We start from the raw sequence: 57,671 nt of genomic DNA on the forward strand, positions 1-57,671 counted from the left end.
AACCCGCTCTGAAAATCAGAACGGTTTAATGTTTTTGGTACGAGCGAAAGGCTCGCAAAAGCTGGTTATTTCTCAATGATATTTTGTTTAAACTTATCGATCTCTTTATCAACTTGCAATATTATATAGTACAGTTGAGTATATTTTTCTATAAGATCTGAAGAGTTATTATTTAGTTTTGAAACTTCCTCTATTTTCTCTTGTAAATTACTAATGTAATTGTTAAGATTAGCTGAATTTTCTTTTTCTATGTCGTTACTAATTTCATGAATTTTTTCGTAATAATCATTAACAAAATTATTTATATCAGATAAGTTTATACCTTTAGGTACTTTATTTTTCAAAGCAATTTTTTTAACTTGATATATTGTTGTTTTAGCTTTTTCATTAATATTTGAATATTTAACAACTTTAAATTTAGAAAAAATTTCTTTTTTTGTTTTACGTATAATCCTCACATTAAATAGTGACCACACTGCACCGGAAATCGAAATTACTGAGGAGACGACTCCTAATTTTATTGTCCAATCCATTAGATAAGATACATGTAATTAATGTCAAAATCTCGGGTTATTCCGCTTGCTTCAATTGGATGTTGCATTGGTTCTAATAATTTGTCCCAAAATTCTTGATCAAAACTATCTCTTAAAAACATGTATCTAAAAACTGAAATTAATGTGCTTCTAGAAATTCCCATTACAGGATTTGTTCGACATTCGTAATGTTTTTCATATTCATAGAAGTTATAATATTTTTTCTTTAACCATTCACTGTCGGCATAATTTGTAATTTCATCGACTTGTTCTTTAGTTATAGAAAAATATGGCTGTAAATCTTCATGTAAATTGTTTTCCTCTAATAAAGGATAAAGTTTTTGATACCATGCATAAGCGTAATCATTTGGAATCAAATTACTTGTTGCAGGATTTAATTTAGTTTGAAGAATTTGAAACCTTTGTAAATTAAATATTGCTTTTCCAATCTCTTTCATTTTGTTAGTTTTTTATTAATTATTTATTTTATTTGAAAATAAAACCGCTCTGAAAATCAGAACGGTTAGTATATAAATTGTCTTGGCGACACGCCATTACATCATTCCTGGCATTCCTCCGCCCATTGGCATGGCCGGTTCGTCTTTTTTCACTTCAGTGATCACACATTCTGTGGTTAATAACATTCCGGATACGGAAGCTGCGTTTTCAAGGGCAACTCTTGTTACTTTCGTAGGGTCAATGATTCCAGCTTCAAGCATGTTGACATACTCGCCTGTTTTTGCGTTGTACCCGAAGTCTCCTTGTCCTTCTGCTACTTTCGCAACGATTACAGAGCCTTCACCACCAGCATTGGCAACGATTTGTCTCAATGGCTCTTCGATCGCTCTTTTTACGATCTTGATTCCTGTATTTTCGTCTGCATTTGCACCGGAAAGGCTTTCCAAAGAAGCGATTGCTCTTACCAAAGCAACACCACCACCTGCAACAATACCTTCTTCTACAGCAGCTCTTGTTGCGTGAAGCGCATCATCCACTCTGTCTTTTTTCTCTTTCATTTCCACTTCAGAAGCAGCACCTACGTAAAGTACGGCAACACCTCCTGCTAATTTAGCCAGTCTTTCCTGAAGTTTCTCTCTGTCGTAGTCAGAAGTAGTCGTTTCCATCTGAGCTTTGATCTGTGCAACTCTTCCCTTGATTTTGCTGTCGTCACCACCACCATTTACAATCGTAGTGTTGTCTTTATCGATAGAAACTTTTTCAGCAGTTCCCAACATATCCAAAGAGATGTTTTCCATTGTGAAACCTTGCTCTTCAGAAATTACCTGTCCTCCTGTTAAGATTGCAATATCTTCCAACATTGCTTTTCTTCTGTCTCCGAATCCAGGCGCTTTTACCGCAGCAATTTTAAGAGAACCTCTTAATTTGTTTACCACTAAAGTTGCCAAAGCTTCTCCTTCAACCTCTTCAGAGATAATTAATAAAGATTTTCCTCCCTGAGCGATTGGTTCAAGAACAGGAAGCAATTCTTTCATGGAAGAGATTTTCTTCTCAACTAAAAGGATGTATGGATTTTCAAGTTCAGCCAACATTTTTTCAGGATTCGTCACGAAATACGGCGACTGATACCCTCTGTCGAACTGCATTCCTTCTACAACATCTACGGTTGTATCGATTCCTTTAGCTTCTTCTACTGTGATAACTCCTTCTTTACCTACTTTTCCGAACGCTTCAGCGATTAAAGCACCGATTGTTTCGTCGTTGTTCGCAGAAACAGAAGCTACCTGCTTCACTTTATCTGTAGAATCTCCAACTTCCTGAGACTGAGCTTTTAAGTTTTCAACCACTGTTGCAACCGCTTTATCGATTCCTCTTTTCAAATCCATTGGGTTTGCACCTGCAGCTACGTTTTTAAGACCTTCTCTTACGATAGCCTGTGCCAGAACAGTAGCGGTAGTAGTACCGTCTCCTGCGATATCATTGGTTTTGGAAGCCACTTCTTTTACCATTTGTGCTCCCATGTTTTCTACTCTGTCTTCAAGTTCGATTTCTTTTGCAACTGAAACTCCGTCTTTGGTAACGTGAGGCGCACCGAAAGATTTTTCGATTACCACGTTTCTACCTTTTGGTCCTAAAGTTACTTTTACTGCATTAGCCAATGCATCAACACCTCTTTTTAAAGCGTCTCTTGATTCGATATCGAATTTTATTTCTTTTGCCATTGTTTTAAGCTTTTGGCGATTTGCTTTTAGCTTTTGGCTTTAGCAATTCGCGGTTTATTTTTTATAATTTGATTTTAATTTCCGTTAAGCCTGTTCCAAAGCGTGACAAGCTTTTTTTTTAGCAGGGTTAATTCTTCTGAAAGATTTTGATATTCATTTTCCTGAATGTAATCTAAATCTTTAGCAAGAATTAATTGGTTTTCTGCTTCGTTGGATGATCCCAGCGCAATATTGATGAAATTAGCAAACTCTTTATCTGAATTTCTTCCGCTTCCTTCCGAAATATTATATCCGATAGAAGCAAATGATCTCCTGATTTGAGAGGTCAACCCAAACATTTCTTCCTTTGGAAAATTTTTGGTTGAGGTATAAATTTTTAAAGTCAGTTGATGGCTTATTTGCCAAACTTCAAATTTTTTGAAATCTCTCATTTACTATTTTCAATGCTGGAAAGCCATCTGCCGGAAGCAAAAAGCTATTAGCCAATTATTCCTAGTAAATCTCCTTCTTTTACAATTAAATAATCTTTTCCTTCCAATTTCAATTCAGAACCTGAATATTTCCCGTAAAGAACTTTGTCACCCACTTTTACAGTTGTAGGCTCATCTTTTTTGCCCGGGCCAACTGCCACAACAGTACCTTCCTGAGGTTTTTCTTTTGCGGTGTCCGGAATAATAATACCTGAAGCTGTTTTAGTTTCTGCAGCGATCGGCTCGATCAAAACTCTGTCTGCTAATGGTTTAAAGTTTACTGACATAATATATTTAATTTTTTTAATTATTTCTGTCTTGAAATTCTCTAATTGTATGCCAACACAGGCAAAAGAAAATTTTGGCAGACTAATTTTTTTTGAACGGAAATTTTGGCAGAAAAAAAGTCACTTCAAAAATGAGGTGACTTGTATTTTATTGATGACAAGAATCTTCGTAATTGTCAATCAGTTTTTTATAGATATCAGTGTATATTGCTGATTTATATTTCATATTTATTTTTGATGCTTCAGCTCCTCTTTTACCTTTAAGTGCTGCTTTTCTTTCGTCATCGGTTGCTCTTTTCTTTTCCTTAAAAGTTTTATTGGAAAAATAATCGTTCTGTCTTGCTTCATCTACTTTTTTCAGAAACTCTGGACAGTCTGCTCCAACCATTTCATAGGCTGTGTAGAATTTTTTGTATAATGTTTTAAGATTAAATAAATCTAAGGGACTTAATGAAGGATAATCTACCGGCGCAATGGCAACGGTGTCGTCTGGTTTGCTTAAATAAACCATTACATAAGTTAACTGACAATCGTTTTCGTTTCCATTGGAAGCTGCGGAATAATTATTTCCAAAATCTGCCTTGCACATCATGCTTCTGTAACCATAAAGATTTATCAGTCCTTTTTCCATCAAAGGAAGCATCAGTACTTTCCCTTCGGATTCCAGTTCCTGATCTTTGTTGATTTCTTTTACCAGGCGTTTGTCCAGTTGAAATTGCTCCTGAGTTTCTTCATTTGTATACAATAAACTTTTAATATCAGAAACAGGGATTAATTGTACTTGGGTATCGCTTTTTGAAGATTTAAATTTTACTTCTTTTCTGTCTAAATTGGCATATTTAGGTCCTTTTCCCATGAAACTGAATGTTGCAACATCAGGAAGCATAAAGTCTTGTGCAAATCCTTTTTTCGTACTGCCGTCTTCCATTAGAATTTCTATGGGAAGGAAATCCCTTTTTCCTGTATAAAATTGCAGAGATTGTGCAAAAAAGTTTTGTGCTGAAAGAATAAACACCAATAAAAGGCTAAGTTTTTTCATGGATATTTTAAAGTTTTTTATCAGGTGCAAATCTAAAAAAAGTATCCAGATTCTGAATACTTTTAAAGAATAATCTTTTTATTTTACAGATTCCATAACCATTTTTCTTCCGTCGGAATCTATTTCCTGTTTTAAAACCTTTCTTGTTGAAGTATCGATGTAGTAAGTAATGACGGACTTTCTGTCCTGAATATCATCTGTTGTTTTTACGATCCAGACTTTATTACCTTTAAGATCTCCTTGGGTTACATTTTCCACATATGCTTTTATAACGCCTTTTTTAGCAGCCGGATTATAATCGAAAATCGGAATTTCCACAGATAGATTTTCTTTTAAAGGCATAAATCTTATGATTGCGGGATACGCATTGCTGTCAAAATATTCAGTAGAAATTTTTTCGTCGATAATGTCTTTTTTCTGTGTTTTTTTATCGAAATAATATCCTGTTGCTTTATTTTTTTCAAACTTAATCACCATGTCTCTCATCATATTGTAGGAAGAATGATGCATCGGCTGAAAATCTGAAATTCTAACCATCGTAGAATCCGTCCATGGTTTATCCGGAGCCTGATTCATCTTTACCTTAGTTTTAAGAAGAAGTCTGTTTTTGTCTAATTTTTTTACCTCAGAGGTTATTTTCCCGATTTCCATTCTCTTGTCACCTTTCGAAGCGTACCATACTGCATCGGAAATTTCATCTTTAATGTATTGCGATTCCGGTTTTACGTTACTTGGAACAATGGTTTTCTGAGCAAAAAATTGGGCACTGCTCATTATTAAAAGGATCAGAAATAGTCTCATGATTTTTTAACAATAAGTAGTGCCCTTTATGTAAAAGTTACAGAACTTTTCGGCTTATTTTTTCCCTGCAGCCTGCATCGGGTTTACTTTTCCGTTAGAAGCACCTCTTGCATTTCCTGCTTCTTTCTGCTTAAAGAGATCGAATTTGGAAACCTGTGCCGTGCCGCCGTCATTGCTCCAGAAATTGTTGGAAGTATCAATATCGGCAGTTTCTCTCATCGGATCAAGCTGAACAGATTTCAGTTTCTTTTCAAAGTAATACGTTTTAGAAACTTTCTGCTCGTTCATTCTCCAGATCTGTGCAGAAGATTTGTCGGTAAGTTTTGTTCCGTCCTCAAAAGTAAATTCTAAAATAATCGGCATTACCAAACCTCCTTTGTTCACGAAATCAATCTGATATGCGGTAAGATTTTTAAATTTATCTTTTTCTTTCTGCGTTAAAGGTTCGGTTCCGTCGAATTTAAAAGTGTATTCTTTGTTGTTATCCACTTTTTCCTGACCTCTGTCGTATCTGTAATAGAAATCCTGTGCTTCCTTGTCTTTATCTACGTAGAAAGTAATGCTTTTATCTTCTCTGTTTCTGATTTTTGAAATGTCTTCAAATTCGTTCAGGGCAGGTTTATCAACTTTATATTTATTTTCTTTGGCTTCTCTTGGAGCAGTATTCAGATCCGGAGTTGCAATCGTCACTTTATCAATCGCGATATCTACAGGATCTGTTCCGTAGAACCATCCTCTCCAGAACCAATCCAGATCTTCACCACTTGCGTCTTCCATCGTTCTGAAAAAATCTGCAGGTTCAGGATGTCTGAAAGCCCATCTTTTCGCATAGGTTTTAAAAGCTTTATCAAAAAGTTCTCTTCCCATAATGGTTTCACGAAGAATATTCAATCCTGTTGCCGGTTTGGAATACGCATTCGGACCAAACTGAATAATATTTTCAGAATTGCTCATAATCGGCTCCAGTTGATCTTTCGGAAGTTTCATGTAATCTACAATTGTCCACGCCGGACCTCTTTTTGAAGGAAATTTATTATCCCATTTTTCTTCTGTAAGGTATTCCACGAAAGTATTTAAACCTTCGTCCATCCAGCTCCACTGTCTTTCGTCAGAATTAATGATCATCGGGAAGAAGTTATGTCCCACCTCGTGAATCACAACGCCCAACATTCCGTTTTTAATTCCTTCCGAATAGGTTCCGTCTTTTTCTGTTCTTCCGTAGTTGAAGCAGATCATCGGATATTCCATTCCGTTTGCCGCTTCTACAGACTGTGCAACAGGATATGGATACGGAATCGTGAATTCTGAGTAGGTTTTGATAGTATGCGCAACTGCTTTGGTTGAATATTTTCTGTATAATCCATAAGCTTCTTTCGGGTAAAAGCTCATTGCCATTACTTTATTGTTGTTTTCAGGAATCGTAACGCCCATTCCGTCCCACACAAATTTTCTGGAAGAAGTCCATGCGAAATCTCTTACGTCATTCGCTTCAAACGTCCATGTTTTTCTTTGCTTTGAATGATTTTTCTCCGCTTTTTTAGCTTCGTCCAGAGTCACGATTTCTACAGGTTCAGTAGAAGTTTTAGACTTGTTATATCTTGCCAATTGCTCAGATGTTAAAACCTGATCATAGTTTTTACATTCTCCTGTTCCACCCACAACATGATCTGCGGGAACATTCATCGAAACTTTAAAATTTCCGAAAACCAAGGCAAATTCGCCTCTTCCTGTAAACTGGTGATTCTGCCATCCGTGGAAATCGCTGTATACGCACATTCTCGGATACCATTGCGTCATCGTGTAAAGATCGTTTCCTTCTTCAGGGAAGTTTTCGTAACCGCCACGACCGCCCATTTTCATTCGGTTCGGGATATTGTAGTTCCAGTCTACTTTGAAAACCAGTTTTTCTCCTTTTTTCAGAACTTTAGGAAGATCAATACGCATCATGGTTTTATTGACGGTATATTTCAAAGGATTTCCTGAAGCATCTGTTACTTTTTCAAGATTTACTCCATAACCATTATCGATTGCCGGAACTTCAGAAGCTTTCAGCTGTTGGTCTGTTGCGGCTTTCGGAAGGGTAGAAGAGAAAGGGAAGTCCGCTTTCTTTACCGTTGACTGTTGATTCTCATCAAGCTGAAGCCAGATATAATCCAGATCATCCGGAGAATTGTTGTAATATGTAATGGTTTCAGAACCTTTCAGATTCCTTTTGTCTTCGTCCAGATAAGCATTGATCTCGTAATCGGCTCTGTTTTGCCAATAGCCGTGACCGGGAGCTCCGGAAGCGGTTCTGTAGATATTGGGCGTAGGAAGAATGGTTCCTAACTGTTCGAATTTATTTCCGTGGTTGCTTCCAGGGTTGTTCTGGATATTCTGTGCGGTGAAACCTGTATACGCAAATACAGAAAGAGAAAGTATGGCAACTTTTAGTTTCATAACCGAAATTGTTTTAAAGATTTTCAAATATAATAATAAGTAGCTGAAAATTTGAAAATGTTTCAGCGTTAAAAAGGAATTCTTTCTAATGTCATCTTTAAAGAGAGGGCAAATACTCCGGAAGAGACAAAAAGGATCCAGTCTTTCTGATTTACTTTGAATAATTTAAGCAAAATAAAGAGCAGCATTAAAATCCCGAAAACAATCGCGATCTGTCCCAATTCCAAACCGATATTGAAGCCTAAAAGAGGAATGGCAATACTCTGGCTTTTGGCAATCATTACTCTTGCAGTATTCGCAAAGCCCATTCCGTGGATCAGCCCGAAAATTAAGGCTAAATAATAATTAGCGTTATTCTGAGACTGTTTTTTATTTCGGATGAGAATATTATTCAGCGAAGTTAAAACAATCGTGAGCGGGATAAGAAATTCTACCCAGTTTGAATTGATTCTTATGATATCAAAAGTGCTTAACGCCAAAGTAATCGAATGACCGATGGTGAAAGCGGTGACAAGAATTAAAACTTTTTTTAGATCGCTAAAAGAATATACCGCAATTAAAGCCAGAACAAAAAGCTGATGATCGAGTGCATCCAAAGAAATAATGTGTTCCCAGCCGAGGTTCAGATAGAATAAAAAATCCTGCATTTTTCCAATATTATTTTTGAAACGCGATGATACAAAATTTATTTTAACTTTGTTATAAAATTCAATGGTATGCTTGTTAATATAGAATTAGAAAATGCTGAAGATTTTGTCTTTATCAAACAGCTTTTAGAGAAAATAAAAGGTGTAAAATCTGTTTCTGTAAAAGATGAGGAAGAATTTTATGAAGACGGAACGCCAAAATGGTTTATAGATAAACTTGCGGATTATGCAGATCGTCTGGAAGATAAAGACATGGTTTCAGAAGAGGAGTTTTTTTCATATGCAAGAAAAAAAGCGTGCGAATTATATTCTCGAAAGTAGTTCTTCGATATGTAGCAAGATCCACAAAAAATACTTGAATTGTTACAATAATAATTTATTTTAACTTTGTGTAAAATCAATACAATGAACCTTACCATAGAAATAGATAATAAAGAAGATTATTTTTTCGTTAAGCAGCTTTTAGAAAGACTGAAAGGAGTAAGAATTGTAGAAAATAATTATGAAACGGTTGAAGGTCTGCCCTCTCATATTTTTGAAGAGATTGAAAAATATGGGGAATCTATGAAAGATGAAGACATGATCTCGAAAAAGGATTTCTTTAAGTTTATTGATGAAGAAATATGCAGATTGAATTCTCAGAAATAGCAAAAAAAACTTTAGCCGAAAATATCGAATTTCTTAAGAGAGTCTGGACCAATCGTGAAGTTGTTATTTTCTTAGAAGATGTGAAAAGAATAACAAATGATCTTGAAAATGGAAAATATTCTCAGTTTCAAAGTTCCTTTCACAAGACGAAAAGTGTTTTAATCGGCAAAAAACACGTAAGAATGTTTTTCCGAAAAGAAAGCGAGACTAAAATTAAAGTTCTACTGTTCTTCGATATGCGACAAGATCCACAAAAAATCCTTGAATTATTACAATGAAAAAACTGTTTTTCTTCTTTTCCGTCTTAATTATATTTTTCTCTTTTACAAAGGCAAAACATCCTTATCATGTAGGTTCTGTAGAAATTAATTACAATCAGAAATCCAAAACTTTTGAAATTACAGGACGTTTTTTTCTGGATGATCTGGAAAACGGATTAAACAACAAATACGGAAAAACTTTTCATTTCAACGATCCGAAATTCAAAGCACAGCTCAACGAATCTCTTAAAAATTATTCCGCAGAATATTTTAAGCTAAAAGGCAATAATAAATTTCTGAACGTTAATTATGTAGACTACGAAGAAGATCACGAATCGGTAAATATTTACCTCGAATCTGAAAAAATAGACAATCCTAAAAAAGTAGAAGCAGCGGTAAGTTTCCTGTATAATTTGTTTGACGATCAGATCAATATTGTTCACATCATCGTTAACGGAAACCGGAAAAGCGAAAAACTAACCTATCCGAATCGTTATTTGTTTCAGCAGTTTTAAAAATTAATTTTCGAGCTGTAAAAGTGCATTGATTTCTTTGGCGTGTTCCAATAAATCAGGAAAAAAATCATCATAACATTGTTGAAGAACATCCTTATTATTTAAAAAAGCCTCATGAACCACAATATCTGTATGTAAATATTTGGCTTTATTAAGAACATTGCGCATGCTGTAACCAATACTTTGATCTTTTCGGTAATTATAAAGCCAGTCGTCTGCTTCCATTCTTTCGAACATTCTTCTGAAATTTTCAGGAAGAAATTCATAATTTTCATGTAAGACACGATATACTTTTAATGAATGGTTTTTCCAGCCTTCTAAGGAATTTAAACTTAGATCATTTGCTACAAAATAATCCATTGAAACATCCACAAAAGCTCCTGCATAAAGTCTTACCAAAGGAGCAAAAACTTTTTTTGCTTCATGAATGGCAGGGTGAGCATCCGTAAAAGTATCAATTGCACGGTGAAGTGTTATCCCGTCCTGGATATCTTTCGGAAAAGAAAAACGATCTTTATTTCGGATAAAATCTTCTAAAAACTGACCGACAATCTGCCCGTCAGTAAAAGTGAGAAAAGAATGCGCCAAATAATTCATACAAAAATATAGGATATAAAACTGAAAATCCCACGAATAAATTTAAGACATTCGAGGGATTTTTGTGGTGACTTTAAAATAGATTTTATTTAACAATAAATTTTTTGTTTCCTATAAACAAACCGTTTTTGTCATAAACACTCAAAAAATATTCACCATTAGACAATCCTTTTACATTAATTGTTCTTTCTGTTGTGGTAAATATCAATTGCCCAATTGTATTGAAAATTTTAAAAGTATGCCTGTCAGCATTGTTTAAAGAAATAGTGATATTTTCACTTGCTGGATTTGGAAATATTGTGAAATTTTTATCATTCAGATTCACTTCTTCCAGTTTGAGAGATGAATTGGAAGGCATGAAATCGGCTACGAGACATGAAAAACGAGAAAATCCAAAGGCTTCATCACTTGAATCCCAATTTCCTATCGCAATTCCTGTGGGCTCAGAATTGTAATTTTTATCAGGATTTGCCCATCTGTTAATTCTTGAACAGTTGAATCCATTTGCCGCGCATTCATCATTATAGGACATAATTGTTCTCCATCTTTTAGAAGAAGCACCAGATGCTCCTAAACTAATAGCACTTCTATTAACATAGCCATGATGATGAGCGCAGGGAATATCATATGTATCTACATACCAATCATGTCTTAAACCCATATTATGAGCCATTTCATGTGATAAAGTATAACTCGTAAGGACGCAATTGAAAACTGTGACTGAGAACCCTGCTGTTCCACTATATTCTGTAGGATTTATTGTGATGTAAGCTAAGCCGCAAGTATTAGTAGGGCCGGAAGTAACCAAAGCGCATAAGTCAGCACCATAAGTGGATCTTAATGTGTGGATTTCATCCATATAACCATCTGTATCATTCGCAAACCTCAATAGATCCGTGTAAATATCTCCAGATTCCACATAGCCTGTTTCTCCTGAATATACCAGATTAATTTTCACATTATTTATTCCCGAATTTATTAATGCTAAATTAAAATTGGTAATTGCAGTTGTAATCATAGAATTACTTTGAGCTGTTCCTCCCCAATTGATTCTTGAATTCCAGGTATAAATAACCATTACATCAATTATTGACATTGGACAAATAGGGGCAGTTTCTAAGCAGATATTTGAATTAGTTTTGTATAAGTTAGCAAAATCACCAAGAATATAATCGTTTTTAGAGTCCTGGCTTATTATCTTTGATTCATTCACAAGCGATACTGCGAAAATATTTTCATGTGTTTGATGAAAAATGACTTTTTCACCAGTTCCTGAAGTATACATACCTGTTAATATATTATCATATTTTGAAAGAACAAATTCTGCATTTGGATCATTATCGATAGAATATACATACGATTCACTTTTATTTCCATATTTGAAAATGCGAGTAAATCTGGCTGTAATTAGTTTATTGGTGGGTAATAAAATTTGAAGATCAGATTTCGGATCAAATGCAGGTTGTAAATAATACTTAGTTTCTGTATAACTGGAAAGAAGTTCTTTACTAACTTTTTGATTAGAATTAAGATTACTTTCACTGATTGAATTATTAAAAATTCTATTTTGGGCGAAAGATAATAAACTAAATAAGATTATGAAAAGAGTAAATTTTATTTTCATGATTTGTTGGATTTTAAGGTTATAGCTTTACAAATATAATTATTAACCTTTAAACAACTATCTTATTTTATGTTAAAATAATCTTTCATGAAAATCCTCAATTTTGCTTACCTCTTCTATTTTAATCCCGAATTTTTTCTTCGGAAGTTTATTTAAATTAGAAATGAAAATCTTTTCGTAGCCCAATTTTTCCGCTTCGGTAATTCTCTGTTCCGCCTGTGCAATCGGACGGATTTCGCCGCTTAAACCAATTTCTCCCGCAAAACAATAATGTTCGGAAATGGCAATATCTTCATTGGATGAAAGAATAGAAGCGACAACCGCTAAATCTAAAGCCGGATCATCGGTTTTTATGCCTCCGGTAATATTTAAGAAAACGTCTTTTGCTCCGAGTTGAAAACCTGCTCTTTTTTCCAGAACCGCAAGAAGCATATTTAATCTTTTGGCATCAAAACCGGTGGAACTTCTCTGCGGTGTTCCGTAAACTGCGGTACTTACCAAAGCCTGAATTTCCAACAGCATCGGACGGTTTCCTTCCAAAGTTACCGCCACCGAATTTCCGGAAAGTTCTTCAAATTTTTTGGTGATTAAAATTTCAGATGGATTTTTAATTTCCTTTAAACCCTGAGAAATCATTTCATAAATCCCGATCTCGGAAGTAGATCCGAAACGGTTTTTGTTGGCTCTCAATAATCTGAAAAGATGATTTCTGTCGCCGTCGAAATTCAAAACCACATCCACCATGTGTTCCAGGACTTTCGGTCCTGCAATCTGTCCATCTTTTGTAATGTGACCTACCAAAAATACAGGAACATTGTTTTCTTTGGCGTATTTAATAATTTCATTGGAGCATTCGCGGATTTGGGAAACAGTTCCCGGCGAACTTTCAATGAGCTGTGACTGCAATGTCTGAATGGAATCGATAATCACAAAGTCGGGCTCCAGTTTTTTAGCTTCATGGAGAATTTTTTCCAGATTGGTTTCTGTAAAAAGAAAACAGTTGGGATTTTGAATGTCAGTCAGACGGTCGGCTCTCATTTTAATTTGAGAAGCACTTTCTTCCCCCGAAACATAGAAAACTTTTTTCTTCATTTTCAAAGCCAATTGAAGGAGCAGGGTAGACTTACCGATTCCCGGTTCTCCACCGATCAGGGTGACAGATCCTAAGACAATTCCGCCTCCCAAAACCCTGTTGAGTTCTTCGGAAGGTGTTTTTATTCTCGGTTCTTCATTGGTTTCAACTTCTACGATATTGATGACGTGCTGTTTGGTCTTTGAAAAAGGCGGCGTTTTGTGTGAAGTTGTTTTTTCCACCACTTCTTCCACCAAGGTATTCCACTGTCCGCAGTTTTTGCATTGTCCCATCCATTGGGAATATTGTGTTCCGCAGTTCTGACAGAAATATGCTGTTTTGAGTTTTGCCATACTGCGAAGTTCAAAATTTTTTTTGAATTTTTCTTTCGAATTTTAATTAATTTTCAACCATGAAAAATATTTTCCTGAGTTTGATGGTTTTTGTGGTGATGTCACTTTTGCATGCTCAATTTACAGATTGGTCTTTAGTTTTTACAGATGGAAAATCAGGCGGAATCGCAATGGCTCCGATTTCGGTCTTACTAAGTGGTTTAATGGTTTCTGCGATAAGATTTTTAACGGTTTTGATTTTCAATAAAGCTTACAATACGATTCTGAAGAATGCAGTTTTATTTGAAATTATTTATCTATTTACATTAATTATTAGCGGAGCAAATCCTTTCGCTTATTTTACGGGGGGTGAAGAAATTCTGTTTTTAGATTTTTTATTGTATCTGAATTCTTTTTTTGTTTTACTGATGATGTTTTTAATAGATAGATTATATTCAAAAATAAATTTAGCAAAATCAAAAAATAACATAGATCAATAGTTCGTTGTTATAAGTAGCTTACCTTTGTACAACAATTAATTCAAAATATTATACAATGAAAAAATTACTTTTAACCTTTGTATTTACATTACTAAGTGTTTTCAGTTTTGCGCAGACAGACTGGGCGGTAGATCCGATGCATTCTTCTGTTAATTTCAACATCAAACATATGGGAATCAGCTTTGTGCAGGGAAGATTTGATAAGTTTGACGGGAAGGCTTCCACAAAAGGCAATACTTTAGAAAATGCAGACCTTAATTTTACGGTTGAGGTAAACACCATTAATACGGGGGTTGAAATGAGAGATAAGCATTTGAAAAGCGAAGATTTTTTCAGTGCAGAAAAATATCCGACGATGAGTTTCGTAACAACTTCCATGAAGAAGGATAAAAATAACACCTACATTCTGAAAGGAAAATTAACCATAAAAGACGTAACCAGAGATATCTCTGTTCCCGTAACTTTTGGCGGAATAGCGAAAAATCAACAGGGAAAAGAAGTAATGGGTTTTCAGACAAGTTTTACCATAAACCGTTTGGATTACGATATTAAATATGATCCTACTGGAACTGGAGTTGCTAAAGAAGTAGATGTTAATCTGTATTTTGAAATGGTAAAAATATAATTTGTACAATTATAAATATTAATAGAAGGTTTTCAGTTTTGGAAACCTTTTTTATTTGTCGTCAGCAATTGCAGATAGGTGCTTTCTAACTTTTTATACTCATTTTTCCAATCCTGAGCTGTTTTTTCTATTCTTTCAAACTTAAAATCTAAGATTTCTATTTCTTCAAGATTATCCACCGTATTTCTATCTTCAATATGATCAAAATATTCTGCATACCATACATTTAAATTTTGATTTGAAATTTCAATGTACAGTTGTTCTCCAATGTGACTTTTAAATAGTAAATGGTAATTTAGAACGTTTTCTTTGAAGTAAATAAATATTCCATCATAATAATCCTGAAAGCGATCTGAAAAATAACTGTTGACACTATTGATTCCCCAAATCTGCAAATTGTCGAATTTTAGTAACAGACCATTTTCGGGAATAAGTTCAACCTGTTTTAAATAGACTAATTGATTGATAATTTTCATCATTAAAAATTTAACAGACTAAAATACATAATCAAATTTAGATACAAAATTGCTTTGTATTTCTTTTTCCCCTAACTTTGCACAAACCTAATCTAATGAGTAAAAAGAATACTAAGTACATCTTTGTGACAGGAGGTGTAACTTCATCTTTGGGAAAGGGAATCGTTTCAGCTTCTCTTGGACTTCTACTAAAATCGCGTGGCTTCAATGTAACTATTCAAAAGCTTGATCCTTATATCAATATCGATCCGGGAACTTTGAATCCTTACGAACACGGAGAATGCTATGTAACCGAAGATGGTGCGGAGACGGATCTGGATTTAGGTCACTACGAGCGTTACCTTGATGCTCCTACTTCCCAAAACAATAACGTTACAACAGGAAAAATTTATCAGACGGTAATCGAAAAGGAAAGAAAAGGAGACTTCCTCGGAAAAACGGTTCAGGTAATTCCTCATATTACGAACGAAATTAAACGCAGAATTAAAATCTTATCCAAACAGAACTACGATATCATTATCACAGAGATCGGGGGAACGGTAGGGGATATTGAATCTTTACCTTATATTGAAACAGTTCGTCAGTTGAAATGGGAACTGGGTGAAAAAAATTCTATGGTAATTCACCTGACATTATTGCCTTATCTGGCTTCCAGCGGAGAATTAAAAACAAAACCTTCTCAGCATTCTGTTCGTCAGTTGATGGAGAGCGGAATTATGGCGGATGTTTTGGTTTGCCGTACGGAACATAAGATCCCGAAAGATCAGAGAGCAAAACTGGCTCAGTTCTGTAATGTTCCTTTAGATAATGTAATTGAATGTAAAGATCTGGATACAATTTATGAGGTTCCGATGTATCTTCAGAAACAAAACTTTGACGATGTGGTTCTTAAAGAATTAGATCTGAAAAGTGATAAAGAAGCGGATCTTAAAGACTGGAAGTCATTCCTTAAAAAATTCCAGAATCCTAAAAAATCTATCGAAATTGCGTTGGTTGGAAAATATGTTTCTCTTCAGGACTCTTATATTTCCATTGCTGAGGCTTTCAAACATGCCGGAGCAGATCTTGAAACGGAAGTGAAGATCAGATGGGTGTACAGTGGAGATTTAACGGCTGAAAATATTAAAGAAACTTTATCCGGAGTGAGTGGGATTTTGGTTGCACCGGGATTCGGAGACAGAGGAATTGAAGGAAAAGTTCTTACGGCTCAATATGCAAGAGAAAATAAAATTCCGATGTTGGGAATTTGTTTGGGAATGCAGATCATGACGATTGAATTCGCTAGAAATGTTTTAGGGTACACTAAAGCAAATTCTATGGAATTCGATACTTCTACGGAGCATCCTGTAATTTCTTTAATGGAAGAACAGAAAAATGTTGTAGATAAAGGGGGAACAATGCGTCTTGGAGCATGGAAATGTTCTTTGAAAAACGGTTCTAAATTAAACGAAATCTACGGAGTAAAAAATATTACGGAAAGACACCGTCACAGATATGAATTCAACAGTGATTATATTGGAGAATTTGAGAAAAACGGTTTTTTAGCTACAGGAACAAACCCTGAAACCGGATTGGTGGAAGCGTTGGAAATGCCGGATCATCCTTTTTATGTAGGAGTTCAGTATCACCCGGAATACAAAAGTACGGTTGCAACACCGCATCCTTTATTCAGAGCTTTTATTAAAGCATGTACTTCAAAATAAAGTAATTTAAAAATTACAAACGTCATAAATAAACTCAGACTGATTATTCTCAGCCTGAGTTTCTTATATAGTAATGCATTAAAGAATAGAGTTTTGATAAAAAAACAGTATTTTTGTCGACTCGAAAATGTATAGCGTTTACTATATATTATTTAATAGGTAAAAATTTTAATTAAAGATAAAATGCAACAGAACAACGGACTCGATAAAAGTCAGATTATTAGTTTTGCGGTTTTATGCTTAGTTCTTTTCGGTTTCATGTTTTATTTCCAAAACAAACAATCGAAAGAAGATGCAGTAAAAGCTCAGCAGCAGAAAACTGAACAGGCTAAAAATGCCGTAAAACAGACTCAGGCAACCAATATCAATCCAAATGTAACTCCCGGCTCAATTCAGACGGCAACTCTGGCGAATAATGAATTGAAAATTGAATTCAACAGTTTAGGAGGGCAGGTTTCTAAAGTGGAACTTGCAAAATACAAGGCATACGATCATAAAACAGATAATGCAGATCTTCCGCTTTACCTGATCACGAAAAATAACTCCAACTATGGTTTTCAGTTTAAAGATAAAACAGGGAAAATTATCAATACTAAAGATTTAGTTTTTGCTCCTGTTGTCAATGGAAATGTTGCTACGCTAACAGCAAATTATAATGGTGCAACCATTCAGTTTGTATATTCATTAAACAATAATCCAAAAGCAGAACTGAAAGATCAGTATGCTCTGGATTTTAAAGTAAGAACACAGGGACTGGCAAAAATTACTTCTGATAATAAAGCAGATTTTATCTGGGATTACAGCGTAAGAAATCTTGAAAAGGGTAGAGCGCAGGAACAGTCTCACTCAGAATTCTCTTATGCTTTCAATAATTATAAAGATTATGATTACGATGGAAGAACAACGATGGAAGAAGACAAAGAAACGCTTAACTGGATCGGGGTTAAACAGCAGTTCTTCGCTTCTGTAATTGAATCTAAAACAGGTTTTACCCAAAGCAAAGGAAATCAGGAAGCCATTGAAGAAGGGGAGTATCTGAAAAAATTAAACTATGAAGGTTTTGTTCAGATGACCGGAAGTGAACTGAATCAGGATTTCACATGGTACTTTATGCCTTTGGATTTACCATTATTAAAAACATATGATAAAAACTTTGATGAAATTCTTCCTTTAGGATGGTCTTTCATCGGATGGATGAACCGTTATTTCTTTATGTGGCTTTACAGTGTAATTGCTGGATGGGGATTATCTGCAGGTTGGGTAATTTTCTTAATGACAATTATTGTGAAACTAATCTTATCGCCAATTATGTACAAACAGCACAAATTAAGCGCGATGATGAGAGTAATCCGTCCGGAAATTGATGAGGTAAATGCCAAATTCAAGGATGCAGATCCGATGAAAAAGCAGCAGGCTACGATGGAGGTTTATCGAAAAGCGGGAGTTAATCAGATGGCGGGATGTTTGCCGGCGTTGGTTCAGATTCCTATTTTCTATGCATTATTCCGTTTCTTCCCGAACTTTATTGATCTTAGAGGTAAAGGATTCTGGTTTGCAAAAGATTTAACGGCTTATGATGATTTGATAAAATTACCAATTAAAGGGATTCCTTTCTTAGGAGATCATTTAAGTATTTTTGCTTTGGCCTGTACTGTGGTGATTTTAATTTATACGGTAATGACTTCAGGAAATATGCAGCAGCCACAACAGGAAGGAATGCCTAATATGAAGGTCTTAATGTACATCTTCCCGGTTACCTTCTTATTCTTCCTGAATACTTCAGCATCCGGTCTTTCCTGGTATTATTTTGTATCGAATGCGATTAACATTTTAATAATCCTTGTTATTAAATATGTAATTCTGGATGAGAAAAAAATCCATGCACAGATTCAGGCGAATAAAGAAAAGCCGAAAGCAGAAGGGAAGTTCCAGAAGAGAATGAGAGAAATGATGGAGAAAGCTCAGGAGCAGCAAAACGTGCAACAGCAGCAGAGAAAGAAAAAATAAAATTTTCTATATAATAAAAAAGAGAGGTAAATTTAATTTTGCCTCTCTTTTTTACTTCAAATATTTTATATTAGTCATATTTCAACCTGAAAGACTGTCTGTGATATTTAGTCGGTCCGAATTTTATCAGCGCTTCCTGATGTTTTTTAGTAGCATAGCCAAAGTTTGTGTTCCAGCCGTATTCGGGATGTTCTTCATGAAGCTCAATCATTAATTTGTCTCTGTAATTTTTTGCTAAAATAGAAGCCGCAGCAATAGACAATACTTTAGAATCTCCTTTGATAATACATTCATGAGGAATAAAATTATAAGGATGAAATCTATTCCCATCGACTAAAATCAGTTCCGGTCTCATTGTTAATTTATCTAAAGCCTGATGCATAGCATGGATACTTGCATTCAGTATATTGTGCTGGTCTATAAATGCGGGAGAAAGTTCTGCAACTGCGTAATCTTTAACATTATCTTTGATGTAGCTGTCAAGATCCATTCTCGTCTTAAAATTTAACTTTTTGGAATCGTTAACCAAATTTTGGTTAAAATTTTCATCTAAAATCACTGCAGCAGCTACTACAGGCCCGGATAAACAGCCACGACCTACTTCATCACAACCTGCTTCAACATAAAAAACCGACCATTTTTTTATTAAATCCATAATTTTTATTAAATTATCTAAGTAAAATTATGCAATATTAAATATTTTTAACAAAATATTTGGTCATTTTGGGAAAGTTTTACATATTTGCAAATATTAAAAAATAATCAATTTAAATATGAAGAAATTAACTACGAGTGTGTTAGCTGTAGTGCTTACCTCAACTTTTGCAATGGTAAGTGCACAAGACACTCTGAGAACTCAAGACATTCGTGAGGTTGTTGTTACAGGTGCTTTAGGTCTCAAGAAAAGACAGGACGCTGTTACTACTTCTAATCAGGTTGTTAATAATGCTGAAATTACACAAGGAAAGAATCCTAATGCTGTACAGGCATTAACAGGTAAGGTTTCAGGTTTGCAAATTAATACAACCAATAACTCAGTAAATCCATCTACAAGAGTTGTCCTTAGAGGACCTAGATCTCTTACAGCCAGTAATGAAGCTTTAGTGGTAATTGATGGCGTTATATCCACATTAGGTATTTTGCAAAATTTGCCACCGGAGATTATTGATAACATGAATGTTATCAAAGGAATGCAAGGGGCTGCCTTATATGGAGAAAGAGGTAGTAATGGGGTAATTATTGTTACTACAAAAAGAGGATCTAAATCTGAAAGACTTCAATTCAGTTTAACGAGTTCGATTGATTTCTCTACCGTTTATAAGACTCCTATTTATCAAAAAAAATATGGACAGGGATATCCAGGTGATGTTTTTGATACAACTGATTATGGAGGTACGACGTGGGTGCCTTATGAAAACTCAAATTGGGGCCCAGCATATTCTTCGGCGTTAGGTGGGCAAAATATTTATATTGGATTACCACAAGCTAATGACCAATTTTATACAGAAACATTTAGTCCTAAGGATAATCATATAAATAAGTTTTTTAAAACTGGGGTTCTTCTACAAAATGGATTGTCTGTAAATGCTGGAGGTAGTGATGGTTATGTTTTTTTATCAATGAACAGAGCTGAAAATGATTTCATTGTTGAAAAAGATAATTTGAAGAGAAATAATTTTATTTTAAAAGCAGGAAAAAAATTAGGAAAATTCAGGATTGATGGTAACGTCAACTATTTAGAAATTAAGACTTCAACAGCGCCAAGCTCACTTTATTCTGAAGTTCTGCAAACCCCAACAAACTTAGATATCAGAAAGTTTAGAAACTCTAATCCTGATGCAGGTTATTCTCCATATACAACAAATCCTTATTGGTTGATTGATAATAACAGAACAAACAGTAAGAGTAGAACAATTTCAGCGCTATTAAACCTAGAATATAAGCTTAATGATCATATTTCATTTACTTATGCAGGAACGGCTGTGACTGGACATTCTATTACACAAAGCTATCAGAATGATTATGCTAATGATAGAATGTATGATAATACGGGTACATATTTGGATGGGCATTTAGCAGAGGATTTTGGGATGGTTCCTATTGTTTCTAACTATTATAAGTCTTTAGGAACTTCTTGGAGATATTATGGAGATTTAATGGCAAATTTTGATTATGATCTGACGGATAATATTAATTTGAAGGCAAATATTGGGCATAATATTCAAGATTCTAGAGCTGATAATAGTCAGGTTGGAGGAACAAATTTGCAAGTCCCAGGATGGTACCATATTAATAATGTACTTAATCCGGATAAGTTTTATAATCTTAATAATAACTCCTCGACACAAAGATCTTTTGCTTGGTTTGCTAACTTAGATTTGTCTTACAAGGATTATTTATTCTTAAACACAACTTTTAGATACGAGAAAAACTCGGTGATGAGTGTTACACCTATAGGTACAAATAAATTAGAAAATAAAGGTTTTCCTTATTATTCGGTAGGAGCATCATTTATTCCAACAAAAGCATTTGAAAGTATAAAGAGTAAGATACTTAGTTATGCAAAAATTAGTGCGTCATTTACAAGAGTTGGTAATGTTCAGGCAATTCCAGTTTATGGATTAGATGAAGTGGGTGTATTTCCTACAGGTTATCCTTTTAATAGTTTATCTTCTTATTTGCCACGAACTACTAGTTATGCACCAGATATTAAACCTGAATTTTTGAATTCTAAAGAAGCATCGATTAGTTTAGGCTTTTTTAATGATAGAATAACTCTTGATGGTTCTGTATACAGAAATGATACAGATAATCTGATTACTCAAATTGCAACATCATCTGCATCAGGTATCACTAGTCAATTTGATAATATCGGGAAAAGTAGAAACCAAGGTTTTGAAATTGATTTAGGGTTTACTCCTATAAAGTCAAAAGACTTTGAATGGAAACTTAGAGGATCGTATTCTACTTACGAAACAAAGATTCTTTCATTAGAATCAGGTGTTCCAGAGATCCCATTATTGACAACCACGGGACCAAATGTTGGCATTTACGCAATGGCCGGTTATGATTTTCCTATGATTAAAGGTACAAAATATTTAAGAGATCCTAATGGAAATATTGTAGTAGGAGCAAACGGTAACCCTCTTTCAACTTCAACTCTTGAGGTTTTAGGAAAAGTGAATCCGGATTATATTTTAGGGTTCAGTACGTCTTTTAGATTTAAAGGTCTTACCTTAAGTGCTACAGCAGACTATAGAACAGGTAACAGCTTTATCTCTCGAACAAAAACTCTATTAGGAAATATGGGATCTTTAGAACAGCAAGCTAGTTTTGATCGTTCTAAGGGATATGTAATTCCAAACTCTGTACAATTAGTGGGAGGTCAATATGTACCGAATACTACACCTATTGGTGGAACTGCAGACTATATAGGTGTAAACTCATATTATACAAGTTCAACATTCTTAGGTGTTGGTGAAGAGTTTTTAGTTGACGGTACAGCATTTAAAGTTAGAGAAATTGCTTTAAGCTATGATATTCCTAAATCTGTTTTAAGAAATACTTTTGTAAATTCTCTTAATGTTGGTGTCTATGCAAGAAATCCATTCTTTATTTATGCTAAAGATAACAGAAATTATGCTGATCCTGAAACTGCAACAACATCAGGAAATGCAGCAGGTATTGCAGATACAAGCCAATACCCTACAATGAGAAATTTTGGTATAAATCTTAATGTAACTTTTTAACGATTAAAGAAATGAAAAATAATAAATTTTATATTGCATTATTAGCAGCAACGTTAAGTTTGACTTCGTGCTCTAATGAGTATTTGGATGTAAATGAGAATCCAAATCAAATCCACGCAGAAAATATTACTCCAGAATTAATGTTTCCCGGTGCTGTAAGTCAGGCTTACAGAACCCAAGCGACTACTATGATGCAGTTTGGAAATTTGATGATGAATAGTTGGACAGGTAATGCTTACACTAATAGTAGCCCATTTCAACGTGAATTCAACCTTCAAAGTGTAGATAATACTTTTTATCAAGGTATATGGAATGGACTATATCCAAGAATTGCAAATTTCGCACAAATAGAAAAGTTTTCAAATACGGATCATAAGCAAGATTACTATATTGCGATGGCAAAGATTATGAAATCTTATTATATGCAGTATATTGTTGATCTGTATGGTGATGCTCCTTTTAGTGAAGCATTTTTAGGTCAATTGAATATGAAGCCTAAATATGATAATGATGCTGATATCTACAGAGCTTTAGTTACTAATATTAATGAAGCAATAGCGTTAATTAGTAATGCAAGTCCAGACGCAATCAATCCAGCTGATAAGGGTGCTGATATAGTATTTCAGGGAAATATGTCTAATTGGCAAGCATTTGGAAGAACTTTAAAGCTAAGAATGCTTTTGAGAATGAGTAAAGTAACTGGAGATATGGCGACTTTTAGAGATGCTCAATTGCAAACTTTATCAGGAGCTACATTTATTAATGTAAATGTACTAGAAAATCCTGGATATAATGGATCCAATGATGATCAGATGAGCCCTTTCCTTTTAAATTGGAGAGTTAATTCTGCCGGATCAGCAGTTACAAATTATCCATTTATAACAGTTTCTGAACATATGGCAATTGCTTTAAATGGAAATGTTGAAGGATCTACCGAAACCTATCATCAAAAATATACAGGAATTCCAGATCCTAGAAGGACAGGCTTATTTACAGCTGTAATAGCACCATCATATTTGAAAGGGATTAGACAAGGTGCTGTTCCTGGTCAACCAGGAGCTCCTGTTGGTAATACAACTGTATCAAGATTAGCTAACGGAACATTCTCAGGTACAACGGGTTTAAGTTTAGTTAGTGGTAATAGAGGAGGTGTAATTATGTCTCTTGCTGAAAGTAAATTATTGCAAGCTGAGGCTTCATTAAGATATCCTGCAATCTTTGGAGCTGTTGCCCAAACAAGATTTACTGAAGCTATTGATGCTTCAGGTGCTTGGTTAGGAACTTCAGCAACTGCATTGACAACATATAAAGGATTAATCTCTACAAGAACTGGATTAGGATGGATTGGTACTGATAACCAAAAATTAGAAGCTATCATGACTCAAAAATGGATTGCTCTGACAAACGTTAATCCAACAGAAATGTTTATAGAATATAACAGAACGGGATATCCTACTACACCTATGGCAACAACAGCAGGACAACCTAATAAACCTTACAGGTTAATTTATCCAGTATCTGAATATGCAACAAACTCTGCTAATGTTCCGAATATTAGTAGTTCGCAAGTGTTTGTTAAAAACCAATTTACTCCATTCTGGAATCAAAACTAATCTTTTTAATAAGATTATAATACAAAACTGCCTTCGGGCGGTTTTTTTTATTTCCAAGTGTTAAAATTTATTTTTTCTGAAAAACAAAATATATGTCACGCATTGCATTTATTTTTGTTTTGATGACTGATTTTTAAATTATGTTTCTAAATGGTTTATTATCAGCTATTAAAGATGCTTGTTTATAAAGCTTTTTAATTTACTTAAAATTATTTTTTTTTAAGTAAATAATAAAATTTGACATGACATTTTTGGTAATATTTGTTAATTTGTTTGGTTTTAACTTTTTTTATTAAATTATTTTTATTTATTAATGAGATTATTTGACTGAATGTTAAATTTAGCTAATTTTATTTTGTTCTGAATAGAAATTTTCACATATTTGTGATTAGCAAATATAATTTGATATGAAGAAATTAACAGCAGGAATACTTATACTCGTATTATCCTCATCTCTAGCTGTGTCAAATGCTCAACAAAAGAAGAATGATACAGTAAGAACACAAGAAATTGAAGGTGTGGTTGTAACTGCACTTGGTATTAAAAGAGAAAAGAAATCTTTAGGGTATGCTTCCGAAGAAGTAAAAGCAGATGCTCTTACAGGAGGAACTACCAATACTGGAAATGTAGCTTCTTTACTATCTGGTAAAGTTTCTGGTTTACAGGTAAATACAAACAATAACTTTGGGGGTTCTGCTAACTTACTAATTAGAGGTTACAAATCTCTATCAGGAGGCAGCCCATTAATTGTAATTGATGGATCTCCAGTTAATAATGGGACGGTTTCTGGATCGAGTTTCGACTACGGTAACTTTTTATCTGATATTAATCAAGATGATATTGAGAGCATCAACGTTTTAAAAGGAGCGGCAGCATCTGCTTTGTATGGAGAACGTGGTAGCGATGGTGTTATTTTGATTGTCACAAAAAATGGACGAGGAAAGCAAGACGGAAGTTGGGGAGTTACACTAAATTCAGGAATCACAGCTGGATTTATTGATAGATCAACTTTCCCAAAATACCAGACAAGATACGGTGCTGGTTATGGTAGAGTATATGGTGATGGTACTGAATATTTTAATCATGATCCGAATACTGGAGAGCTACAAACTCCTTTTACAGAAGATGCTTCATATGGAGCCGAGTTTAATCCAAGTTTGATGGTAAGACAATGGGATTCTTATAATCCTGATTCTCCAACTTATGGACAAGCTACTCCTTGGCAAGCTGCTAAGAACGGTCCGATTAAGTTTTTTGAAACACCAGTTACGTATGTTAATACAATTTCATTAGAGAAAGGAAGTAAATCTTCAAATATTTCTCTTTCTTACACCAATATGCTTTCTAATGGATTACTGCCTAACTCGGATTTGAGAAAAAATAGTTTATCAGCCAAATTCAATTATGATTTCACTGATAAATTGCATGCCAGCGTATTTTCTACACTAACAATTCAGGATACAAAAGGTAGAAATGAAACAGGATATTCTGATAATTTAGTTTCAGGTTTCAGACAATGGTGGCAAACCAATGTTGACATTTATGATTTAAAAAATGCTTACGAAAGAAGTAATTCAAATCTTACTTGGAATAGGACTTCAGGATCAGATGGTACGCCGGCTTATTGGAATAACCCTTATTTTCAAAGATATCAAAATTATCAGTCAGATACAAGAACAAGAAGTTTTAGCTATGCTCAGTTAAAATATGACATAACTAAGAATATCGGAATTACAGGGAAACTATCCTATGATCAACTGCAAATGCTAATTGAGGAGAGACTAATGAATGGCTCATTACCTCAGGCTTTTGGAGCTTCAGGAAACAGTGTAACTTCGGGATACTCGCGTCAGGATGTTCGTACAACAGAGACCAACTTTGATTTATTCTTAAATTATAAATTTGATATCACAAGTGATTTAAATGTTAGTGGTCTTGTGGGAGGTAATGTTAGAAGAAATTTAATTGATAATGTATATGTAAGTACAGAAGGTGGATTAGCTACTCCCGGACTATTTGCAATTTCAAATTCTGCCAGTCCAATTATTCCTCCTGATGAAAATTATGAAAAATGGTTAACATCTGGAGTATATGCAACCGCTTCATTTGGATATAAAAATTTATTATATATTGATGGAACTGTAAGAGCCGATAAGAGTTCTAATCTTCCAAAAAATAATAATTCATACATATATCCATCAGTAACAGGTTCAGTTATTCTTTCTGAACTTTGGAAGCCAAGTTTTTTAAGCTTTTGGAAAATACGTGGTAATTACGCAGAAGTTGGATCTTCTACAAAAAATTACCAACTACAAAATACCTATAGAGTAAGAGGTGGTTTTGGTAATACAGGTCTTGTAGATCAATCATATTTTTTAGCAAATCCAAACTTAAAGCCGCAGAGATCCAAAGAAGTTGAATTTGGTATGGAGGCACAATTTTTCAAAAATAGATTAGGGTTCGATGTTGCGATATACAAAACACGTACTTTTGATCAAATTATCAATCTTCCAGTATCCTCAGCAACAGGATATAGAACTTTTTTAGTAAATGCAGGTCAAATTAACAATAAAGGAATTGAGGTTCAGTTAAATGGATCACCAATTAAAACAGATAATTTTAAATGGGATATAGATGTAAACTGGTCTAAAAACCAAAATGAAGTTATATCATTAAATGGAGATTCTCAAAACTATCTATTAGCATCTTATCAAGGTGGAGTTTCTTTAAATGCTCGTGTAGGCGAAGCTTTTGGGGCTTTAGTAGGTTCTGATTACGTTTATTTAAATGGAGAAAAAGTAATTAATCCTTCAACAGGAAGATACTTAACAAATCCAAATCAGGTAATTGGTAACATTACACCAGACTGGATCGGAGGTATACGAAATAGTTTCAATTATAAAGGTTTATCATTAAGTTTCCTGATTGATGTGAAACACGGCGGGGATGTATTTTCAACAGATATGTATTATGGTTTGGCGACAGGTTTGTATGAGGAAACTGCTGTTGGAGATTATAGAACTGCAGGTGTAATTCATCCTGGGGTAAATCCAAATGGACAAGTAAATACTACGCCTACAGCAGCACCAGATACCTTTGGTAATGTTGATGGATATAGAAGAATGCCCAACTCAAGATTTGTATATGATGCATCATATGTGAAACTAAGAGAAGCAAGTATTGGTTATAGTCTTCCGAAATCCATATTAGCAAATACATCTTTCCAAGAAGTTAAAATCTCATTAGTGGGAAGAAACCTATGGATTATCCATAAAAATTTACCTTATGCAGATCCGGAAACAGGAACAGGTAACGGACTTGCTTCAAAAGGAAATTCTATCGGAGTATTGCCGACAACACGTGATTTAGGTATCAACGTAACATTAAAATTCTAGAAAATGAAAAAAATACTTTTTATACTTAGCATACTTTCTCTAACGGTTGTTACAAACTCTTGTGAAAGTGATATCACTTCATTAAATGAAGATCCAAAGCATCCGACAGTAGTTCCTTCTGGATTATTGGTAGCGAGTGCAGAACAGGAATTAATTTCACAATTGCTTACTCCCAACGTAAACAATAATATAGCAAGATTCTTTACACAACAATGGGCACAGACCACTTATATCGATGAATCTAACTATGATATGGTAACAAGACCTATTCCTAGAAATCATTATAACAGGATGATGGCTTCAAGTTCTGCAGCAAGTTATTCTCCAGGTGTACTTTCTGCCTTAAGAGATGCAAAACAATCTCTTCAAAATGAAGGATTAGATGCTGTTAAAAAAGGAAATAATGAAGCGATAATTGAATTGATTAGTGTTTATACTTGGGCTAATTTGGTGGACACTTATGGTGATGTTCCATATTTTGGAGCTTTAAAAGCTGTAGCTGGAGCAAATAATGCATCGGAAATTCCATATGATGATGCAAAAACAATATATCTTGATCTAATTAAAAGAATTGATGCTGCTAACGCGATGATTAACATAAATCAAAGCGGCTATACAGATGATATTTTCTATAAAGGAAATATGAGTAAATGGAAAAAAATGGCAAATTCTTTAAAATTTAGATTAGCTGTTACTTTAGCAGATGTTGAACCTGCTTTATCAAAGTCTTACGCAGAAGCTGCTTACAATGCTGGATTATTTGATAATAAAGATGATAACTGGGGACTATCCGCTTTCCCATCTGGATTATTCGCAAACCCTGTTTATCAAGAGGCTATTCAGTCAGGAAGAAATGATTTTATTCCCTCAGATGTTTTAGTCGATTATATGAATTCAACTACAGATCCAAGAAGAGACAGATGGTTTACTAAAATTGGGGGAGTATACAAAGGAGGTATATATGGTTCGAATAATTCTTTTGCAGGTTACTCACATATGACTTCTCCAAAAACTGATGTTAATGGAAATCCAGAAGTAGGATCAGATGGATCATATATGCTAATTACTGAAAATGCACAAGGCTTTTTATTAGATTATACTGAAATTTCCTTCCTAAGAGCTGAAGCGGCAGCTCGCGGATATAATGTTGGTGGTACGGCTGCAACATTGTACGCTAACGCTATAACTGCTTCGATGTTAGAGTACGGAATCAGTTCAGCAAATACAACTGCATTTATTGCTGCAAATCCTTTTAATGCGTCAAACTGGAAACAAGCAATAGGATTTCAGGCTTGGGTTGCAATGTTTAATAAAGGTTTCCAAGCTTGGAATTTTGCCAGAAGATTGGATTATCCGGTATTTGTAAACCCGGCTGATTCTGCTGTAGATGATGTTCCGGTAAGAATGAAATATTCTGATCAGGAGTATTTATTGAATAAAAACAATGTAACAGCAGCAGCACAGAAAATCGGAGGAGATAAAGTAACTACGAAAATATTTTGGGACGTTTTCTAATTAAATCAATTAAAATGCATGATATTTTTTCTGTTATCGCAGGATTATCATCTTTTAAAATTTTGAAATATGAAACCATTCATTAATCTACTTATTTTCATGACATTTGTTCTTTCATGTTCAAATGATAACAGTAGAGAAGATACAATTGTTACAATACCCGATATTAATGGTGTTTGGAAGCCTTCAAGATATGAATTTAAAGGTAAGACATATCCATTAAACGACTGTGAAAAGAAAGGACAGATCCTAATAAACGCAAATTTATCAGGAGTTTATGAAAGATTTGGAATTTCAGATTCTGATTCGGATTGTAATTTATATGATTCATTTTCAGGAAACTGGAATTATGATAATATAAATAAAGTTTTAACACTTACTTACAATGAAAATGGAATCACTAAAACGTTGAAAAAACAAATTGAGAATTTTTCAAGTACAGAATTAAAGATCACTGATTCTTCAAAAGATCTGGATAATGTAGCTGGAAATGACGAAGCAAGCTTAATTTATATAAAACAATAATATTAATTTTCTTCATATTTATTCCGCCTTCGGGCGGTTTTTTTATTTCCGTATATTTGCAGTGCGGAAAAAGACTCATTCGTTTTTTAAATAACAGACAATGAATATTAAAAATATAATAGAAGAAAAACTTTCGGAGGTTATTTTAAATGTGTTTCAGTTGAAAGACATTACTCTGGAAGTTCAGGAAAATAAAACAGAATTTGAAGGAGATTTTACGATTGTTACTTTCCCTTTGGTAAAGCAGTTGAAGAAAAATCCGGAAAGTATCGGCGTAGAATTGGGAGAAGCTTTAACAGAGCAGACCGATTTACTGGAAAGTTTTAATGTCGTAAAAGGCTTCCTGAATATCAAAATAAGAAATCAGTTTTTCGTAGACAATTTTACATCTGTTTATAATGGTTTCGACACTATAGAAAAGAAAAATGCGACGGTTATGGTAGAATATTCTTCTCCAAATACCAATAAGCCGCTTCACTTAGGTCACGTAAGAAATAACTTATTAGGTTTTTCCGTTGCTCAGATCTTGAAAGAAGCGGGATATGATGTCATTAAAACGCAGATCATCAACGACAGAGGAATTCATATCTGTAAATCTATGCTGGCTTGGGAGAAATTCGGGAACAACGAAACTCCGGAATCTACCAGTACAAAAGGAGATCATTTCGTCGGAAAATATTATGTGGAGTTTGATAAGGAATTGAAAAATCAGACCAATACGATCTTCAATGATTTCAGAGTAAATAAATTTGATCAGTTTGACACTCCTAAAAAAGAGGAAGTTAAAGCATTAAATGAAAAAATAAATACTCTTGAAGCTAAGAAAAAAGAATTGCTTCAGACAGTAGATATTTCTGAACTTTCTGCATTGCATGAAGAGTTCGAAAAACAGTTCAAAGAAGCTTTAAATAATAATTCTTTGATTTCTGCTGTTCCTAAAAAGGTGGAAGAAATCATTTCCAAAAAGAATAAGGAAGAAAATATTTCTGACGAAAAAGAACTGGAAACTATTAAATCTCAGACCAAAGTTTTTCAGAGTATTTTTAAAGAAGTATTGGAAGCTGAAGGTAAACTCGAAGCTGAAAAATCCAATCTGAAAGAGATCTGTAAACCGGTAACTGAAATCATGAAAGAAGCGCAACAGATGCTTCTGGACTGGGAAAACGGAGACGAAAAAGTAAGAAACCTTTGGAACGAGATGAACTCTTGGGTTTACAAAGGATTCAACGAAACGTACAACAGATTGGGAGTGGATTTCGATCAGGTTCAGTATGAAAGCAACACCTATATTTTAGGAAAAGACCTCATTCAGGAAGGTCTGGAGAAAGGGGTGCTGTATCAGAAAGAAGACGGCTCTGTATGGTGTGATCTTACCGATGAAGGTCTGGATCAGAAATTACTGCTTCGTTCGGACGGAACTTCGGTGTATATGACTCAGGATTTGGGAACTGCGGTAGAACGTTTTAAGCAGAATGATATTCAGAAACTGATTTATACTGTTGGAAACGAGCAGGATTACCATTTCCAGGTTTTGTTTAAAATTTTAGGAAAATTAGGATATTCTTGGGCAGACCAGTTGTATCATTTGTCTTACGGAATGGTGGAACTTCCGAACGGAAAAATGAAATCCCGTGAAGGAACCGTAGTGGATGCAGATGATTTAATGCAGGAAATGTATAAGGAAGCAAAAGCAATTACCACTGAACTAGGAAAACTGGAAGGTCTTACCGATGAAGAAAAAGAAGCCTCTTACGAAATTATCGGGCAGGCTGCATTAAAATATTTCATGCTGAAAGTTGATCCTAAGAAAAAAATGCTGTTCAATCCGGATGAAAGTGTAGAATTTGCAGGAAATACAGGTCCTTTCGTTTTATATACTTATGCACGTATTCAATCGGTATTATCTAAAGCTAATTTTGAATTTAAAACGACTTCAGATCTGGCTTTGAATGAATATGAAAAAGAACTTATTATGCTTTTGTCCAATTACAAAGGTACGGTAGAAAAAGCAGCAGAATTATTAAGTCCGGCATTCTTAGCCAATTATGTGTATGATTTGGTAAAAGCTTACAATTCATTCTATCAGAGCAATCCGATTATCAGTCAGGAAGACGAAAATCTGAAACAGTTCCGATTGAATTTATCAGATCTTACGGCAAAAACCATAAAAAAATCATTGAGTTTACTCGGAATAAAAACCGTAAAAAGAATGTAAAAATAAAACCTTCAGAACGCTCTGAAGGTTTTTTATTTTAAGCTTTTTCAGCATTTATTTTCTCTTTTAAACTGTCTTCATACAATTTCGCATCGCTCCATTTTGCGTGTTTCGATGGTAAAATGGTATATCCTTTTTTATAGGCGTAAACTTTCGTGTATTCCGCGCCAAAGAAAATCAGCATACAGGAATAATTAATCCACATCATGATCAGGATCACGGTTCCGGCAGCTCCGAAAGCGGAAGTAGGTTTCGCGGTTCCGAAATAAAGACTTAGTAAAAATTTACCCAGAGTAAATAATATCGCGGTAAGAAAAGCTCCGTTCCACACCGGTTTCCAACGCATTCTTACATCAGGAAGAATTTTAAACATCAATGCAAAAAGCAACATGACAATGGCAAAACCGATCACAAAATTCACCAATTGAACAATCAGATAGGTTTCCATCCCAAAATAATTCGTAATCCAGTTATTCAGAATACTGATCATTGAAGAAAGTACCATCGTGATCATCAGCAAAAAGCCGATAATCAGGATCATTCCCAAAGAGTTGGCTCTGTCCATTAAAAATTTAACGAATGCTTTCTGCGGAGTAGCCTGAACATCCCACAAATTATTAAGCGAGTGCTGAAGCTGAAAGAAAAGAGTAGTGGAACCGAAAACCAAGGAACCGACCCCCACAGCTTTCATAAAAATATTTTCTCTGTCAATTAAAGCTCCCGCAATCATATCCTGAATGCTTTTTGCAACATCTTTTCCCATGATTCCGCTGATCTGATTGGTAATTTCTCCGCGAATAGCTTCCTCTCCAAAGAAATACCCTGCAATCCAGATGATGATAATTAAAAGCCCGGGAATTGAAAAAATAGCGTAATAGGCAAGACTTGCGGCATCACTTGAAGCCGAAGAATTATTCCATTGTCTGAATGATTCTTTTAATGTTTCCCAGAAAAATTTTAATTGTTCGATCATTGATGGTTTGGTTTAGAAAGGATATCCGATGGCGATATTCAGGATAAGATTATCTTTTCTCCAGCTCGAATCTCCGAAATTAATTTTATCAAATGTCCATCTTTCGCCCTTTTCATAATAAGGAACGCGCAATGGCATGGCTAGATCCAGTCTCAGGATCAGGATAGAGAAATCAAGTCTCAGACCAAAACCTGCGCCTACAGCCATTTCGCTTAAAAATTCTTTAGAAAATTTAGCTCCCGGTCTTTGGGAATCTTCATTAATCAGCCATACATTTCCGGCATCGGCAAACAAGGCAACATTTAAAAATTTATAGAGATTGGCTCTGTATTCCGCATTCAGTTCAAGTTTTACATCTCCCGACTGATCAAAATAATATCCCGGTTTAATGGTTCTCGGATCAAAACTTCCAGGTCCTAAAGTTCTTGCGCGGAAGGCTCTCACACTGTTGCTTCCTCCCGAGAAAAACTGTCTGGAAAAAGGAATATATTCCGAATTTCCGTAAGGATAGGCAACTCCCGCAATAGCTCTTGTCGCCAAAGACGTTTTTTCATTGAATTTATGATAGAACCTGAAATCATTCTCAATTTTGGCAAACTGACTGAACGGAACACCGAAAATTTTTCTTTCTTTATCTTTTTCAACATTCGCTCCGGTAATCAAACCGGTTAAATTTCCTGCAAGATCCAAAGTTCCTTTATAATAAAAAGTATTTGGCTTTTGGAGCATCGTGTTGGTATACGTATAGGAATAAATCGGTCCGAATATCAACTGAGGTTTTACCACTCTTTCTAAAGCATCGTTATTTTGAGAAACCTCTCGATAAGCATCTGTAATATTTGCCGGAGAAACATAGGTGATGTCAAAAATCTTCAGATCATGTTCTTTTCGTGCGTTTTCTTTCCAATTGTACCCGAAAGACCCCGTAAAAGTATTGAGGGAATAATCTTCTGTTCTGTTCTGGAATTCATAGCCTACCGAAATATTGGTTCTCGGAACAAATGCGCTTGAAGAATTAAATCTGAAAGGCGCAACAATCCTCGGAATCGAAAGCTGCGCATTCGCTCCCGTTCTGAAAATATTTTTCGCATTTTCAGGACCTCCGATCTGGAAATCAAAAGCACCGTAAACAGAAGCTTTAAACTGTTCGCCGCCGCGGAAAAAATTACGGTGAGTCCAGTTAAGATTCACTTCACTTCCGGCGTAGTTTGCAGAATTGGTTCTTCCCAAAGCTTCCAGACGAAGCGACTGCAGTTCTCTCGGAGTCAGAAGATAATACGTGTCAAATTTATGCTGTAAAGAATCAGAAACAATGAATTCATTTTTCACAAATTTGAAAACACCAAGACTGATGAGCCTATTCAGCGTAAGATTATGATTGGTTCTATTGTACAGATCTCCTTTTTTAAAATATAATGCTCTGTCGAAAATTTTCGGTTTAAATTTATTCTGAGGATCAATAACGTAGATATCGCCGTGTTCATATTTCTGAAGCGAATCTGTGTTCATCGGGATCGAATATTTTCCCTGTTTCACATCCTGAATACTATAATTCGGAAAAACGATTACTTTATCAATGCTGAATTGTTGCGTAGACAGATCCGGAGTATTATCCTTCAGCTTCACATTCAGTTCCACCTTGTGGTTTTTGCTTACCGTACTGTCTGCCTGAACAATAAGATTGTCAGGATGGAAATAATAAAACCCTCTTTCTTTCAGTCGGTTATCTATTCTCTCTCTTTCAGATTTTATTACATCCAGATCGAAAGGATTTCCCTGCTTCAAAAGCGTATTGTCTTTAAGATTCTGGATTTCCTGATTCACCAGTGAAGAATCTTTCTGGAATTTTACATTGCTGATCAGATATCTTGCTCCCGGTTTTAAAGTGTAAATTACTTTGGCTTTTTTATTTTTGGCAACCGTATCATAGGTAGCTCTTGCATTGAAATATCCTTTGTTTTCAGAATAATTAACAATGATGTCTTTATTGAATTCGCGGTCTACATCACCCAGCAAAACAGGTTTTTCTCCCACTTTATATTTCAGCCAGTAATTAAAACCTTTTTCTTTTTTCGGCTCTTTGGCAATATTATAAAAATACAGTTTAGGTCTTAATCCTAAAAATGAAGAGTTCGGTTTAGGAGTCAGCTTATCCTGAAGCGCGCTCTGAAGATCTTTCTTTTCCTTTTTCGGCAAAGTGTCGTTTTCAATCTTCACTTCCGCACCCGTGTAAAGCATCTGTCCTTCCTTCAGAAATCTTGTATTGCTGCAGGAAAGGGTTGCAGAAGCCATTCCGCAGGTGATTAAAAATTTAAAATAGGTCTGATAACTTTTTTTCATTTACTTAAATTCTACAACTTGGTTTTGTTGGTTTTTTCTGGATTCCTTCTGCTTTCTGTTTTTAGATTTCTGGAAAATATCGCGGAACTTGTCATAATCCAAAGTGATGATAAATCCTACGCCTGTTTCCACGATCTGCCCCTGAAGCGCAACCTGATATTCGTTCTTACGGTATGCGCGAAGCATGTATCTTCCATCTCTGGAAAGGCTGTAATCCACCGTTACGTCTCCTGCGATATTCGTCATGTTTTCATTTTGCCGCGCTTCTCCTTCCAGTGCAAAATTACTTCCCACAGAAACTTTCAGACGGTCGTTCAGTAATTTTTTACTTAACCCTACATTCAGGTCTGTTCTCGTATTTTTAGATCCTGTAGAATAATCTTCAGAAGATTCAAGGTCAAAATTAAGATCCACTCCTTTAATAAGATCCGAGGCAAGATTATTTAACTGTTGGGAAAGAATTTTACTCACACTCTGTCTTGCCAACATTTCTCCCGAAAGTCCCGCTCCGGATTCAAAAGGATTTTCCCCGATAAATCTGTTGAGAAGAAGCAGTGCGAAAACCTGTTTGTTCATTTCAGATTCCTGAGTTCTCAACTGGGCAAGTTTCTGATCCACAATATCTGTAACCGTGGAAGAAACCGCGTTATTTTTTTCGTCTGTCGTAATATCAAAAGTAATTACAGGTTTCAGCAGTTCGCCTTTCATTTTCAGTAACGTGCTGAAAGGAATTCTCTGCTTAAACTGATTGAGTGTGGAAGCATGTTCTCCGCTGATCTGCTGTTCCACAAGATCAATTGGGGCGGCTTCGGTTTTATATATGGCGGTGATATCCAGATTTGCCGTTGTCGGTTCTCCTGTCCATGTAATCGTACTTCCTTTCTGAATATCAAATTTACGTTTCAGAACACTTACCGTCATTTCATAACTTCCGGATTCCACTTCATAAACTCCGACAAGGGTAGTTTTTCCGGACGGATCGATTCCGCCCGTTAATTCCGCTTCCCCCTGAAGTTTTACAAAATCTCCGTTGGCTTTATCAATCAGTAAAGACATTTTTGCTTTCTTACTGATTTCGATGTTCACACTTACGTCCATTCCTTTAATTTTGCTCTGGGAATTTAAAGAATCTGCCTTCACAGTTTTGTTTAAAACAACCTGATCCTGATCGATAAATTCTACAATTCCGTCTCTTTCCTGAAGCGTAGGAGAAGATTGCGGAAGCACAAAAGTAAAGTCGGTGTTGTCTGCAACAGCCAGTCTTCCGTCCACCTTCGGCAAATCTAAATTTCCGCGGATGTGTAATCCTGCATCAATAGAGAGAACGCCGTACATAATGGCATCGTTGGATTTTTCAGAATTCACTACTTTGAAATTCTGTGCATCTACATCAAGATTAAAGGCAAAATCTCTGTATGTCTGTGTAAGAACCTGTCCGTCCACTCTAAGCGCGTTTCCGTCTTTATCTTTAATTTTAAAATTATCAAACTCAATTCCGCGGTTGGTAAAGCTGATTTCGTCATTCAGTTTTCTGAAATCACTTCCTGTTTTTGCTATTTCCAAACCTACATCATTGAATTTTACTTTACCTAAAATATTCGGTTTGGATGCTGTTCCTGTAATCTTCAGGTTTCCTGAAAGATAACCTTCCGTATTGTTTATCGCATTCATCGAGAATCCCTGTACAGATTTCATCTGAAGCTGATTGATCGCCATATTCATATCGAATGTGCTGGAAGAAGTATTGTAATCTCCCAGAATTTTCACATCGTTGTTATTTCCGGAAAGCACAATATCCGCATTCAGTAGATTCGGAGCATTATTATTGACTTTTACGGCAAGATTTCCGACAGGATTTCCATAGACAATCAGATCAGATACATTAAGATCCGAAGTGAAGGTCATGTTTTTCGTAATATTTTTAAGCTGAGCCGTTCCGTTGATCGTTCCTCTTGCCAAAACCGTATCTTTTTTAATTAATTCGGTAATGGTTTCAATCTTAAAATCCTTCAGAGAAACATTCAGCGGAGCATTCGGAGTCTGGCTTTCAGATTGTAAGGCAATTTCGCTTCCTGCGTTGGAAAGTCTGAAATTATCTGCCAGAATTCCGTTTTTGCCGATCTGTATTTTATTTCCTTCAGAAACCGTCCAGTCAGAATAATTTAATTTTAAACCATTCGGATTTAAAGAAATTTCCGTGATGTCGTTCAGTGATTTTGCATTTCCGGCAATCAGAAACTGGGTAACCTCTTTCTGGTCTTTCGTGGTGATGTTATAATTAATGATATTATTGGCAACATCTCCTGTAACTCCTACTTTATTCAGTGCAAAGCTGGAACTTTTCAGCCCTGCAACATAAAGATTATATTGCAAAGCATTATTTTCGTTCGTTACTTTTATGGTGGCATCTTCAATAGAATTTTCACCGTAAAGAACCTGCGGAATCTGTCCGTCGATCTCAATTTTCTGAGAATCTGCGTCGTAATTTCCATTTACATTAATCGTTTCAAAACTTTTCAGTTCCGGAACAAATTTTCTGATCAGATCATCATTTTTAATTTTTGCATTGAAGGTGAAAAACTGTCCTGCCTGAATTTTCTGTGCTTTTCCGGGTTTTTGGAACTGATAATATTGGTTAATTGTATTCGATAAAGCTCCGAAAATCTGCGTCAGTTTATATTTTCCTTTTAATTCGGCATCTACAATCTGGGAATTGAACATAATTTTGGTGGAATCCGCAGTTGAAGATGCTTTTAAATTCACTTCCTGAATCGGGTACACTTCTTTGGTATCCGAAAAAGCAAAGTCTTTTAAATTCAGATAACCGTTCAGATTGTCGGGATCGAGATTAGAAAAATCTCCGTCTATTTTTCCGGCAAGAATCATCGGATCTTTATAGAATCCCAGTTTATTAAGGTCTAATTTTATTACTTCTCCGTTTACTTTTACCGTCGGATTTTTTTCGTTGTACACTCCGGAAGCGGTTAACATCATGTTCGCATTCGGATCTTTTGAATTTAAAACAACGTTATACACACCGCGGCGGATTTTTCCGGTAAGATTCATGTTCTGATAACGGTATCCTTTGTAAACAGCCGAAGCAACATGACCTTTAAGATCTGCATTGGCATTTTTAAAATCGAAACTTTCTCCTTTCGCGTAAATTTGTGCAGAAATGGCTCCGATTTCTTTATTCTGGATGATTTTCCCCAACTGAAGTCCCTGAAGATTGGCTTTTACATCATACAGTTCCCTGTTTTTTCTGCGCATATCCACATTTGCCTTAACGGAAGCATTTCCAAGCGTAGAGTAGAGGTTAAGGTCTGTTGTAACCACTTTCGTAGTTCCTTTTGCAATTCCTTTGATGCTGAAATTGGAAGGCAGTGAAATATTTTTCGGAATTGTATTTTGGGGAACCAGATTGTAAATGGTTTTTGCGGATGAAGATAATTCTGCAATTTTCAGATCATAATACAACTGATCCGGATTCATTGCATTTTTCACTCTTCCGGATGCAGCAACCCGTAGCTGATCGAGACCTGAAATTTTCAGATTATTAATCAATAAATCATTGACGCTTCCTTTTACATTGGCATTAACATTTAAAACCGCATTGGGATATTTATTGAAAGGCGTGGTATTTCTTAAGGTCGGAACAATATTCAGAATATCCGAAAATCCGATCTTTGAATCTTTGATGTTGGCTGAAATCTGTACGGCTCCTAAATTTGAGCTTAACTGTTCGATTGAATTGTAATTTAGTACGACCTCATCGCGAAGAATAGTTTTCGGTGTCTGCAGATAAAGATCTTTTAAATAAGCCTGTTTGTCATTATACACAAAATCTGTATTGAATTTCTGAATATCCAGTCCTCTTGCTTCCTGAATTTCTGCGGAATTTACGTTTCCTGCAAAAGTATTGTCCTGCATTTTAAAGCTTCTGACTTCAAGATTGAGTTTGGAAAAATTCAGATGATTGAAATCCATTCCCTGTTTGGTAGGAGCAATCGCTGTATTGTTGTAAGCAACTTTTACGTCATTTAAAACAAATTTTCCTAAAAGAAGACTGAGTGCTTTTTCTTTTTCCGAAGGTTTTGAAACTTCCGGCTCCGTTTTCGGATTGGCATTTTTCGCAGGAAGATATAAATTGGCGTTAATATCGGCTCCTGAAAGAAAAACATTATCCACATTGTAGGCATTGTTTTCCAGATCGAGTTTATTCACTTTCGTGCTTAATTCTTTAAATAAAACTTTAGCGAAAGTTTTGGTATTGTCATCTCCGTAATCGATGTTGAAATTGGTGAGTTTAATTCCTCTTAAGCCAATCTGCATGGGCTTTTTGTTATTAAGAGAATCGACTTTTTTCTCTACTTTTTTGGAAACTTCTTCTACAAGATCCTGCTTCAGTTTCAGTTTTAAGCCGTCTAAATTGATGTCGTTTACGGCGTAAGAATTCTTTTGAAGATCAAATGTTTTTACCCTTGTATCAAAAGATTTAAAGTAAAGCTGAATATCATTTCTGGATTGCTGATCGTTGAAGGTAACACCGATGTCTTTCAGATTGATTTTATCTAAAGAAATAATGAACGGTTTGGACGCACTTTCTTCCTTATCGCTTGTTGCAAAAGCATCCAGAATATAATCGAAGTTAAATTTTCCGTCGGGTTTTCTCACCACGTTGGCTCTTGCTCCTTCCAGATCTACAGACGTAATATCTGCGGTGGAGTTGATGAGTTTAAGCATATTTAAACCTACATCCAGTTTTTTTACCGCCAAAAGAGTGTCGATATCCTGACCTTTCAGATAAAGGTTTTCCATCACAAGACTGTTGGGGAAGCCGACGTAGACTCTTTCGAGACTAACTTTTGTTTTGATCTTTTTCTCCAGATAAACAACCAGTTTGTCTTTGATAAAGTTCTGAACAACAGGAAGTCTTAAACTAAGTACTAATAACGAAAAAAATACCAGTATGGATATAATGGTAATTGCAAAACGCTTTAAGAGTTTTCTTTTATTGATTTTCAGTTTCAAAAGTGATCGGGTTTATAACAAATATAACAATACTTACCGTACTGTTAATATGTTGTGGTACACTTTTTCTTAATACAAAAACCCTGCCTCGACTGCCAATTATGGAATTTAGTTTAGTTTATTGTCAAGTGAATAGTTGAAAATGGCAGTCAAGGCTCGGGTTTGAATTGTTTAAAAAGCCCCCCTTCTTAATCATTTTTCTGTTGAAAAGGTTTAGCAAAAATGAAAATTCAAAATGTTTAGTTAGTGTATGGATAGGGGGCTTGGCATGGTTTAAGTGTTGAGATAATTATTTTTTATTCGTTTCCGTTCTCCCATTTTACCTGTTCGCCTTGTGGGGCAGCACCGCCCTGAGCCGGAGTAATAGGAGGGGTTTCCTGATTGATATGATAAATATAGGCTGCAATTTTTTCGGCATCTCTTCCGGTAATGGTTCCTTCTTTAATCAGAGGTCTCATCGTAGGATTATTAGGTGAACCGTTTTCCAGCATCCAGATTACGTTTTTAAACAGGCTTTTCTGTTGTACATTAATCCAGTGTGTGTCTGTAAGGTTAGGACCAATTCCGCCTTTTCCGTTTTCTCCGTGGCAGGTTACGCAGTTTGTTTTAAATAATTCCTGACCTTCCGCGATGTTGTCTGCGCTGTATTTTGCAGTTTCCAGTGTTACCTGCGGTGCGGTTTTTTCAAACTCGGCAATAGAAGCAAGCATTGTTTTGGTTTCTGCATTCAGTTCTGCATCAGGATGCGCATAATCTGTAAAGGTAAAAGCAATTAGATATACCGCACAGAAAATACACCCGAAGTAGAATAAACCGATCCACCATTTTGGAAGAGAATTGTCCAGCTCTGTAATTCCGTCGAATCCGTGATCGATAAGAATATCTTTTTCCTCTGTTGCAGACTGCTTTTTGAATGCCGAATTCCAGAGTTTCTGAAAGTAAGGCGTATTTTTATCTTTAATATAGGCTGCTTTTTCTTCGTCAGATAATTTCTTAAAATTTTCACCTTCAATTAAATCTCCGATGGAATTCATGATGAGAAGAAGAATAATGGCAATAAGCATTAATCCCCAGAAAAAAGGTGAAGAAAAATATCCTGAATCGTGCGCGAACATTTCGAACGCCATAATCGTTAAACCTACTGTTACGAGAATGTAGATTGAAATCGGGGTTCTTGTTTTCATGTCAATTTAATTTAAATTATTCTGCACTTGCAGTTTGAATCTGAGTGGTCTTGATGTCTGTTCCCAATCTTTGCAGATAAGCAATCATGGCTACAATTTCTCTTTTTTCCAGCGGAACGAATGAAGCTCCTTTTGCAGCACGGTCTTTTTCCACCTGATCTTTCACGTCTTTCGCTTCAGAATAAATTCTTTTTACGATAGCACCTGCCTGATTGTCTGCCCACTGGTTTGCGGAATCTATCTCAGCTTTTGAATAAGGAACGTCAAAGTAATTTTTCATTAATTTCATCTTGTCTATCGTCTTTGTTCTGTCCAGTGTATTGCTGATCAGCCATGGGAAACGTGGCATGATAGAACCCGCTGAGGTAATTCTTGGATTATACATGTGTTTGAAGTGCCATGAATCCGGGTTTCTTCCACCTTCTCTCTGCAGATCCGGTCCTGTTCTTTTAGATCCCCAAAGGAATGGTCTGTCGTAAACAAATTCTCCTGCTTTGGAATACTGTCCGTTTTTGCCTTCAAATCTTACAATCTCATCACGGAAAGGGCGGATCATCTGAGAGTGACAGGCGTTACAGCCTTCGCGGATGTATAAATCTCTTCCTTCCAGTTCCAATGGTGAGTAAGGTTTTACTGCGGTAATGGTAGGAACACTCTGTTTTAAGGTTAATGTCGGGATAATTTCTACCAAACCTCCGATGGCTACTGTAATGAAAGCCAATATTGCCATAACTCTCGGGGTTCTTTCAATCCATAAGTGGATTCCTTCGCCTTCTTTTCTCGCTGATCCGATATTTGCCAGTGCCGGAGCTTCTGCCGGAACGTTTTTCTGGAAAGATCCTGCTCTGACGGTTTTGATAACATTCACCACCATTAAAATGGCTCCTGAAATATAGAACAGACCTCCTAAGAATCTCATTTTATAGTAAGGAATAATTGCAGTTACGGTATCCAGCCAGTTTTTCCAAACTAAAGTTCCGTCCGGATTGAACTGTTTCCACATTAATCCCTGAGTAAATCCTGAAATATACATCGGAACGGCGTAGAAAATAATTCCTAAAGTTCCCAGCCAGAAATGCAAGTTGGCTAATTTTCTGGACCAAAGCTGTGTTCTCCACATCACCGGAATCAGATAATAAACGATACCGAAAGCCATGAAACCATTCCATCCTAATGCTCCGATGTGTACGTGTCCGATAACCCAGTCTGTATAGTGACCAATTTTATTTAAAGATTTTGTTGCTAAAAGCGGACCTTCAAAGGTTGCCATACCATAGCATGTTACTGCAACAACGAAGAATTTTAAGATAGGATTTTCCCTTACTTTATCCCATGCTCCTCTCAAAGTCAGCAATCCGTTCAGCATTCCTCCCCAAGACGGAGCGATCAGCATGATGGAGAAACCTGTTCCCACCGCCTGCGCCCAAGCCGGAAGCGCCGTGTATTGTAAATGGTGTGGTCCTGCCCAAAGGTAAACGAAGATCAGAGACCAGAAGTGGATAATTGATAATTTGTATGAAAATACAGGTCGGTCTGCCGCTTTCGGTAAGAAATAATACATTAAACCAAGAACCGGAGTTGTGAGTACGAACGCTACCGCATTATGACCGTACCACCACTGAACCAAAGCATCTTTAGCTCCTGCGTAGATGGAATAAGATTTCCATGTGGTGAAAGACAACGGAACTTCAAGATTATTGAAGATGTGAAGCATCGCTACGGCAAGCCACGTTCCCATGTAAAACCAGATGGCTACATAAAGGTGTCGCACCCTTCTTTTGGCAATGGTTCCGAACATATTGATCCCGAAAATAACCCATGAAATGGTAATTAAAATATCAATCGGCCATTCGTGTTCTGCATATTCTTTTGAGGTGTTGATTCCCATAAGGAAAGTAATAACCACAGAAACAATCATGATCTGCCATGTCCAGAAATGAATCCATGATAAAGTGTCGCTGTACATTCTTGTTTTAAGAAGTCTCTGCATACTGTAATATGCACCGCAGAAAAAGGAATTACAGACGAAAGCGAAAATTACAGCACTCGTATGCAGCATTCTGATTCTCCCGAAACCTAAAGCTCCCTGAGTATTAATAAGTCCCTGAATATTTCCAGATACTAAACTTTTAATCGTTGTATCATCGGTTCCGAATAAAAATTCCGGAAGCTCAGGATAAAAAAGCATCAGCGCAGCAGTAAGCCCGAGTAAAAAACCCACCAAACCGAATGCGATTGTAGCATAGAGGAATGCTCTGACAATATTATTGTCATAATTAAATTTTTGCGTCTCCATAATTCCTATTGTGTTGTACTGAGGTTGATATTTTTCTATTAAAGCCTAATTCTACAAACAAATTTTAAGGTAATATTAAATATCATGTAGTGTAATAATGTTTTGACAAAGGTATTTACTAACTTTGTGTAAGTCTAATAGATATACTTCTAAAATATACCGAAAACTACTAAAACCAAGAGAGATGAAAATATGTGGACAAAACATCAGGAAAATAAGACGGAGTAAGGATTTTACTCAGGAATATATGGCTTTTGAGATGGGGATTTCTCAGAAAGCCTATTCTGATATTGAAAATTCCAAAGTGAAGATTAATTTGGAAATCCTTACCAAAATTTCGGATATTTTAGAAATTAAACCTTCTGATGTATGCAGTATTTCTGATAAATGCGGTAATGGTTTTGAGGATAAGTATAATGATCTGGTAGAATACATGAAAAAGAACGGAATTGAAGTTCCTAAAGAGTATTTATAAATATTGTTAGATATAAAATCGGAAAGGCTGCTTCTTTTGGGGCAGTCTTTTATTTTTAAAACAAATTAAAAACGGAGAAAATAAAATGGGAAGCTTAAATTCTGAAAAAACAGAAACAAAAAACCACCCTTAAAAAGGATGGTTTTTGTAGACTCACAGGGATTCGAACCCCAGATGACTGAACCAAAATCAGTAGTGTTACCGCTACACCATGAGTCTCTGTTTGTTTTAGTGGTGCAAATTTACAGCTTTTTTTATTACATACAAGAAAATTTTAAACTTTTTTTTAAATTTACTGTATATTTTATTCACGGAAATGATGCTGATAGACTTCAATAATCTCAATATTAATCAATTATCCTTTAAAACGGAATTCGAAATCAGGGTGAAGAATTTTCTGGAAGAATGGTTCTCGGATTCTGATACGGTAAAAGTACAGACTTCCGGTTCTACCGGAACTCCCAAAGTTTTTGATATTGAAAAAAGCAGAATGATGAATTCCGCAGAGATGACCTGTAATTTTTTGGGATTGAAAGAAGGAGATACAGCGTTAATCTGTCTTCCGGTCGAATATATTTCAGGGAAAATGATGGTCGTTCGTTCGATGATGAGGAAATTAAAATTAATTGTTACTGATCCTTCTGTAAAACCTGTAGAAACGTTAGACCAGAAAATCGATTTCTGTGCCATGACGCCGCTTCAGGTTGAAAATTCTTTAGATAAACTGTATCTGATTAAAAATCTCATCATTGGCGGAGCTGCCGTTTCTGAGGATCTGAAAAATAAAATGCAGGAAGCTCTGAAAACTTCAGACTCTGAAACCTATATTTTCGAAACTTACGGAATGTCTGAAACCCTTTCGCATATTGGTTTGAAACAAATTTTACCAGAGCCGGAAGAATATTTTACGGTTTTTGAAAATGTAGAAATATCTTTAGACGAAAGAAACTGTCTGAGAATTTATGCTCCAAAATTAAATCCTGACATCCTTCAAACGAATGATTTAGTTGAAATTAAAAATGGAAAACAGTTTAAATTTCTCGGGAGAATTGACAATGTTATTAATTCAGGTGGTGCAAAAATTTTCCCTGAACAGTTGGAAGCGTTGGTAAAAAAAGAAATTCCTAATGAAGTGGTTTTCTTAGGAATTGATGATGTAAGTCTCAGTCAAAAATTAATTGCAGTAATTGAAGGCGAAAAATCGGACGATTTAATTAAAAAAATAAAAGAAATTCAGTTTGAAAAAAGTTTTCACAAGCCAAAAGAAATTATTTTTGTTGAAAAAATTCCGAGAACACCCAATGGAAAAATATCGAGGAAAGAACTTTTAAAATTGATTTTATGAAAAGACAACTGATAAAAATTGCAGTTATTTTTGTCATTTTTCTTACCTGCTCGATGTTTTATTTTCAATGGAGTGTAAGAGAAGCTGAAAAACAGGATCAGTATGAAGAGCCATTATTCCAAAATAATATTGTTATAAAAGGAATAATTGATGATATCAGCGATTCCGGTAATCATTGTTTTAATATCATTTATCTGAAAAGTTTTAAAAGTACAACACATTATTTTAATCCTTTCAGGAAAAATACCTATCCCTATGCAATTAATGGCAGAAATTGTGAAATATATTCTTGGGCTTGTGTGCATGATGTGGAACGTGGAGATTCAATAATTATAGACTCCAATAAAAGGAGTTTTTTAATTATTAAAAAAGATACGGTGAATAATTTAAGAAAAGATTTGTCTTTTGTGGACGGAGAGCTCAATTATATAAAAGAACATTCAAAATTAAAATTTAAATGAAAGATTTTACCAAAGAACTAAGTTATAAGACTTCCCGCAGCAGTGGAGCAGGAGGACAGAATGTGAATAAGGTGGAAACTTCTGTAACGGTTCTTTGGAATGTTCAGGAATCCGGATTTTTTAATGAATTTCAGAAAAATCTTATTCAGGAAAAACTGAAGAACAGAATTAATGCGGATGGATTTTTATTTTTAACCGTTTCGGAAAGCAGAACGCAGCTTGCTAATAAAAATAAAGCGACGGATAAGATCCTTGAAATCGTGAATAAAGCTTTGGTTGTACCCAAAAAACGTCTTGCTACGCAGCCTTCAAGAGCCCAGAAGCAAAAAAGATTAGATACAAAAAAGAAATTATCGGATAAAAAAGAGAATCGGAAGTTTAAATATTAATTCAGTTCTAAAAATTTCCCATATATCGTAAAGTAACATTGGATTTCGTATTCTGATCCGGAATAATCACCAGATTCCCTGTCTGATCGGTGTCTCTGTACGTTCTGATAATTTTCATTGATAAACGGTCGTTCGCATTCAGTTTCAAAACACCGGTAGCATTTATTGCAATGGAATATAAGCCAATCGGAAAACTTTTTGTTCCTTCAAGATCAAAATTTATGGGATTATTGGCGGATGCAGTTACTCCGTTTACATAGATTTTCATATCAAGCTGTTCTCTTTTAAGATCGTTTCCATTGTTTTTTTTGATGAAAGAAGCTGCCTGTATATGGTAATATCCTGCTTTTTTTACCACAAGTTCTCCGGCAGTGTTGATCTCAAAATTAGAAGCATCATTGGTGGTGAAATCTTCAAAATCTAAAGTTCTGTCGTTGGAAGAACCCAACTCGGTCATATTTCCTTCTTTGAAGGTATTTTTTGTTGTGGCATACAAAATAGATTTGTTACTGGAAACCCTGCTTAAAGACAAAAATCGTTTCCATTCTGTTCCGTTCCACCAGTAAAATCCTTTTTGGGCAGTGTCGGCAGAATTCAGAAAAACCATAAGACCTTTTTCTTTAACATCCGTTGTATTTAAGGCATTTACTCTCGGGATAATAACACCGGAAATACCCGAAGGATTTGCCTGATTGTCGGGCTTAACATCCAGTGTGGATTTGGGAGCCGGATTATTGATTCCTATCTGAGCCGTTACTTTACCTGTACATAAAAATGCAAGGGTGAAAAAAAATATGGAGAGCTTATTCATGGTGTTGCTTAGTTTAAATTAATAATGGTTAAAGTATATGGAGTATCAACACTTACAGTATTGGCGGCAGTTGTAGTTCTTGTTGTTTTTACAGTTAAAACATCATCCTTATTTAAAGAAAAAATGGTTGCAATATAAAAAGTAGAAGATCTTCCAACGGTATCTCCTCCCGGAGCTGTATTGGTTGAGGTAAGCTGCGTATTGGAAACTCCGTTAATTAAAATCTCTGTGATGTATTCATTCACATTATTTACGGCATCTTTATAAACGCCACCTGTAAGAAAAATATAATAAGTTGCCGTTTTACCGATTTTCAGACCTCCGTTGCTAAGGCTGAAACTGGGATCCAGACTGTTGATTGTGGTCAGAGGAATTGTTCTGGACTGCACACCGTTTCCGCTCATATTATTCGGAGAAAAAGAATTTCCGGAAGCAATGGTTTTGGAAACATCCAGTCCGGCAGCTTTAAGATCCATGATATATTCCCAATTGCTTTTCGCATGATCCCAATAATAAAATCCCTCCAAATTAGAATCTGTAGTATTTCTAAGATAGATTAACATTCCGTCCTGATTGGAGGAAGGTGATGCTGTGGGAAACTTATCCACTACCGGAACTCCCAAACCAACGGTAGACTCGGGTAGTATTTTATTTTTAGCATCAAGATGTAAACTGGCTTTAGGATTGGTATTATTGATTCCTATCTGAGATTTTATCAATATTCCGGAAAGAAGAAAAAGAGATTGAAGCAGTGTTTTTTTCATGATTCTTAGTTTTGTATAAAAAATAGAGTCAGATTATTAATTCCGAATGCCTGATAATTATTGGGACCTTCGTTTGACTTTGTTACGGTGGCTGTTAAATTATCCCCCACATTTAATCTTCTTAAAAATGAAAAAGCAGTACTTACGGAAGCGGTGGATTCTGCAGCCATCGAAGTCTGAACAGAAGACGCCTGAACTCCGTTTACCAGAACTGAAAAAGTAAAATTGGCATGCTCTTCCGCTCCGGAAGGTTTTTTACTGTTTCCTGTAAAAGAAATAAGATACAATCCTCCTTTTCCTACTGTAATCGTATTGTTGTTTAATGTAAACCCGTCTGTACTGGCTTTTATATACCTCGAAAAATTAATATTTCTTGATAATGCCGTTCCTGTATAGCCTTGTCCGTCAAAAGAATATATGGTATTGTCTGTGTTTCTGTCGATGGATTCCGGAAATGAAACCCAACTGGAGCCATCCCAGTAATAAAATCCGTCGGCAAGAGTAGCATTATTTTCTAAAAAAATAAATTGTCCCAGTCTTGAAGGATTTACGGAAGGAAGATTTTGTACTTTGGGTACTATAATTCCGTCTTTGCCTGTAGGACTTACTGAAGAAGAAGGTTCTATATGCAGTGTGGCTGCAGGATTTTTTGTATTGATGCCTACTTGCGCATAGAACGGCAAAGAAATAAACAAGGCAACACATCCTGAAAGTATGTTTTTTTTCATTCTTATTAGTTTTTAAAATTTTATACAAAATTTCAAATGGTAACGGATAACGGTATTAAATAATTTTAGTTCGTTGTTAATTGAACCGTTCAAAATTAAGTTAAAAAATTGATAATAATGATTATTTTATTGAAAAATTGTTAAATAATTTTTTATGATAGATAATTTATTTTGTTTTTTCAATTATTGTAGAAATATTCATAATTCTGGTAATCGTACAGTAGCATTGGTTTTTTGCAAAGTTTTTAATATTCAATGCATAAAATTAAAAAGAAAGATATTCCATTTTACAAACTTTCAGGTTTATGGTTTTCTTTATATATTGCGGCGAATTTTCAGAAAGTAATTTAGCGATCTCCAATTCTTAAATATTAAATAATTTTTAAACTAATGATCAAAAAACTATTCGCATTGGGTTTATTCTCAATCTCAGTATTTTCTTTTGCACAAAAAGTTTCTATTTCTCCATCGGTAGGTTATGCGTGGAGACTGGCAAAAACTCCGGACAATATTCCGAGAGATCAGAAAGAATACATCAAAGGAATTAAAAGCGGTCTTAATTTCGATGTTGCATTGCGCTACGAAGTGAAAAGAGGACTTCTTATAGGTTTCAAATATTCCAACTACAGTGCTTCTACAAGCGGAAGATTAAGTGTTGCAGACAATATGGGAAATATTGTTTCGGCAAATGTAAGTACAAAAGACCAGATTAATTTTTACGGTCCGGAACTTACGTTAACTAATGATGCTCACGAAACAAAACACAAACTGTTTATGGATGTGGCTTTAGGAGCAATGACCTACACCACAAAAACAGGAACGGTAAAAGGAAAAGGAACAACATTCGGAGCGGAACTGGATTTTGCGTATCAATATGAAGTAAGCAAGAACTTTTTAATCGGTCCGAAAATCGGACTTTCGGGAGGAACTCTTAGCAAAATGAGCTTTAACGGACAGTCGGTAGAATTCGGAGAAGACCAAAAAGAAGGTTTAACGAGACTTTCTTTAAGCGCAGCCGCTACATTCCGTTTTTAAGTTTTATCTTTGCAAAAATTATAAAAAATGAGCAAACCGATAACTGAGTTCATAGAAAAATACTACCTGCACTTCAACGCAGCTGCATTGGTGGATGCTTCTAAGGGATATGTTGCACATCTTAAGGATGGCGGAAAAATGATGATTACTCTTGCCGGAGCAATGTCTACTGCGGAGTTGGGGAAAATTCTTGCAGAGATGATCCGTCAGGATAAAGTAGATTTCATTTCTTGTACAGGGGCAAACCTTGAAGAAGATTTAATGAATCTTGTAGCGCATTCTCACTATGAAAGAGTTCCTCACTACAGAGATCTTACGCCACAGGAAGAATGGGATCTTTTGGAAAGAGGTCTGAACAGGGTTACAGATACCTGTATTCCTGAAGAAGAAGCTTTCAGAAGATTGCAGAAACATATCTATGAAATCTGGAAAGATGCAGATGATAAAGGAGAAAGATATTTCCCGCACGAATATATGTACAAAATGATCCTTTCCGGAGTTTTGGAACAGTATTATGAAATCCCGAGAGAAAACTCATGGATGATCGCTGCTGCGGAGAAAAATTTACCAATCGTTGTTCCGGGATGGGAAGATTCTACAATGGGTAATATTTTCGCATCTTACTGCATCAAAGGAGAACTTAAATTCTCTACGATGAAATCAGGGATCGAGTATATGGCTTATTTAGCAGACTGGTACACTAAAAATTCCGCAGGAAAAGGAGTAGGATTCTTCCAGATTGGTGGAGGTATTGCCGGAGATTTCCCGATCTGTGTGGTTCCGATGCTGTATCAGGATATGGAAATGCATGACATTCCGTTCTGGTCTTACTTCTGTCAGATTTCAGATTCAACGACTTCTTACGGTTCTTATTCCGGAGCAGTTCCGAACGAGAAAATTACCTGGGGTAAACTGGATATTACTACACCGAAATTTATCGTTGAAAGTGATGCAACCATTTGTGCACCATTAATGTTCTCTTATATTTTAGAAAATTCTTAATCAGAATAATATAAATTTACATAAAAGGCTTATTTTGTAAGCCTTTTATTTTTTTAAGTAAACATAACTCATAATTTTTTTAGAAATACATTTTTAAAATTCACAGAAATACTGTTCTATTAATACCGCAAAGTGTTGTTTTAAGATATTTTCATCTTTTATAAGCGAAGCGGCTTTGTGAAACAAAAGAATAGTTGTAGATAAAAATAGAAAGTCTGTGAACTTCGTGTTCAAAAAATCGATACACTAAAATATTTTTATTCTAATTGGAAGCTTTTCAGAAAAATAAATTCGATGCTCTTACAGGAATGCGCGCTGTTGCAGCGATTATGGTATTTGTATATCATAACCGTAAATATTGGCGTAATGATCTTCCGTTTGAAATCATGCGTTTCATCAGCGAATGGCATATCGGAGTAACCGTTTTCTTTGTCCTGAGCGGTTTTTTACTCGCTTACCGATACGAAGAAAAACCTCTGGAATCCAAAAAATCTTATTTAAAATACATTTTACTGCGGATCGCCAGAATTTTTCCGCTGTACTGGATTTTGCTGAGCGCTTTTTTTCTGGATGTAAAATATTCCAAAGATGTAGATACATATTTCTTACAGTATTCGCTTTTTTACTCTTTATTTGAAAAATACTCTGTCTCAGGAATCGTTCAGGCTTGGTCGCTTACGGTAGAATTTTTCTTTTATCTTCTTGCTCCGTTTTTATTTCTTTTGCTTAAAAAAAACTGGAGCTACTGTATTCTTTTTTTAGCCGGATTTTTTCTTGTAGGTTGGGGAATCGGTTATGGTCTGCATGAATATAACGGAAATCCGGATGGCTTTTTATATCCTCTGAAATTCATGACAGGAAGCACGTTTTTCGGAAGAAGTTCTGAGTTTTTCTTCGGAATGTTGCTGGCTTATTTAATGAAGAAAGAGAAAGGTATTCAGTTTTTAAAAAAATTAAAACGGTCTACTTTAATGGGCGGTATTTCTATTATTCTCTTGACCATTGCCATTGCATTTTTTGCCCGGAATAACTTTGTTCACGGAGTAGAACGATGGGAGGGAAGACTGATTCACGAATTTTTGCTTCCGGTTGCAATCATTATTTTCTTTTGGGGATTGATGTCTGAAAAAACATGGATTTCAAAGTTTCTTTCTTCAAAACTATTGATTCTTTTGGGAAATGCCTCATTTGTTTTTTACCTGATCCATTTGAGTTATTTCAATATGAAACTTAAATCCTACATTTATCTTCCCGATAAAAATTTTGTACTGTTGTGGATTTGTTCAATCATTATTTATCTGCTCATCGAAAAACCTCTGTATGAAAAATGCAGAAAATTAATTGCTAAAATTAAATAAAACTTTTCTCGGCCTAATCCATCGAATTTATCAGTACAAAATAACGGTAGGCAAGAATTCCTTTCTGAATTTTTGTCAGTTTGCTTGGGTCTTTATCACTTAATTTGGGTAAAATTGCCTTATTTATTCTATTCAAAAAGCGGAAAAACGATTTTTTCATAACTTTATATTTTACAGATTGAATTTCAATGGTCAATTCAAAAATAATGCAAAACAAAAATGGACGAAATATTTAAAAAGCAGGTTTGGGAAATCACTAAGTTAGTTCCGAAAGGCAGAGTAACGAGTTACGGAGCAATTGCCAAAGCAGTGGGCTATCCCAATCATTCCCGACACGTTGGAAAAGCAATGGGAGGCTGTCCTAAAGATGTTCCAGCGCATCGCGTAATTTCAAGTTCAGGAACTTTATCGGTTCCGGAATTTCAGGAAAGACTGGAAGCAGAAGGAATTACTGTGGAAAATTTCAGAATTAAAAATTTCAAAAACCTGTTCTGGAATCCGCTGGAAGAACTGTAAAAACAGAATATTTACCATTCAGAAAAGAAAAATTACGGCTGAGTCTGTTTTTTTAGGGAAAAATATGTTTAACGTTTAGTTTTGCTTCATAAAAATTAAACAATGAAAACAAAAATTTTACTTTCCGCACTTTTCTTATTAACAGTTTGCTTTTCCAAAGCGCAGATGGATGATAATTTTTATCAGCCAAGTAAGGTACTTCGCCCTGTAGAAGACCTCACATATGAAAATTTTTCTCTTCCTGTAAAAAACGATACGATTACAGGAATTATTTTAAAGCCAAAATCGGGAAAAGCCAAAGGGACGGTTTTATTCTTTCACGGAGCAGGAGGAAATGTTACGACCTATGTATTCATGACGAAACCTTTGGTTGAAAATAATTTTCAGGTGATCATGGTAGATTTCCGTGGGTATGGAAAATCAACAGGGAAACCGACTCACGTTAATATCGCATCAGACGGGCAGATTTTCTTTAATGCGATGATTCAAAGACCCGACATTGCCAATACAAAAATTATTCTGTACGGAGCTTCCATGGGATCGCAGATTGCTGCCCATTTAGCCCGAAATAATAAAACCAAAATTGCAGGACTGGTAATGGATGGAAGTCTTTCTTCTTTCACAGATATTGCGATGTATTACAAACCTGAACTCAAGGATGTCATTTCCCGATATGTTATTTCTCCTTATTCTGCTAAAGAGGATTTACAGGATACGGAAGGTCTTCCCAAGCTTTTTATCCACAGTAAAGATGATAAGGATGTTCCTTACGAAGAAGGATTTGAAAATTACACCAAAGCTTCTTTGCCAAAAGAGTTTTTGGAATACTCCCCCAAACTCCGGGAACAAATAAATCCCCAGGCGGGAAAAATTGTTTGGGCTGTTGATAAGATGTTGAATAATTAAGGGGTTGCGGTTCCGGGGGCGAACCCGCCGAAACCGAAACAAAAAATCCGGCGGAGCAAAGCCCCGCCGGATTCCATATAAAAATAGTCAATTTACTTTTCCAGTTGCTTATAACTTCTCTGGATGAAGTCTGTAAGCTCTTTTCCTTTCAATAAATTCTGCGAAAGTTTGGCAAGATCCAAAGCATATTTAATCAGATGTGATTTCGCTTCTGTATTTTCTGTTTTTAAAATCTGACCTGCCAGTTCGCTGTTGGAATTTACCACCAGATTATACATTTCCGGGAATCCTCCCATTCCAAACATTCCACCGCCTCCGGTTGCCTGCATATCTTTCATTCTTCTCATAAATTCAGGCTGAGTGATGGTAAAAGGCGCATCGCTGCTGTCTAAATCTTCAAGCTGAACGGTAAATTTGGTATCATTGATAGATTCTTCAACGTTTTTCTTTAAAGATTCCTTTTCAGTCTCTGTTAATTTTGAAATAACAGGTTCATCTTTTTTAATCAGATTGTTGATGTGATCTGCATCTACTCTTGCAAAAGAAATTTTATCTTTGGATGTTTCCAGTTTCTGGATAACGTGAGGAATAATCGGAGAATCTAAAAGAAGAACCTCATATCCTTTATCTTTTGCAGACTGGATGTAAGAGTGCTGTTCATCTGCGTTGGACGCATAAAGAACGACCAGTTTTCCGTCTTTATCGGTCTGAGTAGGCTTAATCTTTTCTTCCAGTTCATTCCAAAGGAAATATTTTCCGTCAGTGGTTGGATAAAGAGTGAATTTATCAGCTTTTTCTGCAAATTTTTCTTCAGTAACGATTCCGTATTCGATCACTACTTTAATATCGTTCCACTTTTTCTCGTAATCTTCACGGTTTTCGTTAATTAAAGATGCCATTTTGTCGGCAACTTTTTTCGTGATGTATGATGAAATTTTCTTCACGGCTCCATCTGCCTGAAGATAAGAACGGGAAACATTCAATGGAATGTCCGGAGAATCGATCACACCGCGAAGAAGCATTAAGAAATCAGGTACAATTCCTTTCACTTCATCGGTTACAAAAACCTGATTCTGATACAACTGAATCTTATCTTTTTCGATATTTAAATTATTGTTCAGTTTCGGGAAAAATAAAATCCCCGTTAAATTGAACGGATAATCTACATTCAGGTGAATATTAAACAAAGGTTCCTCAAACTGCATGGGATACAATTCGTGGTAGAACTTCATGTAATCTTCATTTGTCAGTTCGCTCGGTGCGATAGTCCATGCCGGAGTCGGATTGTTGATAATATTGTCAACTTCTTCCGTTTCTGCAACTGCATCTTCAGGAGCATCTTCCGGTAGAGGAAGCGTATGTGTTTTTGTTCCGAATTTAATAGGAACAGGCATAAATTTGTTGTACTTCAACAATAGTTCACGGATTTTTCCTTCTTCCAGAAACTCTGTAGAATCTTCTGCAATGTGAAGAATAATTTCAGTTCCTCTGTCTGTTTTATCAGTAGTTTCCTCTAAAGTAAATTCAGGACTTCCGTCACAGATCCAACGAACAGCAGGTTCATCTTTGTAAGATTTTGTAAGAATTTCTACTTTTTCTGCAACCATAAATGCAGAGTAAAATCCAAGTCCGAAATGTCCGATAATTCCTGAATCTTTTGCCGTGTCTTTGTATTTTTCCAGAAATTCTTCAGCACCTGAAAAAGCAACCTGATTGATGTATTTTTCAACTTCTTCACCCGTCATCCCGATTCCCTGATCGATGATGTGAAGTTTTTTGTTTTCTTTATCTACTTTTACTTCAATCTTCGGATTTCCGTATTCCACTTTTGCTTCACCGATGCCTGTTAAATGTTTTAGCTTTAACGTAGCATCCGTTGCGTTGGAAATTAACTCTCTTAAGAATATTTCGTGGTCACTGTAAAGAAATTTTTTAATAAGCGGGAAAATATTTTCCACAGATACATTAATATTTCCTTTAGTCATAATAATTTTGGTTTTTTAATTTTCTATACTTTCTCAAAAAAAATACCGTTTCAAGGAAAGTGACATTTTGACATTTTTTCAGAATTTCTTTTAAGTGAATTTAAATTCAACTACAAAAATCATAAAGACAATTGTAAAGCATTTATTGGAATATTTAGACTTTTAAGCAGAACAGATAGAATCTTTTGCCATTTTGTGGTTAAATAGTTTATCCTGAAAACATCTCTGCAATGAAAATTTATCCGCAAAAAGCCTTATTTTTAGTTTTTAAAATATTTAATAATGAATTTGAAAAGTGCAGTTTTGCTTCTGCTTCTAATGGCTTCGTATGTCTATGGGCAGAAAAAACCGTTGGATCATTCGGTTTATGATAATTGGCAGAATATCGGAGCCAGAAAAATATCCAATGACGGAAAATGGGTAGGATATTCGGTAGATGTGCAGGAAGGAAACCCCGATCTGTATTTGCATTCGGTGAAAAATAAAAACGCAAAGAAATTTCCGAGAGCCACAAAAATGGAATTTACCAGCGATTCCAGATTTGCCGTTTTCCAGATCCGTCCTTTTTACAAAGACATAAAAGCGGTAAAAGATAAAAAATTAAAACAGAATAAACTGACCAAAGATACCCTCGTTGTTTTTGATTTCTCTAAAGGAACGACAGAGAAAATCCCTAATGTAAAAGGATTCAAAATTCCGGAAAAGGGAGGTTCTTTCGTGGCTTATCTGTTAGAAAATATGAAAGATAAATCTTCTGACAGTCCTTCAGATAAAGATGATGACGACGAAAACAAAGATGATGATACAAAGGCAAAACCATTACAGTTGGTTATCAGAGATCTTTTGGACGGAAAAAGTACAACGTATGACAATGTGGTTCGCTATCAGTTCAGCAAAAATGGGAAGCAGCTTGTTTTCGTTACAAAAAAACCGGAAGAAAAACCTAAAAAAGGGAAGGAAGAGAAAAAAGATTCATTGGAAGATAAATCTTTGGCTACAAAAGATACGGATAAATCCAAACCTAAAAAATATACGCTTCAGACAGTTCAGGTTGTTGATCTTAAAACCGGAAACGTCAATAAAATCTCAGAAATGGAGGGAGATTTCTCACAGCTTGCATTTGATGAAGAAGGAAATCAGTTAGCTTTTGTTGGAACTTCTTCTGCACAGAATGATTTGGTGAAACTTTACCAATTGTATTATTTTAATTTTAAAGGAAATAAAAATAAAACGGTAACCAACGATCATTCTCAAATGAAGAAAAACTGGGTAGTTTCTGAAAACCGTTTACCGATATTCAGTAAAAACGGAAAACAGTTGTATTTCGGGGTGGCTCCGAAACCTGTTGCAAAAGACACTACATTGATTGCAAACGATCATGCTGTGGTTGATATCTGGAATTATAAGGATGATTATCTGCAAACAGTTCAGTTAAAAGAATTGAGAAATGATCTGAAAAAATCTTACGCTGCTGTAATGCAGACCGACAAACCGGAACTTTTCACAAACATTGACGGCGAAGATCTCGATACTTTACGACTGGTGAATGAAGGAAACGCAGAGTTTGTATTGGGAATTACCAGTTTAAACAACCGCATCTCTTCACAATGGGAAGGTTCTTCAAAGAAAACGTATTTTATTATTGACAATAAAACAGGCGAAAGAACAGAAATGATAAGAAACCTGAATGGATCTGTTGCCGTTTCTCCTTTGGGAAAATTTGCCGTGATTTTCGACAGGGAAAAAGGACAATGGCTGAGTTATAATGTAAAAACAAAACAGACAGTACCGCTCAATAAAGATTTGTCCGTTTCTTTTGTAGATGAGGAGTTTGACATGCCGGATTTTCCCAACGCATACGGAATTGCATCATGGACAGACAACGATGAATCCGTCATCATCAAAGACCGCTATGATCTTTGGGAGTTTTTTCCGGACGGATCCAAAAAGCCCAGAAACATCACCAACGGATTCGGGCGTAAAAACAAAATTACTTTTGATACGTACGATTTAGACAAAGACATTAAAAGTGTAAACCGAAAAAAATCGATCTATTTATCAGCATTTGATAATGTCTCCAAAGCCAATGGGATTTTTAAAACAACCGTTCAGTCCGGTTCTGATCCTGTAAAAATTCAGATGGAAAATGTTTGGGGATATCGCAGCCTTCAGAAAGCAAAAAATGCAGAAGATTATATTTTAGTAAAAGAATCCTACACCGATTCTCCGAATATTTTCACCACTTCCGATTTTAAAAATCAGGAAAAACTAAGTAACACCAATCCTCAGCAAAGTCTTTACAATT

Annotated in this window: 47 protein-coding genes and 1 tRNA gene (1 of these 48 cut by a window edge); 24 read left to right on the forward strand and 24 right to left on the reverse strand. The window is 35.4% G+C overall.

Features of this window, described 5'->3' with window-relative positions; genetic code table 11:
* Nucleotides 1-65: 65 nt before the first annotated feature.
* From H6W53_RS15805 to H6W53_RS15845, 9 genes are all read right to left on the reverse strand, one after another.
* Nucleotides 66-533, reverse strand: coding sequence for a hypothetical protein (locus H6W53_RS15805; RefSeq protein ID WP_185208193.1), 468 nt, complete (start codon nucleotides 531-533; stop codon nucleotides 66-68).
* Nucleotides 533-991, reverse strand: coding sequence for a hypothetical protein (locus H6W53_RS15810; RefSeq protein WP_185208195.1), 459 nt, complete (start codon nucleotides 989-991; stop codon nucleotides 533-535). Before H6W53_RS15810 ends, H6W53_RS15805 begins: the two co-directional genes overlap by 1 nt.
* A gap of 96 nt (nucleotides 992-1,087) precedes the next feature.
* On the reverse strand, nucleotides 1,088-2,713 hold the full coding sequence (groL, locus tag H6W53_RS15815; RefSeq protein ID WP_185208197.1) for a chaperonin GroEL: 1,626 nt from the start codon (nucleotides 2,711-2,713) through the stop codon (nucleotides 1,088-1,090).
* 74 nt (nucleotides 2,714-2,787) lie between these two features.
* Nucleotides 2,788-3,144 (reverse strand): four helix bundle protein, encoded by a 357-nt coding sequence (locus H6W53_RS15820; protein WP_185208199.1) that lies wholly within the window; start codon nucleotides 3,142-3,144, stop codon nucleotides 2,788-2,790.
* Between the two features lie 47 nt (nucleotides 3,145-3,191).
* The gene (gene groES, locus H6W53_RS15825) at nucleotides 3,192-3,470 is read right to left on the reverse strand and encodes a co-chaperone GroES (RefSeq protein ID WP_029295711.1); all 279 of its coding nucleotides are present in this window, start codon (nucleotides 3,468-3,470) and stop codon (nucleotides 3,192-3,194) included.
* Nucleotides 3,471-3,618: 148 nt separating this feature from the next.
* A complete protein-coding gene (locus H6W53_RS15830; protein WP_185208201.1) occupies nucleotides 3,619-4,509 on the reverse strand; it encodes a hypothetical protein in 891 nt (296 codons plus the stop codon).
* Between the two features lie 78 nt (nucleotides 4,510-4,587).
* Entirely contained in the window at nucleotides 4,588-5,310 is a 723-nt protein-coding gene (locus H6W53_RS15835) for a hypothetical protein (RefSeq protein ID WP_185208204.1), read from the reverse strand.
* A gap of 54 nt (nucleotides 5,311-5,364) precedes the next feature.
* Nucleotides 5,365-7,749, reverse strand: coding sequence for a M1 family metallopeptidase (locus H6W53_RS15840; RefSeq protein WP_185208206.1), 2,385 nt, complete (start codon nucleotides 7,747-7,749; stop codon nucleotides 5,365-5,367).
* 68 nt (nucleotides 7,750-7,817) lie between these two features.
* Nucleotides 7,818-8,396 carry a HupE/UreJ family protein gene (locus H6W53_RS15845; RefSeq protein WP_185208208.1) on the reverse strand — a complete coding sequence of 193 codons (579 nt, stop codon included), beginning with the start codon at nucleotides 8,394-8,396 and terminating at the stop codon, nucleotides 7,818-7,820.
* Nucleotides 8,397-8,465: 69 nt separating this feature from the next.
* On the opposite strand from H6W53_RS15845, the gene H6W53_RS15850 reads away from it, so the two are divergent.
* From H6W53_RS15850 to H6W53_RS15865, 4 genes are all read left to right on the forward strand, one after another.
* Nucleotides 8,466-8,717, forward strand: coding sequence for a hypothetical protein (locus H6W53_RS15850; protein WP_185208211.1), 252 nt, complete (start codon nucleotides 8,466-8,468; stop codon nucleotides 8,715-8,717).
* Nucleotides 8,718-8,801: 84 nt separating this feature from the next.
* The gene (locus tag H6W53_RS15855; protein WP_185208213.1) at nucleotides 8,802-9,044 is read left to right on the forward strand and encodes a hypothetical protein; all 243 of its coding nucleotides are present in this window, start codon (nucleotides 8,802-8,804) and stop codon (nucleotides 9,042-9,044) included.
* Nucleotides 9,020-9,322 carry a hypothetical protein gene (locus H6W53_RS15860; protein WP_185208214.1) on the forward strand — a complete coding sequence of 101 codons (303 nt, stop codon included), beginning with the start codon at nucleotides 9,020-9,022 and terminating at the stop codon, nucleotides 9,320-9,322. Before H6W53_RS15855 ends, H6W53_RS15860 begins: the two co-directional genes overlap by 25 nt.
* Nucleotides 9,319-9,819, forward strand: a complete 501-nt coding sequence (locus tag H6W53_RS15865) for a DUF6702 family protein (RefSeq protein ID WP_185208215.1) — start codon at nucleotides 9,319-9,321, stop codon at nucleotides 9,817-9,819. Before H6W53_RS15860 ends, H6W53_RS15865 begins: the two co-directional genes overlap by 4 nt.
* A 3-nt stretch (nucleotides 9,820-9,822) precedes the next feature.
* On the opposite strand, the gene H6W53_RS15870 is transcribed toward H6W53_RS15865, so the two are convergent.
* The 3 genes from H6W53_RS15870 to radA all read right to left on the reverse strand — a co-directional run bounded on the left by H6W53_RS15870 (nucleotide 9,823) and on the right by radA (nucleotide 13,465).
* On the reverse strand, nucleotides 9,823-10,416 hold the full coding sequence (locus tag H6W53_RS15870; protein WP_185208216.1) for an ACP phosphodiesterase: 594 nt from the start codon (nucleotides 10,414-10,416) through the stop codon (nucleotides 9,823-9,825).
* An 85-nt stretch (nucleotides 10,417-10,501) separates the two neighbouring features.
* Nucleotides 10,502-12,040 carry a zinc-dependent metalloprotease gene (locus H6W53_RS15875; protein WP_185208217.1) on the reverse strand — a complete coding sequence of 513 codons (1,539 nt, stop codon included), beginning with the start codon at nucleotides 12,038-12,040 and terminating at the stop codon, nucleotides 10,502-10,504.
* Nucleotides 12,041-12,112: 72 nt separating this feature from the next.
* Nucleotides 12,113-13,465: a DNA repair protein RadA gene (gene radA / locus H6W53_RS15880; RefSeq protein WP_076390791.1), complete on the reverse strand. Its 1,353-nt coding sequence runs from the start codon at nucleotides 13,463-13,465 to the stop codon at nucleotides 12,113-12,115.
* A 59-nt stretch (nucleotides 13,466-13,524) separates the two neighbouring features.
* Here radA and H6W53_RS15885 point away from each other — a divergent pair, with 59 nt between their 5' ends.
* Both H6W53_RS15885 and H6W53_RS15890 read left to right on the forward strand, forming a co-directional pair.
* The gene (locus H6W53_RS15885; protein WP_185208218.1) at nucleotides 13,525-13,944 is read left to right on the forward strand and encodes a hypothetical protein; all 420 of its coding nucleotides are present in this window, start codon (nucleotides 13,525-13,527) and stop codon (nucleotides 13,942-13,944) included.
* 55 nt (nucleotides 13,945-13,999) lie between these two features.
* Nucleotides 14,000-14,569: a YceI family protein gene (locus H6W53_RS15890; RefSeq protein ID WP_185208220.1), complete on the forward strand. Its 570-nt coding sequence runs from the start codon at nucleotides 14,000-14,002 to the stop codon at nucleotides 14,567-14,569.
* A gap of 32 nt (nucleotides 14,570-14,601) precedes the next feature.
* Here H6W53_RS15890 and H6W53_RS15895 read toward each other — a convergent pair whose 3' ends face one another.
* Entirely contained in the window at nucleotides 14,602-15,048 is a 447-nt protein-coding gene (locus H6W53_RS15895; RefSeq protein WP_185208222.1) for a hypothetical protein, read from the reverse strand.
* A gap of 92 nt (nucleotides 15,049-15,140) precedes the next feature.
* Between H6W53_RS15895 and H6W53_RS15900 the strand changes: the two genes are divergently transcribed.
* Nucleotides 15,141-16,748, forward strand: coding sequence for a CTP synthase (locus H6W53_RS15900; protein WP_185208224.1), 1,608 nt, complete (start codon nucleotides 15,141-15,143; stop codon nucleotides 16,746-16,748).
* A 183-nt stretch (nucleotides 16,749-16,931) separates the two neighbouring features.
* Entirely contained in the window at nucleotides 16,932-18,755 is a 1,824-nt protein-coding gene (gene yidC, locus H6W53_RS15905) for a membrane protein insertase YidC (protein ID WP_185208226.1), read from the forward strand.
* A 70-nt stretch (nucleotides 18,756-18,825) separates the two neighbouring features.
* Here yidC and H6W53_RS15910 read toward each other — a convergent pair whose 3' ends face one another.
* The gene (locus H6W53_RS15910; protein ID WP_116097091.1) at nucleotides 18,826-19,410 is read right to left on the reverse strand and encodes a ribonuclease HII; all 585 of its coding nucleotides are present in this window, start codon (nucleotides 19,408-19,410) and stop codon (nucleotides 18,826-18,828) included.
* A gap of 118 nt (nucleotides 19,411-19,528) precedes the next feature.
* On the opposite strand from H6W53_RS15910, the gene H6W53_RS15915 reads away from it, so the two are divergent.
* The 6 genes from H6W53_RS15915 to argS all read left to right on the forward strand — a co-directional run bounded on the left by H6W53_RS15915 (nucleotide 19,529) and on the right by argS (nucleotide 31,767).
* Nucleotides 19,529-22,504, forward strand: a complete 2,976-nt coding sequence (locus H6W53_RS15915; protein ID WP_185208228.1) for a SusC/RagA family TonB-linked outer membrane protein — start codon at nucleotides 19,529-19,531, stop codon at nucleotides 22,502-22,504.
* Between the two features lie 11 nt (nucleotides 22,505-22,515).
* On the forward strand, nucleotides 22,516-24,117 hold the full coding sequence (locus H6W53_RS15920) for a SusD/RagB family nutrient-binding outer membrane lipoprotein (protein WP_185208231.1): 1,602 nt from the start codon (nucleotides 22,516-22,518) through the stop codon (nucleotides 24,115-24,117).
* A gap of 407 nt (nucleotides 24,118-24,524) precedes the next feature.
* Nucleotides 24,525-27,512: a SusC/RagA family TonB-linked outer membrane protein gene (locus tag H6W53_RS15925; RefSeq protein WP_185208233.1), complete on the forward strand. Its 2,988-nt coding sequence runs from the start codon at nucleotides 24,525-24,527 to the stop codon at nucleotides 27,510-27,512.
* A 3-nt stretch (nucleotides 27,513-27,515) separates the two neighbouring features.
* Nucleotides 27,516-29,027, forward strand: coding sequence for a SusD/RagB family nutrient-binding outer membrane lipoprotein (locus tag H6W53_RS15930; RefSeq protein ID WP_185208235.1), 1,512 nt, complete (start codon nucleotides 27,516-27,518; stop codon nucleotides 29,025-29,027).
* A 69-nt stretch (nucleotides 29,028-29,096) separates the two neighbouring features.
* Complete coding sequence (locus H6W53_RS15935) at nucleotides 29,097-29,552, forward strand: lipocalin family protein (RefSeq protein WP_185208237.1); 456 nt, start codon at nucleotides 29,097-29,099, stop codon at nucleotides 29,550-29,552.
* A 100-nt stretch (nucleotides 29,553-29,652) separates the two neighbouring features.
* Nucleotides 29,653-31,767, forward strand: coding sequence for an arginine--tRNA ligase (gene argS / locus H6W53_RS21555; RefSeq protein ID WP_228457814.1), 2,115 nt, complete (start codon nucleotides 29,653-29,655; stop codon nucleotides 31,765-31,767).
* A gap of 37 nt (nucleotides 31,768-31,804) precedes the next feature.
* Here argS and H6W53_RS15950 read toward each other — a convergent pair whose 3' ends face one another.
* From H6W53_RS15950 to ccoN, 5 genes are all read right to left on the reverse strand, one after another.
* Nucleotides 31,805-32,740 (reverse strand): YihY/virulence factor BrkB family protein, encoded by a 936-nt coding sequence (locus H6W53_RS15950; RefSeq protein ID WP_185208239.1) that lies wholly within the window; start codon nucleotides 32,738-32,740, stop codon nucleotides 31,805-31,807.
* Nucleotides 32,741-32,752: 12 nt separating this feature from the next.
* Nucleotides 32,753-35,080, reverse strand: a complete 2,328-nt coding sequence (locus H6W53_RS15955) for a BamA/TamA family outer membrane protein (RefSeq protein ID WP_185208242.1) — start codon at nucleotides 35,078-35,080, stop codon at nucleotides 32,753-32,755.
* The gene (locus H6W53_RS15960; protein ID WP_185208245.1) at nucleotides 35,081-40,111 is read right to left on the reverse strand and encodes a translocation/assembly module TamB domain-containing protein; all 5,031 of its coding nucleotides are present in this window, start codon (nucleotides 40,109-40,111) and stop codon (nucleotides 35,081-35,083) included.
* A gap of 296 nt (nucleotides 40,112-40,407) precedes the next feature.
* On the reverse strand, nucleotides 40,408-41,295 hold the full coding sequence (locus H6W53_RS15965) for a cbb3-type cytochrome c oxidase N-terminal domain-containing protein (protein WP_076390805.1): 888 nt from the start codon (nucleotides 41,293-41,295) through the stop codon (nucleotides 40,408-40,410).
* Between the two features lie 16 nt (nucleotides 41,296-41,311).
* The gene (ccoN, locus tag H6W53_RS15970) at nucleotides 41,312-43,591 is read right to left on the reverse strand and encodes a cytochrome-c oxidase, cbb3-type subunit I (RefSeq protein ID WP_185208247.1); all 2,280 of its coding nucleotides are present in this window, start codon (nucleotides 43,589-43,591) and stop codon (nucleotides 41,312-41,314) included.
* A 184-nt stretch (nucleotides 43,592-43,775) separates the two neighbouring features.
* Here ccoN and H6W53_RS15975 point away from each other — a divergent pair, with 184 nt between their 5' ends.
* Nucleotides 43,776-44,066, forward strand: coding sequence for a helix-turn-helix domain-containing protein (locus tag H6W53_RS15975; protein WP_116097109.1), 291 nt, complete (start codon nucleotides 43,776-43,778; stop codon nucleotides 44,064-44,066).
* A 148-nt stretch (nucleotides 44,067-44,214) separates the two neighbouring features.
* On the opposite strand, the gene H6W53_RS15980 is transcribed toward H6W53_RS15975, so the two are convergent.
* Nucleotides 44,215-44,285: transfer RNA gene (locus H6W53_RS15980), tRNA-Gln, on the reverse strand.
* Between the two features lie 100 nt (nucleotides 44,286-44,385).
* Here H6W53_RS15980 and H6W53_RS15985 point away from each other — a divergent pair.
* Genes H6W53_RS15985 through arfB form a run of 3 tightly spaced genes read left to right on the forward strand, consistent with a single transcriptional unit; the run spans nucleotide 44,386 to nucleotide 46,261 of the window.
* Nucleotides 44,386-45,411 carry an AMP-binding protein gene (locus H6W53_RS15985; protein WP_185208514.1) on the forward strand — a complete coding sequence of 342 codons (1,026 nt, stop codon included), beginning with the start codon at nucleotides 44,386-44,388 and terminating at the stop codon, nucleotides 45,409-45,411.
* The gene (locus H6W53_RS15990) at nucleotides 45,408-45,872 is read left to right on the forward strand and encodes a hypothetical protein (RefSeq protein WP_185208249.1); all 465 of its coding nucleotides are present in this window, start codon (nucleotides 45,408-45,410) and stop codon (nucleotides 45,870-45,872) included. The genes H6W53_RS15985 and H6W53_RS15990 overlap by 4 nt, the downstream gene beginning before the upstream one ends.
* Entirely contained in the window at nucleotides 45,869-46,261 is a 393-nt protein-coding gene (gene arfB, locus H6W53_RS15995) for an alternative ribosome rescue aminoacyl-tRNA hydrolase ArfB (protein WP_185208251.1), read from the forward strand. Before H6W53_RS15990 ends, arfB begins: the two co-directional genes overlap by 4 nt.
* Before the next feature lie 7 nt (nucleotides 46,262-46,268).
* Here the strand turns inward: arfB and H6W53_RS16000 are convergent, their stop codons facing one another.
* From H6W53_RS16000 to H6W53_RS16010, 3 genes are read right to left on the reverse strand one after another with little or no spacing between them, the layout of a single operon-like run.
* Nucleotides 46,269-47,072 (reverse strand): hypothetical protein, encoded by an 804-nt coding sequence (locus H6W53_RS16000; protein WP_185208253.1) that lies wholly within the window; start codon nucleotides 47,070-47,072, stop codon nucleotides 46,269-46,271.
* Between the two features lie 8 nt (nucleotides 47,073-47,080).
* Entirely contained in the window at nucleotides 47,081-47,836 is a 756-nt protein-coding gene (locus H6W53_RS16005; RefSeq protein ID WP_185208255.1) for a hypothetical protein, read from the reverse strand.
* A 5-nt stretch (nucleotides 47,837-47,841) separates the two neighbouring features.
* Entirely contained in the window at nucleotides 47,842-48,564 is a 723-nt protein-coding gene (locus H6W53_RS16010) for a hypothetical protein (protein WP_185208257.1), read from the reverse strand.
* Between the two features lie 390 nt (nucleotides 48,565-48,954).
* On the opposite strand from H6W53_RS16010, the gene H6W53_RS16015 reads away from it, so the two are divergent.
* The 5 genes from H6W53_RS16015 to H6W53_RS16035 all read left to right on the forward strand — a co-directional run bounded on the left by H6W53_RS16015 (nucleotide 48,955) and on the right by H6W53_RS16035 (nucleotide 53,381).
* The gene (locus H6W53_RS16015) at nucleotides 48,955-49,599 is read left to right on the forward strand and encodes a hypothetical protein (RefSeq protein WP_185208259.1); all 645 of its coding nucleotides are present in this window, start codon (nucleotides 48,955-48,957) and stop codon (nucleotides 49,597-49,599) included.
* 27 nt (nucleotides 49,600-49,626) lie between these two features.
* A complete protein-coding gene (locus H6W53_RS16020; RefSeq protein WP_116547654.1) occupies nucleotides 49,627-50,601 on the forward strand; it encodes a deoxyhypusine synthase family protein in 975 nt (324 codons plus the stop codon).
* Nucleotides 50,602-50,867: 266 nt separating this feature from the next.
* Complete coding sequence (locus tag H6W53_RS16025) at nucleotides 50,868-51,959, forward strand: acyltransferase family protein (protein WP_228457815.1); 1,092 nt, start codon at nucleotides 50,868-50,870, stop codon at nucleotides 51,957-51,959.
* 219 nt (nucleotides 51,960-52,178) lie between these two features.
* Complete coding sequence (locus H6W53_RS16030) at nucleotides 52,179-52,475, forward strand: MGMT family protein (RefSeq protein WP_087712189.1); 297 nt, start codon at nucleotides 52,179-52,181, stop codon at nucleotides 52,473-52,475.
* 102 nt (nucleotides 52,476-52,577) lie between these two features.
* On the forward strand, nucleotides 52,578-53,381 hold the full coding sequence (locus H6W53_RS16035; protein WP_185208261.1) for an alpha/beta hydrolase family protein: 804 nt from the start codon (nucleotides 52,578-52,580) through the stop codon (nucleotides 53,379-53,381).
* Nucleotides 53,382-53,473: 92 nt separating this feature from the next.
* On the opposite strand, the gene htpG is transcribed toward H6W53_RS16035, so the two are convergent.
* Nucleotides 53,474-55,366: a molecular chaperone HtpG gene (gene htpG, locus H6W53_RS16040; RefSeq protein WP_185208263.1), complete on the reverse strand. Its 1,893-nt coding sequence runs from the start codon at nucleotides 55,364-55,366 to the stop codon at nucleotides 53,474-53,476.
* 282 nt (nucleotides 55,367-55,648) lie between these two features.
* Between htpG and H6W53_RS16045 the strand changes: the two genes are divergently transcribed.
* Nucleotides 55,649-57,671: the 5' portion of a prolyl oligopeptidase family serine peptidase gene (locus H6W53_RS16045; protein WP_185208265.1), read on the forward strand. It continues 875 nt past the right edge of the window; 2,023 of the gene's 2,898 nt are visible here — the first part of the coding sequence; it begins with the start codon at nucleotides 55,649-55,651; its stop codon lies off the right edge, out of view.

This window comes from Chryseobacterium sp. C3, from assembly GCF_014218905.1.
Lineage (GTDB): Bacteria > Bacteroidota > Bacteroidia > Flavobacteriales > Weeksellaceae > Chryseobacterium > Chryseobacterium mucoviscidosis.

Bases quoted from the DNA above. Each gene is read 5' to 3' on its own strand.
- H6W53_RS15890 (WP_185208220.1), top strand. From the start codon at position 14,000: ATGAAAAAATTACTTTTAACCTTTGTATTTACATTACTAAGTGTTTTC.
- H6W53_RS16005 (WP_185208255.1), bottom strand. From the start codon at position 47,836: ATGAAAAAAACACTGCTTCAATCTCTTTTTCTTCTTTCCGGAATATTG.
- H6W53_RS15895 (WP_185208222.1), bottom strand. From the start codon at position 15,048: ATGATGAAAATTATCAATCAATTAGTCTATTTAAAACAGGTTGAACTT.
- H6W53_RS15920 (WP_185208231.1), top strand. From the start codon at position 22,516: ATGAAAAATAATAAATTTTATATTGCATTATTAGCAGCAACGTTAAGT.
- radA (WP_076390791.1), bottom strand. From the start codon at position 13,465: ATGGCAAAACTCAAAACAGCATATTTCTGTCAGAACTGCGGAACACAA.
- H6W53_RS15950 (WP_185208239.1), bottom strand. From the start codon at position 32,740: ATGATCGAACAATTAAAATTTTTCTGGGAAACATTAAAAGAATCATTC.
- H6W53_RS15935 (WP_185208237.1), top strand. From the start codon at position 29,097: ATGAAACCATTCATTAATCTACTTATTTTCATGACATTTGTTCTTTCA.
- H6W53_RS16020 (WP_116547654.1), top strand. From the start codon at position 49,627: ATGAGCAAACCGATAACTGAGTTCATAGAAAAATACTACCTGCACTTC.
- H6W53_RS16035 (WP_185208261.1), top strand. From the start codon at position 52,578: ATGAAAACAAAAATTTTACTTTCCGCACTTTTCTTATTAACAGTTTGC.
- H6W53_RS15830 (WP_185208201.1), bottom strand. From the start codon at position 4,509: ATGAAAAAACTTAGCCTTTTATTGGTGTTTATTCTTTCAGCACAAAAC.
- H6W53_RS15985 (WP_185208514.1), top strand. From the start codon at position 44,386: ATGCTGATAGACTTCAATAATCTCAATATTAATCAATTATCCTTTAAA.
- H6W53_RS15870 (WP_185208216.1), bottom strand. From the start codon at position 10,416: ATGAATTATTTGGCGCATTCTTTTCTCACTTTTACTGACGGGCAGATT.
- H6W53_RS15990 (WP_185208249.1), top strand. From the start codon at position 45,408: ATGAAAAGACAACTGATAAAAATTGCAGTTATTTTTGTCATTTTTCTT.
- H6W53_RS15865 (WP_185208215.1), top strand. From the start codon at position 9,319: ATGAAAAAACTGTTTTTCTTCTTTTCCGTCTTAATTATATTTTTCTCT.
- H6W53_RS15875 (WP_185208217.1), bottom strand. From the start codon at position 12,040: ATGAAAATAAAATTTACTCTTTTCATAATCTTATTTAGTTTATTATCT.
- groL (WP_185208197.1), bottom strand. From the start codon at position 2,713: ATGGCAAAAGAAATAAAATTCGATATCGAATCAAGAGACGCTTTAAAA.
- H6W53_RS15805 (WP_185208193.1), bottom strand. From the start codon at position 533: ATGGATTGGACAATAAAATTAGGAGTCGTCTCCTCAGTAATTTCGATT.
- H6W53_RS15860 (WP_185208214.1), top strand. From the start codon at position 9,020: ATGCAGATTGAATTCTCAGAAATAGCAAAAAAAACTTTAGCCGAAAAT.
- argS (WP_228457814.1), top strand. From the start codon at position 29,653: ATGAATATTAAAAATATAATAGAAGAAAAACTTTCGGAGGTTATTTTA.
- htpG (WP_185208263.1), bottom strand. From the start codon at position 55,366: ATGACTAAAGGAAATATTAATGTATCTGTGGAAAATATTTTCCCGCTT.
- arfB (WP_185208251.1), top strand. From the start codon at position 45,869: ATGAAAGATTTTACCAAAGAACTAAGTTATAAGACTTCCCGCAGCAGT.
- H6W53_RS16010 (WP_185208257.1), bottom strand. From the start codon at position 48,564: ATGAAAAAAAACATACTTTCAGGATGTGTTGCCTTGTTTATTTCTTTG.
- H6W53_RS15820 (WP_185208199.1), bottom strand. From the start codon at position 3,144: ATGAGAGATTTCAAAAAATTTGAAGTTTGGCAAATAAGCCATCAACTG.
- H6W53_RS15855 (WP_185208213.1), top strand. From the start codon at position 8,802: ATGAACCTTACCATAGAAATAGATAATAAAGAAGATTATTTTTTCGTT.
- H6W53_RS15885 (WP_185208218.1), top strand. From the start codon at position 13,525: ATGAAAAATATTTTCCTGAGTTTGATGGTTTTTGTGGTGATGTCACTT.
- H6W53_RS15915 (WP_185208228.1), top strand. From the start codon at position 19,529: ATGAAGAAATTAACTACGAGTGTGTTAGCTGTAGTGCTTACCTCAACT.
- H6W53_RS16030 (WP_087712189.1), top strand. From the start codon at position 52,179: ATGGACGAAATATTTAAAAAGCAGGTTTGGGAAATCACTAAGTTAGTT.
- groES (WP_029295711.1), bottom strand. From the start codon at position 3,470: ATGTCAGTAAACTTTAAACCATTAGCAGACAGAGTTTTGATCGAGCCG.
- H6W53_RS15910 (WP_116097091.1), bottom strand. From the start codon at position 19,410: ATGGATTTAATAAAAAAATGGTCGGTTTTTTATGTTGAAGCAGGTTGT.
- H6W53_RS15850 (WP_185208211.1), top strand. From the start codon at position 8,466: ATGCTTGTTAATATAGAATTAGAAAATGCTGAAGATTTTGTCTTTATC.
- H6W53_RS15835 (WP_185208204.1), bottom strand. From the start codon at position 5,310: ATGAGACTATTTCTGATCCTTTTAATAATGAGCAGTGCCCAATTTTTT.
- H6W53_RS15925 (WP_185208233.1), top strand. From the start codon at position 24,525: ATGAAGAAATTAACAGCAGGAATACTTATACTCGTATTATCCTCATCT.
- H6W53_RS16000 (WP_185208253.1), bottom strand. From the start codon at position 47,072: ATGAATAAGCTCTCCATATTTTTTTTCACCCTTGCATTTTTATGTACA.
- H6W53_RS15900 (WP_185208224.1), top strand. From the start codon at position 15,141: ATGAGTAAAAAGAATACTAAGTACATCTTTGTGACAGGAGGTGTAACT.
- H6W53_RS15810 (WP_185208195.1), bottom strand. From the start codon at position 991: ATGAAAGAGATTGGAAAAGCAATATTTAATTTACAAAGGTTTCAAATT.
- H6W53_RS16015 (WP_185208259.1), top strand. From the start codon at position 48,955: ATGATCAAAAAACTATTCGCATTGGGTTTATTCTCAATCTCAGTATTT.
- H6W53_RS15955 (WP_185208242.1), bottom strand. From the start codon at position 35,080: ATGAAAAAAAGTTATCAGACCTATTTTAAATTTTTAATCACCTGCGGA.
- H6W53_RS15965 (WP_076390805.1), bottom strand. From the start codon at position 41,295: ATGAAAACAAGAACCCCGATTTCAATCTACATTCTCGTAACAGTAGGT.
- ccoN (WP_185208247.1), bottom strand. From the start codon at position 43,591: ATGGAGACGCAAAAATTTAATTATGACAATAATATTGTCAGAGCATTC.
- H6W53_RS15840 (WP_185208206.1), bottom strand. From the start codon at position 7,749: ATGAAACTAAAAGTTGCCATACTTTCTCTTTCTGTATTTGCGTATACA.
- yidC (WP_185208226.1), top strand. From the start codon at position 16,932: ATGCAACAGAACAACGGACTCGATAAAAGTCAGATTATTAGTTTTGCG.
- H6W53_RS15930 (WP_185208235.1), top strand. From the start codon at position 27,516: ATGAAAAAAATACTTTTTATACTTAGCATACTTTCTCTAACGGTTGTT.
- H6W53_RS15975 (WP_116097109.1), top strand. From the start codon at position 43,776: ATGAAAATATGTGGACAAAACATCAGGAAAATAAGACGGAGTAAGGAT.
- H6W53_RS15845 (WP_185208208.1), bottom strand. From the start codon at position 8,396: ATGCAGGATTTTTTATTCTATCTGAACCTCGGCTGGGAACACATTATT.